This is a genomic window from Desulfuromonadaceae bacterium, assembly GCA_019429445.1.
GTDB lineage: Bacteria > Desulfobacterota > Desulfuromonadia > Desulfuromonadales > JAHYIW01 > JAHYIW01.
The window spans coordinates 1-57671 of record JAHYIW010000016.1 but is presented as its reverse complement, the minus strand read 5'-3'; the positions used below and the strand labels follow the sequence as shown (position 1 = coordinate 57671).

Here is a 57671-nt window from a genome sequence, read left to right as displayed (position 1 = left end):
GCGATGAAGTATTGATACAGGTTGCGCGGCTGATCCGTGATACGGTACGTGAAGTTGATTTGTCTTTCCGCTACGGGGGAGAGGAATTTATTGCCCTGCTCCCCGAAACCGATCTGGCCTCGGCCCGTCCGGTCGCTGAAAGAATCCGTCGCATTATCGAAGAAAATGCCGTTGCTTCAATCAGTGCTGTCACCGACATGCCGGTAACCGTCAGTATTGGTGTTGCCAGTTACCCCCGTAACGGGACAAGTTGTGAAACGCTGCTGAAAGTCGTTGATGATCTGATGTATCAGGCAAAAAGTCAGGGCCGTAATCTGGTTGTTCATGCCTCCAGGAAATAAAAATATCCATGTCTCAAGAAAAAATTCTGATTGTTGACGACGAAGAACGCATGTGTCGGCTACTGCGCCGGGTCCTCGAAAAAGAGGGCTACCTCTGTCATACGGCAACCTCCGGTAGAGATGCTCTGGTACGACTGGAACGCGATGATTATGATCTGGTGATCACTGATATTCAGATGCCGGGGATGGACGGTCTGGCGTTGATCCGGGAGGTGCGCGATTACAACCCGGCGTTGCCGATTGTGGTGATCACCGCATACGGATCGGTTGAAAGTGCGGTTCAGGCACTGCGCGCCGGTGCCTACGATTATATCACCAAGCCATTTGAAAATGACGATATCCGTCACGCAGCCGCGCGTGCGCTGGAACGGGTGCGACTGCTGGCTGAGAATCGTTATCTGCACGAAGAGCTGGAGGGACGTTACCGCTACGCCGGAATCATCGGCTCATCACCACTTATGCGCGCTGTTTTCGAAATGGCATCATCGGTTGCAGCATCGAATGCCAACGTTCTGATTACCGGAGAAAGTGGCACCGGAAAGGAACTGGTCGCCCGTTCCGTCCATTTCAACTCTCCGCGCCATGAACGTCCCTTTATTGTTTTAAACTGTGCCGCACTGCCGGAGAATTTACTTGAGAGCGAGTTGTTCGGCCATGAAAAAGGGGCTTTTACCGGGGCATTAAATGCTAAAAAGGGACGCTTCGAGCTGGCTGATGAGGGGACGCTTTTTATTGATGAAGTCGGGGAGATGAGTCTTGCGGCACAAGTCAAGCTGTTACGGGTGATTCAGGAGCAAGAGTTTGAACGGGTTGGCGGTTCACGCGTCATAACGTGCAATGTTCGTATTGTTGCCGCGACCAATAAAGATCTGGATACTGAAGTCAAGGCCGGTCGTTTTCGTGAAGACCTTTATTACCGATTGAACGTGGTCAATATTCATCTGCCGTCATTACGTGAGCGCCGCGAGGACATTGAACCGTTGGCGAAACATTTTCTCGACAAATTCAACCGTGAAATGGGCAAGAAGATTGAATCGATTGCCCCGCGGGCACTTAGTTGCCTGCTTGCCTATGAATGGCCGGGAAATGTTCGTGAACTGCAGAACGCTTTGGAGCGGGCAGTGGTCCTTGCCAAGGGAAATATTATCACTCCACGCGATCTGCCGGGAGGCGTTCAGTCTGAAAGTCAGATTTGTCTGGAAGTTCCCGAACATGGGTCGAATTTGACGGATATTCTTGAGGATCTTGAGCGGCAGCTGATTATCCAGACGTTGCGCCGCGAAGATGGTTCTCAAACCCGAACAGCTGATGCGCTGGGTATCAAGCGCACCACGTTACGTTACAAAATGGAAAAATACGGCATGCTCGACTAACACCCTCCGCGGCATAACACGCCCTGCCTCGGCCTCTTGGCAGATTCCTGTCATTCAAATCGATTTTCCTATGATTTATCCCTGGTGCTTGCGTAACTGTTCAGCTTTTTATGTAGGAGCGGCTTTAGCCGCGAACAATCGCGCCTGAAGGCGATTCCTACAGCGTCATTCCGGCATGATTTTAGCCGGAATCCAGATTTTTCAGGGTTGAAAGTCTGGATCCCCGACAGGATCCTTCGGGGATGACGACCCTTGGACGGGTAGGTGAATAGTTACGTGTTTACTCGCGTCGATCATGTCCTGACGGGTTGTTCTGCCGGGATAACCCATGGTATGAAAATTGCTCGGAATATTGTTCATATTTTCTATCCGTTCATGTCTCATTGTGGTTAATAGAATGCCGCGTGATTGCCAAGGTTGTTAGAGTGATACTGCGATTTCTACCTATATTTGTTGTCGGGTTGATTGTTTTTTCAGGCGGCTGTCGTGAATTAACGTCTGACCGACTTTACGCACTTTATCTTGACCGTGATCCGCTAGTGGCGGACTGGGAGAGGGCTTTGCCGCGGACGGTTTATGTCAAGGGGGGGCAACTGAATAAAGTGGAGAAAATTGGCGACATCGATCAGGATACGGTGCATACCTCTACCGCCTCGTGTCATCACGGTGCGGCTCTTCCAGACCCGGTCGCCGTTGATCTGCGGGCATTTTATACTGACAATGACCTCTTTTTGCGGCTGAGCTGGAAAGATGCCACGCGCGATGAGGCTATTCGTGAGTGGTCTTTTGATGGACAAGAGTGGCATAGTAGTAATGCCGCAGAAGACGGCTTCGGCATTCTCTGGGATACTGTCGGATTAAACGATTTCAGCTGTTCCTACGCCTGTCATATCGATGATTTCGGGGTCCAGGGCTCAAATTTTCATGCGCGCAACAAGATGAAGCTGGTCACTGGAGATAGCCGACGTTTCGACCTCTGGAACTGGAAGGCCCGGCGGACCGGCCATTTCGGTTTTGCCGATGATCGGATGATTGATGCGAACGGAATTCATCCAGATGCTTCAGGCGATATTTTTACCCCGAATTCTCACTCTGCGGCGCGTTCTGACGACACCGCCTTCGTTCCCGGAGACCGTCCGCTTTACGATGCTGAAGGACTGCCGATTGATCAGCAGTTTCATGTCGCGGGAAGTCGTGCGCCGGGCTATTTAACCAGTCGACCCATATCGGGAAGGGCTGATGTCGCTGCCTTTCAAGATTATGCCGACGGTCGCTGGACAGTTATTTTACGCCGCAAACTGCAAACCGATGACGAGGATGATGTGACCTTCACTCCTGACAACGGGAGAGGGGTTGCATTTGGGTTGTCACTGATGGACAATACCCTGTTTGAACACTATGCTTCGACAACCGCTGAACGTCTGGTGCTGTTGCCAAAAAAGCGCTGATTTACGGAGAAAAAGATGATTCGCTACCTGTTTGTCCTGCTGCTGGTCAGTCTCCTGCTGCTTTCTGGATGTCAGAATGAAGGAGGTTCTCAACCATCCCCCGCGACGACGTCCGCACTTCGTTCGGTGAGCGGAACAGTTGTTGCCCCGGTGGAAGGCACGACCATTTACGTTTACAAAAAAGGGATGGATCTTTATGGCCCGGCGTTTACTCTTTCAGAAGCAACCGGGGCAGATGGTAGTTTTGACCTTAACCTTCCCGTTGGTGATTACATCCTGGTGGCTCGAAAACGTCAGACGGGGGATGCTACGGGGCCGGTTCTGGCGGGGGACAACAAGAGTGAATTTATTAATTTGTCGGTTTCCAAAGATGTGACCCGATTGTCCATCCTTGCGCCCCTCAAGGTTGGTGATACCCGTCGCCTGACCGAGGATGCTCTGGTAACCAAGACCGGCATTTCCGGAACAATCTTTAATAGCGACGGGTTGTCAGTGGAGGCGGCCCGGGTCCATGTTTATGACCACGTCCAGATGTCGGAACGCCCTAAATTCGTTTCTGAAAAGACCGGGCCGGACGGGCGTTATCTGATCTATCTTCCGGAAGGGGGCACCTATTATCTGGCGGCGCGCGACAAGTTTGGTGGCCCGCCAAAACTTGGTGATCTTTATGGCCGTTACGATCAGGGAACGATTGAGCCTTCGGCAGTCATTGTCAAGGATGAAGAGTTATTGAAAAACGTCGATATTACTGTTCATAAGGTCTGGTAATGACACGGTATACGTTGTTATTCGTCATCATGTTCATGTTAAATGCTTGTGAACAACAGGGGCCGCTTGACCTTGCCGCCCTCGAAGGACGGGCGCGCAGTGGCGACCAGCCAGCGGCTGAACAGCTGGTTGCTCTCTTGGGACATACAGAGAACAACCTGAACATGCAGGCTTACAAAATACTCCTCGATCTGGGGGAAAAGGCTGCGCCTGCGTTGATCAAAGAGATTGACTCCGACAGCAGTGAGCGTCGCGAACACGTCATTGCCGCTCTCGGCACACTCCAGGTGCGTGCCGCTGTTCCGGAAATCGGCGCTGTGTTGGCGAACACAAAATTAGGTCGCCGTTACATTGCCGCCTGGGCACTCGGTGAAATTGCCGATCCTGCCGGGATTCCGGCGTTGATTGCCGCGCTCGATGACCCTGATCACCAAGTGCGGCGCTACGCAACGCGTTCGTTGATCAAGTTGAATCGCGCGGCTGTGCCCCCTCTGCTCGACGTATTGTCTGCCGGGTCGGTGCGTGCCGCGGCCGGTGCCATTCGCGCATTGGGGGATATCAGCGATCAACGCGCACTCGATGCGTTGTTGCTGCAGCTTTCCGGAGAGCATCGCATCGAAGCGATACTGGCTTTGGGAAAATTGAAGGATCGGCGTGCCGCAGCGGCAATGACCTCGGCGCTGGACGATCCCGACTGGCGTATTCGCATGAATGCGGCCATGGCTCTGGGACCGCTTGGCGGACCAGCGGCAGTTGAATCGTTGCGTAAAACCCTGGAGGATGAGGTCCGTGTCGTGCGCGAATGGTCCGCACGTTCACTCGAAATGATTACCGGAGAACATATCCTTTATCGCAACAATGCTGGTGACTATGTCCCCCCTTACAATATCTATCACTGACATGGGTGATGTTCGATGAACAATCTTCTGGATGTGAAATTTGTCGGCCAGATCCTGCGCTCGCGCTGGAGCTGGCGGCTGCTGCGGCTGTCGCTGTTGTTGCTGTTGCTGGTGATTGCCGCCGCCGGGTGGCATCATCATACGATCCCCGGTCTGGACGTCAAAGACCCGTTGATGTATACCAATCTGTCGACTTACGGTTTTTGGGTCGTATGGATGATGGGCGTTGTTTTTATTGCTCTTTTTTTCGGGCGTGCCTGGTGTTCAGTCTGTCCGCTTGGCTGGCTGAACGGTCTGGTTGCCCGCTCTGGTTTCAAGCTGACGTTGCCTCGCTGGATCAACAATTATGTGTCGGTGACAATCGTTCTGGTGCTGTTGCAGCTCATCGTCTACCTTTTCGCAATCCATCGTTACCCCGATTTTACTGCCTGGCTGATCGGTCTGATGCTGCTGTTGACCGTTTTTTCCGGAGCTCTTTTTCGGGGGCGGGCGTTCTGCAAGCTGTTTTGCCCGGCTGGCGCGGTCTTCGGACTCTATGCGCGGATCGCACCATTCAGCCTGCGGGTCAAGGATGAATCTACCTGTGCCGGCTGTGATACACGTGCCTGCGTGTCTGGTGGGCGTTTCTGGAAAAAAATTTCCCTCGGGCGGGCAGTCGGTTACTGGCACGCCGAACGTGATGCGTGTCCGGTCGATTTGTTTCCTGCCGAGTTGCACGATGATTCCGGCTGCACCCTGTGTCTGGGTTGTCTTCAGAACTGTGATCGTGACAATATGCGGCTGGGGTTCAGGCCATGGCTGGCAGAATTCGGTACAGACCGTCTGGCCCTGACCGAAGGACTTTTTTTGCTGGTTTTGCTCGGTATGTTGACGGCCAATTTCAGCAAAGTCAATGTTGATCTGCGCGAGGTGATTTTCTGGTTGCCGGAACAGGTCGCGCAACTGCTCGGTTGGCAGGCGGGGGGGTATAATCTTCTCGCGGTTCTTTGGATAACTCTCGGCTTGCCGCTGTTATTAACGGTTCCCGGTTGGCTGGTGATGCGCCTTGCCGAGACAAACGTTTCAGCGGTTCCCCGGCCTGACCCTCCCACAGGGCAACAGCGTGATGTCACTGCGGGCTGGTGGCAATCGTTTCGCCGTCTGGCATTACCCTATATCCCGCTGTTATTGGCCGCTCACGCCATTCTGGCTTTGGTTAAGTTGAATGCCAAGGGGGGGTATCTACCGCTGGTTCTCAGTGATCCATCCGGTGTCAAAAGCTATCTGGCGATCAACATTATGACAACGGTCACTCCTCCCGGAGTAGTGGTGTCACTCGATCTGCTTAAATGGGTCGTATTGCTCCTGCTTATCGCGGGCTATGCTGTCTCTTTAATTGCTGCGCAAAGAGTTGCTCTTGCCCGGACCGGGGCAATCCGCTGGGGATATTTTTTTGGTGCGGCAACGGGGGTCACTCTGGTCGCCGCGCTTTATCTTGCTACCGTTATCGTCTGGCTCTTTATTCGCTGATATGAAGACACTGCTTTTATTGATCACCATCATCTGTGCTCTGACCACACCGACCGATGCCTGCTTCGGGCCCAAACTGTATCTGGGGGTTCCCTCCGGTCCGGCGGGAGAACTGCAACATGCACTAATCTCGATCTATCTCAAAGAAAAGACCGGCACGGAGGTTGACGCGGTGATTATCGATCAGGATCCGCGCCTATTGATCGGCAATGAGCAGATTGATTTTGCTTTTGTCCCGCCGCGAGAAAACGAGACAGCGCTGTTGGTTCTCTCTGCCGACGCGGTTCTTCTGGCAGGCAAACGCATCTTAGCAACACTTCAGTTCACCACCACAATTCCAGCGCTGGCTAAACTGGGGCAACAGTTACAACCGCAGCACTATGCGCAGCTCCTTAAGCAGGTCAGAGAGGGGGCCGCTCCATTGGCGCTGGTACGGCAGTTCTATTTCGAACAGGGGTGGGTTTGATCCCATGTTTCGTCTTCTGGCCATACTGCTTTTTATAATTTCTCTGGCGGGATGCACTCCCCATTCGCGATCTTTTGCCGACGCACCGGATATGCAGACGCTGCCGCGATATTCAGGCACCCTGACCGGCATAACCGAGTGGCGTGATGAGCTGTTGATAGCTGGCGACGTGCGCATTCCGGTCGGTAGCCAGTTGATTATTCATCCGGGAACCAGAATCTATATCCGTGCCGCGCAGGGGACAAAGATCGACCCGGAGTTTCTTTCTTCCGCGACGGAGCTGCTCATCCAGGGGGAATTGAGAATATCCGGTTCAACGGCACAGCCGGTGGTATTCACTCCGCTTGAAGTGCCTGATGGAACCGCTTACGGCTGGGCCGGGATCGAACTGCTCGGTGCGACGCGATCGCAGATTGTCGGTACCGAGCTACGCAATGCCGAGACCGGAATTCTCTGCGTCAGTTCTTCCCCGCTGATCAAGGATAACCATCTAAGTGGTTGTCGCTACGGCATTATTGCTCAGCTTGGGAGCGCACCGGTGATCCGCGATAATCTTATTGAAAGTGGGGAAGGGGGGATTTTTTGCTGGCGTTCCAGTGCCCCTGTCCTGGTTGGCAATCGAATCACCGGCCAGCAGGAAGAGGGTATTCATATCGACGCCGACAGTATGCCAACCTTGCATGCAAACACCATCAGCCATAACGACATCGGGATATATCTTGGTTCCCGCAATGTTTCGTACCCGCATATCCAGTTCAACGCCAACCGGGTCGATGTCCACCTGTCGCGTGCATTGACAGATGCAGTAACGGGCGATCAATGAAAATTTTGATCTGTGTCGTTTATCTGTGTTTGATCCCTCTGCCGATTCTGGCGCAGGATGGTTCGTTGTCCTATCGGGGTGAGAATACCCTCTACCGTGACACAGTCTGGCAGGGAGAGGTCACGATTGACGGAATCCTGACGGTTGCACCTGGCATCACGCTGGAAATTCGCCCTGGAACGATCATTTCTTTCACTTTTGCTGACAGTAACCATGATCGTATCGGCGAACATGAACTGTTTATTCAGGGAACGTTGCGGGCAATGGGGACCGCCGCCGCGCCTGTTGTGTTTACTTCGGCCCAGGCACAACCTCATCCCGGTGCTTGGGGGGCGATCAACATGATGGCGACCGAAACAGAAAGCCTGTTCGAACATTGCAAGATCGAATATGCCTACCGTGGTTTTCATGCCCATTTTTCACGGGCACGATTACGTGAGACTGAATTGAGCAACAATCTTCGCGCCGGACAATTCCAGGAATCAACGGTGGCGATTGAACGCTGTAAAATCCTTGATAACTTTAACGGAATTCAGTTTCGTGACTCGACGGTAAGTATTGCTGACAGCGTTATTGATGGCAATCTCTGGGGGGCCCGTTGCGTCTACAGCACGGTAACAATGGAAGATTGCCTGATTGAAAACAACCGGATCAATGGCTTGAACTTTCGCGGGTCTGAGGTGTCGTTGCGCCGCAATCTGGTTCGCAATAACCGCAAGGGGATTTATCTTCAGGAATCCCGGGCCGTTGTGGTGCACAACCGGATTGAGGGAAACAGTGAACATGGCATTCTTCTTGAAAAAACAAGCGGAGTGGTCAACGCCAATCTCATCACCGGTCAGGGTCGAGCGGGGGTCAAGGTGGTCAATTCCACAGCGCTACTGTCCGAAAATGCAATTATCTCCAACGGCGAATATGCGCTGGTGAATGAAGGCTCCGACAGTTTCAGTGCTCAACACAACTGGTGGGGTAACGTTGAACCAGCCTCCATTGAATTGCTGATTCGGGACCGTAATGATCGTCCGGCGGCTGGTATCGTGGATGCTTCACTGCCATTAAAGATTCGTCCTGAAATCACTTTTGAAAGGTAAATTGTGTCATTGCTGCGCTATCTATTGATCGCCGGATTACTGGTTGTCACCTCTTTGCTTTTGTCAGGCTGCGAGCAGGCGGGTGAACGTCAAAAAATGAAGATCGGTTACATGAACTGCAACAGCGAGGCAGAGACCCTTACGCGCTTTCTCCCGCTGACAGCTTACTTGAGTCATTACACCGGAATCGATTTTGAGGCGGTACCGGTTGATACCCACGAATTTGCAGAACGTTATGCGCAAGGTGAGTTTGCCTTAACCCATTCGAATTCACTCCTTTACGTTCAACTTAAATTCGATCATGATTTGCAACTTCTGGCGGCTGAAAAACGTGGGAACTTCGGTTCGCGCAGTGCCGGAACAATTATTGCCCGCAAAGGGAGTGGTATTGAAAAACTGACTGACCTTAAAGACAAGCGAATGGTCTTCGGTCCGATGATGGCACCGACCGGATATCTGGCTCAATACGACCTGATGTTGCGCAACGGGATCGATCCGGAGCGTGACCTGGCCTATTACGCAATCCCTTCCGGGTCGTTTAAACACGAAAAACTGGTTTATGGTCTCTATTTTGGTGCGTTTGATGTTGCCGCCGCGCCTTTGCTCGACCTGGAAGTGATGACCCGTGAAGGCAAAATTACCGCCGATGATTTTGTGATTTTGGGGCAAAGTCCACTGGTACCGTATTGCACCTTCGGCGCAGCGGCCAAACTTGACCCCGCAGTGGTTGAAAAAGTGCGCCGGGCCTTACTCGAACTGACCCCGGAGACAACCGTTGACATTGCCGGGGAGCGCATCAAAGTTTTGAAATCCGCCTGGATCGATGGTTTTGAAGCTCTGCGCGACGCTGAATACGATGTCGTCCGTGACATGGCCAGGCTGGTTAACATGCCCCCTTATCAGGAGTATTAAGCAGTGCTTGTTGATCGTTATGATCGTCTCTTATGGGGCGCGTTTATTTTGCTCTTGATCGCCATCGCGACAACGACTGCATATTCCCTGCAAGGTAGCGCTTATGTGACGCAGCATAATGATCGCAATCTCGAACGTAAAATTACCGAGCGGGCACGCTTTGACTATCTTGCAGACCTTTACGCGCCGGTGACCGCAGCACTGGAAGCTGGTGATTTTTCGCATGCCCTGTTGGCGTTGGAGGAGGTTCAACGCTCTTCCCCGGACGAAGCGTATGGTCAGGTGCTTAAGGGGGTGATACTCAGCAAGATGGGAGCCATCGATGCCGCGCTGGAAAGTTTGGCCGCCGGGATAAAGCAGAATGGCAATTATATTGATCGCAACGGTTCGCTTTCTTATCGCAAAACGGTAATAGCGCTGGTCGCAAATCAATTACCCCTCTACGCTGCGCGTGTGGCGAACGATGCTGAGGATACGGTCGCTTTAACGACCAAACGTCATCTGCATTATCTGCAAAGTCGTTTGGCGGGCGGATGTGAATAACCGATGAACTGGCGCGATCGACATTTATGGCTGGTCATTCTGGCCGGAGGTGTTTTCGGTGCGCTCGGCGTCATGCTGTCCGTATGGGGCAACCCGGCTAATTCCGGAATCTGTGTTTCCTGTTTTCTTGAAAACAGCGTCGGTGCGCTCGGTTTTCATGATAATGACCGGATGCAGTATCTGCGGCCGGAGCTGCCGGGATTTGTGCTCGGTGCAACAGTGAGTGCGTTAATCGGTCGGGAGTTCGTCTCGCGTGGCGGTGGGGCACCGTTACCACGCATCGTAGCCGGAATTCTGCTGATGATTGGCTGCGCGATATTTATCGGTTGTCCGATAAAACTTTTTTTGCGACTCTCCGCCGGTGATTTAACTGCGCTGGCCGGGGTTGCCGGTCTGTTCTGCGGTGTCTGGATCGGTTTGCAGGGGCTTGGTCATGGCGTTTCTTTCGGTCAGCCACTGAAAGAGCGGGGAACCGGTTGGATCACACCACTGTTTTTTTTGGCACTTTTGGCCGCATTTTTTGTGCGTCCCGGATTTTTGCTCTTTTCCGAGCGCGGCAGTGCGTCATTACATGCTCCCTGGTTTTTTTCCCTTGGGGCGGGTCTGGTTCTCGGCGGGCTTGCCCAACGAACCCGCTTCTGTATTACCGGGGGGATTCGGGACGGGCTGATTTTGGGGCGGCGGGCACCGTTGTTGTGGGGCGGAATAGCCTTTATTGTCAGCGCATTTTTGTTCAGTGTCCTTGTTGGTCGTTTCAACGTTGGCTGGCTCGGTCAACCGGGCGCGCACCTCGAAGCGGTCTGGAATTTTACCGGGATGCTGCTGGTGGGAATTGTCTCGGCGCTGATCGGTGGTTGCCCGCTGCGTCAGCTGATCAAATCAGGGGAAGGGGACACTGATGCCGGGCTGGTGGTTATTGGTATGCTGATTGGTGCGGCATTGGTGCAAGCCTGGGGGATTACAGCAACAACAGCTGGGGTTCCGAGCGGCGGAAAAATTGCAGTACTTACCGGTCTGGCGCTGACGGTTTTATCGATGCTGCTGTTTCGTGAACGTGAGACAGAATAGGAACGTCATGGATTATTTTACGCAACGACCACTGAGAAACAGCGATATCGTCTGGCGCCGGGAACAACGCAAGGAGGAACGGGTGTTGCGGGCACTGGAGGAAGGTGAAGTGGTGGATGAGCAAGGCACCGTTCTGCTCGTGGTGTCCGGGACCATGCATCAGTTGAATCTTGTCGGCGGGATGATCTGGTGTTTATGTGACGGGACCCGCACGGTTGACGAGATCACCGCACAACTTGCCGACGAATTTTCCGTTTCCCGTGACGAACTGGAGAGTGATGTCAATGAATTTCTTGATGAATTACAGCAACGAGGATGGCTGAGTTATGCCTGACAACTTTATCGATCTGTTTTCTGCGCCACTGACAATCAACTGGACGTTATCGTTTCGCTGTAATTTCAGTTGCAGCCATTGCTATAGCCGTGATGAACAGGTTGCAGAACTGGAAACCGCTGATATTAAAAAGATCATTGATATTCTCGTGGCTAAAAAGATTCCATTTATCAACTTTGGCGGCGGCGAACCGCTGATTCGCGAGGATCTGTTTGAGATTGCTGCGTATGCGACATCCAAAGGGCTCAATGTTGCGATGAATTCAAACGGATCTTTGCTCGACGAACCAGCCGCGACACGACTGCACAAGAGCGGATTCAAAAGTGTGGGGATCAGTATCGACAGTGCTGATCCCGCCTTGCATGATGATTTCAGGAATATGCCCGGCTCATTCGAAAAAGCAGTTGCTGCCTTGAGGGTACTGCAGAACGTCGGGTTGAAACGGACCATGAGTTCTGTTATCTCACAAATCAATTATCAACACTTCCACGAACTGCTTGATCTGGCACGTCGCTACGAGGTGGCGCAGGTTTACCTGCATAATTTCAAGTGCAGCGGTCGTGGCTTTAAAAATCGGGAGGACCTTGATCTGACCCCCGCTGAGTGGAAAGCATTCTATGTTGAGGCGTTGCGTGTCAAGCAACAAACGCATGATCTGGCGATTTCTTTCGACGATCCGGTCATCTCTTCCCTGCCGGGTTATGACACCGATCCATTGGTTAAAGGAAGCAGCTGCGGAAAACTCTCATTGAATTTACGACCGAATGGCGACTTGACCCCCTGCGGATTTATTCCGCTCACTGTCGGCAATATTTTGCACGATGATTTTGATGAAATATGGTACAATTCTCCTGTTCTTAATCAGATGAGAAATAAGCGCGCCGGAGGCAAATGTCTGGATTGTGGCTCCTATGAAGCCTGTCAGGGGGGGTGTACGGCGCGATCTTATGCAATAACCGGGGATTTCAATCAACCCGATCCCCATTGCTGGAAGTAATACAGTCCTGTCAATCAACAACCAAGGAGGTTAAAACATGAAAAAGTATCTGAAACCCCGTATTGTCGGTTCCTCGAACGTTCATCCCTGCTGAACCGATCAGGGGGCAGTCTTCTGCCCCCTTTTTCTTTAGACACTCCATGCCTCTCGATCTTCTTGACACCCCGATCCGCGCTACCTGGACACTGAGTTCAGACGCCAGCACCCCCGCCGGCGAAGTTGTATCTACCATCACACAGCAACTGATCGCCGCCGGTGTCTTTTATTTACTGCTTCAGCCCCCCGCGCTCAAACATCCTGCCTGTCGAGCGGTTTTGCATGACCTGGCCGCTGGCGGGTGCCAGACGGAAATTATCTGCCGTGGGGACGAAGATGAATTGCGGGTTCTTGAAGAGCGCCCATTGCAACATGTTGGACTGTGGCTTGATGTCACCCGATTTCTTGCCGATGAAATTGACTTTGACCAACTGAAATATGTTGTGCAACGCTTGCGACAATCGGGATTAAACCCGGGGTTATTATGTCCTCCGGTTCGTCAACATCTGCTGAAAATCCCGCAACTTATCAATCTTTGCGAGATACTTGAAATAGAGCGATTTAAGTTGCCAAATATAGGTATCGATGTTACTTATCAAAGCTCAGATTGCGTTCAGCTGCCACGTTCCGAAGACCTCGCCGCGCTAAAAAAAATGCTCAAAAATAGTTGGCAGGCTCCTCCTCAACTGCGGCTGGAAGTACATGATCTGTTTCTCTGGGAGTTGCTGGTTCCTGACGCTGCTCAGGGACGCGAGGAGTACGGTGGCTGCCAGGCAGCGAACAGTCTGGTCCACATCACCTCGCAAGGCGATGTCTACCCCTGTATCTCCTGGCCGGAAAAGCTCGGCTCCTTGTTGACTACAGATCTTGGCAATATTTGGGAGTCGGAACAAAGATTACGTATCCGCAGAGAAATCGCGCATGTTCCGTCAGGGTGTAATGGTTGTTTGATTGTCAATGACTGCCATGGTGGCTGCCGTGGTCTGTCGGGAATATTCACTAAAGAACTGGGACAGCGTGATTTACTCTGTTCCGGGAAACGTTGATTTAAATACATAGATTATGCCAATTTATCTTGACAATTCAGCGACTTCGCACCCAAAACCTGAGACTGTTTACAGGGCTGCGGATCATGCTCTGAGAGAAATCGGAGCCAACCCCGGTCGAGGTGGGCATCGTCTCGCCCTTGACGCGGCGCGACTTGTTTATAATGTTCGTGAATCTGTCGCGAATTTTTTTGCCGTTGCCGACCCTTCACGGATCATCTTTACTGCGAATGCGACCGAGGCGATCAATCTCGCGCTCTTTGGTTTGCTCGTGCCCGGTGATCGGGTGGTTACGACCACTATGGAACACAACGCCATGGTGCGTCCGCTGGCGCAACTGGAGATGCGGGGTATTGAAGTCGTCAAGGTGCAGGCCGATCAGCAGGGGTATGTCGAACCAGACGCCATCTTTGCCGCCTGTGCAAAGCCGACCCGGTTGGTAGCGCTCAGTCACTGCTCCAACGTCAGTGGCACCGTTCAGTCGATCGAAAAGATTGGTCCCTGGTGCCGGGAAAACGGGGTGACTTTTCTGGTCGATGCAGCGCAAAGTGCGGGTTTGATCGCGATTGATGTCGAGCAGATGGCGATTGACTTGTTGGCGGTTCCTGGACATAAATCTTTGCTGGGACCACCAGGAACCGGTTTTCTCTATATTCACCCCGATCTGCAACTTCAACCGCTGTTGTTTGGTGGTACCGGCAGCAACTCGACAAGCAGATTCCCCGCGGACACGTTGCCGGAACGGTTTGAAGTTGGAACGATGAACGTTGCGGGGATTGCCGGACTGGGTGCAGCGATTGAATTTCTGCAGCAGGAAACGCTGCAAAAAATCTTTGCGCATGAGCATGCATTGATGACATCACTGCGGGGCACGCTGTCAGCCATTGACCGAGTCTCCCTTTATGCACCGTTATCTGCCCGGCACGTCGGACCATTGTCTTTCAATATCGACGGTCTCGATCCGGCGGAAGTCGGGTTTTTACTTGAGAAAGACCATGAAATTTGTGTCCGGGTCGGGTTGCACTGCGCCCCTGAAGCGCATCGTTCGCTAGGCACCTTCCCCCAGGGTACGGTGCGCGTCAGCCCAGGTTATTTCACGACCCGAAACGAGATCGATATTCTGATCGAGGCGATAAAGTCTCTCGCCGGAAACAAACAATAATGGAGAAGTTATGATGAGAAAACTTGTCTGGTTGTTTATTGTCATCACGCTGTTCGCCTGTTCATTAAAACCGTTGAGGGTGGTGACACGAGAAGACCTCAATAAACACCGCCTTTTTCAGCGTTATGTCATTGAAGAGTCCCCCGAACAAGTTCTGGATGCATTGAATACGTATGGCGAAGCGGTCCTGACTACCAGAATGAATATCCCAAACCGTAATCTCCCGGTTCATGTCAAGATACTGGCCACCAGTGACGGCCTTGAAGTTATGGAATATGATCGTTGAGGACAAAATGAAAAATAATAAAACCTACCTGTTGGACACCAATGTATTGCTTCACGATCCCATGGCAATTTTTCGCTTTGAAGATAACGATCTGATTATCCCGATTACGGTGATTGAGGAGATTGACCGTTTCAAAAAAGACCTTAATGAGGTTGGTCGCAATGCTCGCCACTTTTCGCGCCTCCTTGATGGATTAAGGGCCAGCGGTCCTCTGGTTGAGGGGGTGACGCTGGAAAGCGGTGGGACACTGAAGGTTGTTCTTTACCGCGAGGATTTCATGACCTGCCTGCCATATCAGATGCAGGATGATCATGGTGACAACCGTATTCTGGCCATCGCTGTCGCGCTGCGTGATCAAAGTAGCGGTCCCTTTGTACTGGTGACCAAAGACACCAATTTGCGCATCAAGGCCGACGCTGTCGGTTTGCTTGCAGAAGATTATTCCTCCGACAAAGTCTCGATTGAAGAACTTTATTCGGGGGTCACCGAGCTGTTGACTGATCGGGCTGCGGTCGATCTCTTTTACTCGCAAGGTTTTATCGACACCGAAGAGTCATTCCTGCCACACCAATGTGTCACCCTGATAGACGCTGCGAATCCCTCCCATACCGCGATCGGTCGTTATCAGGAAAGTATGCGGCGGATCGTCGCGCTGATAAAAATGCCGAAAGACGGGGTGTGGGGGATTACCGCGCGCAACCGGGAACAACAATTTGCGCTCGATCTGCTGTTGAACGAGGATATCCAGCTGGTGACGCTGGTCGGCAAGGCCGGGACGGGGAAGACGTTACTCGCCATCGCCGCCGGTTTGCAGAAGGTTGCAGACGACCGGCGTTTCAATCGGCTGCTCGTTTCGCGACCGATCTTTCCGTTGGGGCGCGATCTCGGCTTTTTGCCGGGAGATGTCGAAGAAAAATTGGCGCCGTGGATGCAGCCGATCTTTGATAATGTTGAATTACTCCTGGGATCAGTTGAAGAGGACGGGCGGCGCAAGCGGGGCTATCGCGAACTGGTCGATATGGGGATTCTTGAAATAGAACCGTTGACCTATATTCGCGGCCGGTCGATTCCAAATCAGTACATGATCGTTGACGAAGCACAGAACCTGACCCCCCATGAGATCAAAACGATCGTTACCCGGGCCGGGGAGGGCACTAAGATTGTTTTAACGGGGGATCCCTACCAGATCGATAACCCGTATGTCGATTCATCAAGTAACGGTCTTGCCTACGTCGTTGAAAAATTCAAGAATGAGTCAATTTCCGGGCATGTGACGCTGGAAAAAGGTGAGCGGTCAAAACTTGCCGAAACCGCCGCAAATATCCTTTAAATACACTTGTCATGTTGACTCTTGCCCTGGAAAGCTCGTGCGATGAAACCGCTGCCGCGATCGTGAAAGACGGTCGCGAAGTTATGGCGAACATCGTTGCCTCGCAAATTGACCTCCACTCCCGTTTCGGCGGCGTTGTTCCGGAGTTGGCGGCACGTAAACATGTCGAAGCGATCAATGTGGTTGTCGCAGAGGCTCTGGCGACGGCAAATATTTCTTTGAGCGAGATTGAGGGGATCGTGGTAACGCGCGGCCCAGGGCTGATCGGGGCTTTGCTGGTGGGACTTTCATTCGCCAAAGCGTTGGCCGTTGGCCGTCAGCTTCCGTTGGTCGGTGTTCATCACATAGAGGGGCACATTCTGGCGCCGTTGCTCGAAGGACGGGTCGAATTCCCTTTTCTGGCACTTGCCGTGTCCGGGGGGCATACCCATCTTTACCGCGTCGACGGCATCGGTCATTACCAGATTCTTGGCCGTACTCTGGACGATGCAGCGGGAGAGGCTTTTGATAAAATCGCCAAACTTCTCGGGCTGGGGTATCCAGGGGGGATCCTGATCGATCAATTGGCGGCACAAGGCAACCCGGCAGCAATCGATTTTCCACGACCGATACTCCATCGGGATAATCTGGATTTCAGCTTCAGTGGCATGAAGACCGCAGTCAGGCTTTATGTCGAGAAACAAGGCATGCCTGCCACCAATGACCAACTGGCCGATCTTGCCGCCAGTTTTCAGGCCGCGGTGGTTGAAGTGCTGTGTCACAAATCCCGGCGTGCCTTGCATAAAACCGGTCTGCAGCGCATGGTTGTTGTCGGCGGGGTCGCGTGTAACAGTGGCTTGCGCGACGGGATGCGACAGTTGGCCGCCGAGCTTCAGGTGGAGATTATTTTTCCCGCGCCGCAGTTTTGCGGTGACAATGCCGCCATGCTGGCTGTCGCCGGTGATTATTACCTGGAAAACGGGCAGCACAGCCCGCTGGAAATTAACGCGGTCGCCAACTGGCCGCTCGATCGTTTAAATCTCTGATCGGAATCGTCTGTTATGTGGCGTCGGTGGTCCATTATTCGCCAGTTCAAACTGAATCTGTTGCGATTTATACGGTTGCACGGCACGCCGAATGATATCGCTCGCGGGTTTGCGCTCGGCATCTTTATCGGCATGACCCCCACCTTCGGTTTGCAGATGCTGATTGCGATTTTTTTTGCCATGCTGCTCCGTGAAAACAAGCTTGCTGCGGTTCTCGGCGTCTGGATCACCAACCCGCTGACCGCGCCTTTTATTTATGCCGCTGAATATGAAACAGGTCGTGTTTTGCTTGGTTTGAATCGTGTTGGAATGCCGCAGGAATTATCCTATCACACCCTGTGTCAGATGGGTTCTGATGTGATTCTTGCTCTTGCTCTTGGCAGTTTGCTCTTTGCCAGTCTTTCTTATGTGATCACCTATGCCTTGACCCTGCGGCTTTTGCCGTTACTTAAACAAGCCCGCATTCCCCGTTGGCCTCGTCCCCGGCGGCGTCTTTAAAGCTGATGTCCGATTACCGGCATAAAAAACGTTTTGGACAGAACTTTTTGCGCGACCAGAATATTGTGCGCAAAATAGTAACTGCAGCGCTCCTGACAACTGCGGATCGAGCACTGGAAATTGGTCCCGGTCTGGGCGCATTGACCGATGAGTTGCTGCACGCTGCCGGGCAGGTCGAGGTCATGGAGGTTGATCGCGACCTGCTTGCCCGGCTCAAGGAACGACATGACCCCCGGTTGCTGGTTCATGAAGGGGACGCTCTGTTACTTCAGTGGGATCAATTGCTGCGTAACCCGCCCTACGTGCTGGTTGCCAATCTGCCCTATAATATTTCAACCCCGATTCTTTTCAAAATTATCGAGCATCGTGATGTCTTCAAGCGTCTGGTGCTCATGTTTCAAAAGGAGGTTGGCGACCGTATCCGGGCGAGTCCCGGAACCAAGAATTACGGTGTGTTGTCGATCTTCAGTCAACTCCATTTTTCGATTGAGCAGGTTTGCTCCGTTGCGCCCACGGCGTTTATCCCGTCCCCTAAAGTTCATTCAGTCGTTCTGGCTTTTACTCCTCTGGCAAAACCGAGAGCCCATTTGACCAATGCGGGTCTGTTTCGTAAAGTAGTAAGGGCGGCGTTTAACCAGCGCCGCAAAACGCTGCGCAATGCCCTGCGTCTGCTCGATATCGACGCTGCCCTGCTCGACAGTGCCTTGATGGAAGTTGCCATCGATCCGCAGCGCAGGGGAGAGACCCTCACCCTCGAAGAGTTTGCTGCCCTGAGTAATGCAATTGCAGTACAGTGAAAAGGCATCCACGTGAAGACAATCATTTCAGTTAACGGTAAACCGATTCTGGAGCGTGATTATGCCAATGCGCTTAACGGATTCGCCCTGAATGAGCAGGGTAAAAAGTTCTCTGCGCTACCGCCGCTGGTGCAGCAAGATCTTCAGCAACGGGTTCAGGAGAATCTCGTTGCGCGAGAGCTGCTTTTTGAAGAAGCGATGGCGCGTGGTATCGTGCCGACCAACGAAGAAACTGACGTCGAGATTGACAAGATTGTCAGCACCTTTCCTTCGCCCGATGCGTTTGCCAGCTTTCTCGCCGATGCAGGGATCTCCCCGATGGAATATTTTCGCATGACCCGGCAGGATCTGGCGGTTCATCAGTTGTATGATCGACTGCGCAACGAACTGCCCGAAGCGACTGCCGAGGCCATCGCCGAGTTTTATCAGGAGCACCGTGATGCGCTGCAAACAGTACCCAAGGTGCATGTTCGTCACATTTTGATTCGCATCGAGGACGATAATCGCGCCGCCGCGCAAGCTAAAATTGAAGCGCTCAGAATAAAGGCGCAAACCGACGATTTTGCCGAGTTGGCATCGCTGCATTCGCACTGCCCAAGCACCGTCAATGGGGGCAGCCTCGGTTTTATTTCAAGTTCCGATGTCGATCCGGATTTCGCCGCTGTCGCCTTTACTCTGCAGCCTGGAGTGGTCAGTGACATCGTCGCGACTGCGTTCGGGCTCCATTTGCTGAAGGTTGAAGAGCGTCAGGAGCCACGACCATTGACCCTTGATGAAGCCACTCCGAAAATTTGCCGTATGATGACCGAACTGGCGTTAGCACAACGTCTGCACCTTTTAATCGCAGCGCTTAAAGGGCAGGCCAAAATCGAAAACACTCATAAATCAACCGGTTGAAGGGTGAAACGTATGTCGACTCCAAACATTTTTATTGCACACGACAATGACCGCCATTCCCCTGAAATCGATCGCATTACCAGGGAAGTAGAAGCTTTTCCGGGAACCGGGTTCAGCGATTTACAGCAGGCATTGTTTCATCATCTCATCGCGTTTACTCCAGCCGCATATTTCCAGCGGCTGGATCCCTCCCTGCTCGCTAAAATCTTTTCACGTATTGACCGGTTTTTTTCTGCGCGGGAGCAGCATGTCCACGTCTGCATCATTCCCGGAGCCTGCACCACGCGCTATCCTCTGCTGATGGTTAATGCTGTCGATGCCCCGTATCTGCTTGATTCCAGCCAGATGTTGCTGAATCGCGAGGGGATCCCGTTTCGTGTTGTCTGTCATCCGATTCTGACCGTGGCCCGGGCGCATGGTCAGGTCACCCGCTTGTCTTCGCAAGGAGGATCCGGATCCCAGGAGTCCCTGCAGTTGATCGAACTTCTCTGCCATGACGATTTGATTTCGCGTGAACTGACCCTTCGACTTGAACAGGTCATTGAGCAAACCCTTGACGTGGCTCGCAACCGGCAGTCACATTATCAACTGCTGAAAAAACTGGCTACGCAGCTGCCAACCAAGGAAAGCAGGGAGTTGCTGAAATGGATGTGCGCAGATAATTTTGTGCCGCTGCAATACCGTTCTTTGCTGGTTACTGCTGATAATGCCGAATTTATTGCGGAAGATACGGCGGCCGGGCGAGGTCCCGAGCTTTGGCCCGCTCCTGAACTGGAGGCACAGGACAGGATGGCAATGATGACCTCGTTTCTGCACCGCGACCGTCATCTGGTGATCGAAGAGCTTGAGCTTCAAAGCCCGGTTTGCCGCCCGGAACCACTCATCTATCTGGGCTTGCGTGTGGCTGATGATGCCGGTGTTCATGAGCACATATTCTGCGGATTCTTTACCGCACAATCCTTTGATGATCAGATCGACAGCGTACCTGTTCTTCGGCGGCGCATTGGCGCAGCGTTAAATACCCTCAAACTTGCCGTCGGTTCGTACGATTATCGCAAGTCGAGCGACATCCTGAACGACTTTCCCAAGGCTGAGCTTTTTCAGTTAAGTGATGAGGATCTGCTTACCCTGATCAAATCGTTTGTCTATCTTTATCGTTATCGTTCCGTAAAAATTATTGTCACGCGCAGTCTGGCGGTCAGCGGGCTGTCGTTTCTGATCATGTTGCCGCGCGAATTTTACTCTGAGCAGAATCGTTTGAAAATCGAGGGATTTCTGCGCCGCACGCTAAAAGCTGAGTACATGCGCTCGCGCATGCCGCGACCGACGGCGGACTATCTGTCATTTCAGCTTCACGCTTACGTGCCTGAAGTTCCACAGCAACTGGATATTCACCGCATCGAATATGCGTTAACCCATCTCACCCGCCCCTGGCCGCTCAAACTGCAAATGCTGTTACAGCGCCATTACGGCGAGGACCACGGTCACCTGATAAATTCCCGTTATGTTGGGGCTTTCTGTACTGAATACCGGCAGACCATTCATCCACGTTTCGCGGTGCGTGATATCGTCCAGCTTGAACGCGTAGCAGCAGATCAGCAGGATCGTTTCGATCTCTGGGGGCCATTTCTCGCCGCTGAGTCGTACTTTCGACTCCAGTTTTACAGTGTGTCCGAGCACGACCTGAATACCCTCTTTCCGCTACTGGAAAATCTCGGGATCAGTGTTATCGACGAGGTTGACTTCGAGGTTTCCCACCCGGCGCAAAAACTGTATATCAAAAGCTTCAAACTCCGTGAAGCATCATCTGGCGGGGCGATCGGACCGGTCCGCAAGAGATTGCTCGAAATCCTTCACGCCCTGCGTGCAGGTGCGGTAGAAAATGACTATCTCAATCGACTCCTGCTCCCCACCGGACTGGACTGGCGGGCGATCGATGTTTTTCGCGGTTATCGCAATTATTACTTCCAGCTGGGGAACCCGTTCACCAAAAAACGGGTGGCATTTTCACTGATCAGGAATCCCCAGGTGGCGAAGCTGCTCTTTGCATACTTTGCCGCCAGGTTCAAGGATGAACCCCGCTGGTCCGATCCGGCTGTGCGCGAGGAAGAAGCACTCATGCCGCTGCGGCTGGAACTGCTGTCTGCCCTGAATGCTGTTGCCGATGTCAACGAAGATACGATTTTGCGCGCACTGTTCAACTTGATCGATTCGACCGTCAGAACAAATTATTTCAACCGGATCGACAGTGATGATTATTTCTTTGCTTTCAAAATCAGTGCTATCGGCATTATCGAAATGCCTGCACCGCGACCACTTTACGAAATTTATGTTCATTCCGCGTCAATGGAGGGGATCCACCTGCGCGGTGGACGTGTTGCCCGGGGAGGGATTCGCTGGTCCGATCGCCCCGATGATTTTCGCACGGAAATCCTTGGTTTGATGAAAACCCAGATGACCAAAAATGCGTTGATCGTTCCGGTTGGATCGAAAGGCGGGTTTGTGGTCAAGGAAGAATGGTCGGATCGCGAGAGTGGCGCGCGACTCTCCAGTGCGGCGTATCAGCGGCTTATGCGCGGACTCCTTGACCTGACCGACAATCGGGTCGGGAAGGAGATTGTCCGCCCGGCAGGGATCGTTGCCTACGATGATACCGATCCCTATCTGGTGGTCGCGGCCGACAAGGGAACCGCCCATCTTTCCGACACCGCCAACGCTATTTCCGCAGCATACGGTTTCTGGCTTGATGATGCCTTCGCCAGCGGCGGTTCGCACGGTTACGATCACAAGGAGCTGGCGATCACGGCGCGTGGCGCATGGGAATGTGTCAAAACCCACTTTCGCGAGATCGGGATCAATCCTGAAGTTGCCCCGATCAGTGTTGTCGGTATCGGTGACATGAGTGGCGATGTTTTTGGTAACGGCATGTTGCTGTCAAAAACAGTTCAACTGCGGGCGGCGTTCGATCATCGGCATATATTTCTCGATCCGAACCCCGATCCTGCCAGCAGCTGGCGTGAGCGACAACGGCTCTTTCAGCTGCCGCGTTCCAGCTGGGAAGATTATTCCGCTGCACTGATTTCTCCCGGTGGCGGGGTTTACCCCCGGCACGCCAAAGATATCCCCCTCTCTGCCGAGGTGCGACGCTGGTTGAATATTCGTCATGAATCGCTTGATGCCAACAGCCTGATCAGCAAGCTGCTCAGCGCAGAGGTCGATTTGCTCTGGAACGGCGGGATTGGAACCTATGTCAAGGCAAGCGATGAAACGAATGACATGGTTGGCGATCGCACCAACGATAATGTGCGTGTCAATGCCTCCGAATTGCAGGCGAAAGTTATCGGCGAGGGGGGGAATCTTGGCATGACCCAACGTGCGCGGGTTGAATATGCCAGTCATGGCGGAAGGATTAATACCGACGCCATCGACAATTCAGCCGGTGTTGATTGTTCCGACCATGAAGTCAATCTGAAAATTCTGATGCTGCAACCGACCGTGCATGCGCAGTTGGCCGACAGTGCCGAGCGTAACCGGGTGCTGGCCGACGTGACAGATATCGTTTGCGCCATGGTGTTGCGCAACAATTATCGTCAGAGCCTGTCGCTTTCGCTCGAACTGAAGCGATGCAGTGCCTATCCTGAGCGACATCTTGCCCTGGCCGAACGTTTGGACCGGGGCGGGGTGATGGATCGCAAGGGAGAGTCAATTCCGCCCGCCAAAGTTATCATGGCCCGTGACCGGCGGCGTTTCGAACGACCGGAACTCGCAATTCTGATGGCCTATGCAAAGATGCACCTTTTTCATACCCTGATTGACTCCGGCGTCCTTGATCAACCGGTGTATCGACCGATTCTGGACAGTTACTTTCCGGCACCGATTCAGCAACGCTTTGCCAACGAGTTTGCGCACCATCCCCTGTGTTGTGAGATTATTGCCACCGTGTTGACAAATAACATAATTGATCAGGCCGGAAGTTCGATCATTTTTGATCTGATGCGTGAAACCGATGCCAGCGCATTCGATGTTGCCGAGCGTTATTTGCTTTTTGATGCAGTGATTAACGGAGATGAATTGCGCGCCGCGATCTACGCCGGTGATTACCGGATGCCGGCGGAGCGTCAGCACGAAGTTCTGCTGCGTCTGGAACAACTTCTTTATGAACTCTGTCGCCGCACCCTGAATAACGGGGAGGTCTTGAATTTTTCGACCGCTGAAATCGAACGGCAGAGCACATTGCTGGCTGAATATGCCAAAAGTCTCGGTGGGGTCATCGCTGCGGATGATTGGGAAAATTACCGCGCCGAAGCTGAACGCCTGTGCACTGAAGGTTTTTCTGATGAACAGGCCCGGGTGCTGGCGTGTCTGCCACTGTTCGTTGACTTTATTGATGTTGCTGAGCTGGCAACGGCAGTTTCCTGTGATTTTTATACAGCGGCCAATATGGTCAATGAAATCACTCGGCGCTTTGCCATCACCGAAATCGTGCCCCTGATCGCAAGCCGCAAAGCTGATCGCTGGGAACAGCGGGCAGCAGAGTTGTTGACGGATGATTTTCGTGCAACACTCTATCAGTTGTCGCGTCAGGTGATTACCAAAAACAACGGCAATCTGGATGCCTACTGCGCGCTCCGCCGCCGCAGTGAACGCAACTATCTGCGCCTGCTGAAGGATGTGCGCACCGCACCAGCAGCAAATTTGCATCCCTTTACGGTTCTTCTGGCCGCTTTTCGATCGCTTGTGATCGAATAAACTGCAGGCAAAAAAGTCTGGACAGTTTTCTGGTGGATGATATAGCTTTAGCGCTGCCGTTCCCTGACAGTCATAACATTAAATTCGACAGGTTGCGATTATGAAGCCAAAGACGATTCTTGATTTACAACGAATGAAAAGTGCCGGTGAAAAAATCACCGTCTTGACTGCCTACGATTATCCCTTCGCGCGGCTGCTCGACCAGGCTGGGATCGATGTTCTGCTGGTCGGAGATTCGCTCGGTTCGGTGGTGGCCGGGTACGATAATACCCTGCCGGTGACGATGGAGGAGATGATCTATCACACCCGCGCGGTGGTGCGCGGCTCGACCAATGCGTTGATTGTCGCTGATATGCCATTCATGTCCTATCAGGTTGACTGCGCCGCTGCCCGGCGCAATGCCGGACGGCTGATCAAGGAGGGTGGGGCCCAGGCGGTCAAGCTTGAAGGGGGGACCAATATCGCCGCGACTATCGCCGCGCTGACCGCCATCGATATTCCGGTTGTCGGGCATATCGGTCTGACGCCGCAATCGATCCATCGCATGGGCGGCTATCGGGTGCAGGGGCGTGAAGATGTCCAGGCCGCACAGTTGCGCGCTGACGCCCGCGCAGTTGAGGACGCTGGCGCTTGTGCCATTGTCCTGGAAGGGATCCCGGCGGCGCTGGCTGCTGAAATCACCGCTGAATTGACGATTCCGACGATCGGCATCGGTGCCGGTGTCGCGTGCGATGGTCAGGTGCTGGTGATTCACGATATCCTCGGTCTGTGTGAAAAATACTCCCCCAAATTTGTCAAGCGCTACAGTGATGTTGCCCAAATCATCAGTGACAGCGCCCAGGCCTATATCAACGACGTCAAACAGGGAACCTTCCCTGACGACGAACACAGCTTTTAAATCATGACGACACCATCTCTTGAAACAATCGCGGACGCCGCTGCAATGCAGCAACGGTGCCTGGCCGCCCGGCGTGCCGGACAGACCATTGCCTTTGTCCCGACCATGGGCTATCTCCACGAAGGGCATCTCAGCCTGCTGCGCGCCGGGCGAGAGCGCGGTGAGTTGCTGATCCTCTCGATCTTTGTCAACCCCACCCAGTTCGGACCGAATGAGGATCTGGCGAGCTATCCGCGTGATCTCGAACGGGATCTTGCCGTGGCCGCTGAAGCGGGAGTCGATCTGGTTTTTTTGCCGACTCCGGAGATAATGTATCCGCTACATTACGCCACCTATGTCACTGTCGAGGGGGTGACCGAGGGGCTGTGCGGAGCGAACCGTCCGGGGCATTTTCGCGGGGTCACAACGGTTGTGTGTAAACTCTTTAATATTGTTCAGCCGGATGTCGCCCTGTTCGGGCAGAAGGACTTTCAGCAACTGGCGGTGATCCGGCGCATGACCAGCGATCTGAATCTGCCGGTTGAGATCGTTGGGATGCCGATTGTCCGCGAAGCTGACGGTCTGGCGATGAGTTCCCGCAACGTCTATCTTTCGACGGAGGAACGCAATCAGGCGCTGGCGCTGATTGATGCGTTGCGGATCGCTGCCGCCGGTCTGCAAAGTGGCCAACAGGATGCCCAAAGTTTGATTGCGCTAGCCACTGACCGAATTCGTCGCGAGCCACTGGCGACGATTGATTATATTGAAATCCGTGACGCCGTGACCCTCCGGCCTGTGACCAAAATTGTGACAGAAGGGGAGGCGGTGATGTTGATGGCTGTCAAGGTCGGCAATACCCGTTTGCTTGACAATCACACCCTGTCGCAACCACTTTAGAATCTGGTGCCAGCGTGGAGCAGCTTTATCAAGCCCGAATTCTCTACACCCCCGGTCAGCCGTCGATCTGCGATGGTGCCCTGGTGGCGAACGCCGGGCGGATCGTCGCCGTCGGGGCCCGTTCCGCCTTGCGCAAGGATTATCCCGCAGCGCGGATCACCGACTTTGGCGACGCCATCATCCTCCCGCCACTGGTTAATGCCCATACCCACCTCGAACTGACGCTTTTCCCCGAATGGGCGCGTCTGTTTAATGAAAAAGGCACCTCACCAACTTTTGTTGACTGGATGTTGCGTATGGTGCGCGTCAAGCGCCAGATTGCACGTGAGGCGTTCGCGCCAGCGGTAGCAACCGGCCTGCGCGCGTCGCTGCAATCGGGCGTTGGTGCCATCGGTGACATCTTGTCTTCCTTTTGGGCCCGCTCAGCTTATCTCGACACCCCCATGCTGGGGCGGGTCTTTTTTGAAATCCTCGGCCGCGATCCGGCGCGTAACCATCAGCTCTTGTCCTCCGTAACAGCGCTCCTTGATGCGCACTATGGGGCGCTGTTGCCAGCGTTATCCCCTCACGCACCCTATACGATCAGCGCTGAATTTCTTGCCAACGTGATGACGTTGGCGACCGAGAAAAAGTTACCCCTGGCGATCCATCTTGCCGAGTCGAGCGATGAGGTCGAATTTTTGCAGACGGCAACCGGTCCGCTGATCGATAAATTTTATCCCTTTGTCGGCTGGCGCGATACCATGCCAATCGCCACCGCAAAAACACCGTTGACCTGGTTGGCATCATGTGGTCAACTCTCCTCCCGGACGTTGCTGATCCATGCCGTGCAGGTTACGACGGCGGATATCCAGGCCATCGCCGCCGCCCGCGCCAGCGTGGTTCTCTGCCCCCGATCGAATCATCGGCTGCACGTTGGTAAAGCGCCGGCAGGTGCCATGCACCGGGCCGGGATCAGACTGGCGCTCGGCACGGACAGTCTGGCCAGCAACGACAGTCTTTCGATCTGGGATGAACTCGCTTTTGCCCGCACTTGGTTCAACGGCGAACTCGATTCGCCCGCGCTGCTCGCCATGGCCACCATCAACGGTGCGGCGGCCCTCGGTCTGGTGGGTGAGTTGGGGCGGCTGGCCGCAGGGTGGGGCACCCACTTTCAGGTCTTGCGTCCGGCGGCGTTACCCCGCTTGACCGAAGTGGAAGATTTTTTAACCGCGCCGGGGCGTGACGCTGAAGTCAAGGCGCTTTATCTGCACGGGCGTAATCAACTTACAGGACAAGGTAGTATTTCACGATGATGGAAGAATACGGCACGGTCGCCGAACTCAAAGATGCCGGGGTGGCCACTATTCTTTGTTGCCGCAACAGCATGTGCGAACATTGCGTCTCGGCTGAAGCCTGTCACCCTGGCAACGACAAACAGACCATGCTGGTCGATGCCATCAATCTTCTCGGTGCCACCGTCGGTCAACGGGTCAGGCTTGCGGTCGATAGCGGCAGTTTTCTGCGCTCGTCATTTATCCTTTACATTGTACCGCTGATCGCCTTGGTGATCGGTGCGGCGAGTGGAGAAATGATCGGCCGTTTGTTGCACCTGAACGCCGATCCGAATCTGCTCGCCGCGCTGATCGGGACGGTTTTTCTGGTCGGATCGCTGCTTCTTATCAAGTTTGCCGGAAGGATCTTGTCGAACGAGCGTTACATGCCGCGCATCACCGCGATCATTGAGGAAGAAAATTAGTTTATGGGGATCAAGATTATTGCCAACAATAAAAAAGCCTACCACGACTACTTCATTGAAGATACCTGGGAGGCGGGGCTGGTGCTGACCGGGACGGAGATCAAATCGATCCGTGACGGCAAAGTCAGTCTCAAGGAATCGTTCTGTCGCATTCGTAACGGTGAGGCTTTTATCGACAATATGAATATCAGCGTCTACGAACAGGGGAATCGTTTCAACCACGATCCGACGCGTTCACGTAAACTGCTGCTGCATCGCCTCGAAATCGAAAAAATATCGAAGCGGGTGGATGAGCGCGGTTATACCCTGATTGCCACCAAGCTTTATCTCAAGGGTGGCCGAGCCAAGGTTGAGGTTGGTGTCGGCAAAGGGAAACATCTTTACGACAAACGCGAAACGCTCAAGCGTCAACAGGCGACTCGCGAGTCAGAACGGGCGATTCGCGAACATCGTGATGGTTGAAGTAAATTCTCGATTATGGCGCTAAATACTCGGAATTCAGTTATTTTGTTTATTTTCTTTGGCGTTTGTGGGATACTTCATCTGTAGCGAAAAATTAAAGCAAGTTCTTTGAGAATATGGGGGTGACCTGGTTTCGACGGGGATTGGAAGCGCAAGTGGCATGCCGGAGTGGGCTGGCTCCGTAACTAAGCCCATCATGTATAAACGCCGATACTGACGTTCAATACGCACTGGCAGCTTAATTGCTGTCACGTTTTTTGTTCCATCGCTCATGTGGAGCTTGAAACGTTAATTTAGTGAGCTAGTCTCGATATCTGTTCGCGGTGGCGAGGCGAAACCTTAGCGAAATCGCCCGAAGGGAATCCTGTTCGTGGGAGTTCTCAGGGTTAAATTTAAAACACGGACTACGCATGTAGAAGCTTGATGTGAAAAATTTTCGGACGCGGGTTCGATTCCCGCCACCTCCACCATTTAGAAAAGACAGACCCGTCCACTAACCGCGTCCGGTTATTGGGCGGGTTTTCTTTTTCTGCGTATTGTCAGCGACTTACGCCGCTTTCAGGGTGTCGGCGCTGTCGCCCCGATCACTCCTTTTTCGGGAAGTTCGTTATACCCCGCTTCTCTTTCGCCTCAAAATTCTCCGCATTCTTACCCCCATTCTTCGGACCTCGTCCGGTGTCCTGCATTTTTTCCTTCAACCGCTGCTCGGCGATCTCGTCGGCAAACTGGTTGATACTCTTCATGATTCCGTCAAACAGGTCGTTGATGTCCATGGCCAGTGGCTCCTCGTTGTGATTTCTGATTGCTTCCCCGCTTACTTACCGGAGAGACGGAGAAAGTGTCGGGTGTCGGCTGAAATTTTTTTCTTGTCTGTTCTCATGGCCCTTACTTACCGGGTGGCAGCAGGATGAGTCGGAAAAATCGGAAAAAATCCCACAATGACAATGACAATGACAATGACAATGACGCTGTATGCTGTTTTTTCTTGTCTTTATGGATGGCCATGGTTATCTTTCTTTATCAAATTTTCACTAAGAATCTCTTCCGAACGGTGAGGTCATGGATAAAATCGACAAATGGCTGACCATTGATGAACTGGCTGGCTACATCAAGATGAGCCGGACCAAGCTCTACGGCATGGCCCAGCGCGGCGAGGTTCCAGCCTCCAAGATCGGCACTCAGTGGCGTTTTGACAGGGATCGGATCGATGTGTGGATGAACGAGAATATGAGCGTACCAAGCAAGCGGAAAACGGGGGCTCAACATGCCTGAAGCATTACTGAAAGAACCATCGAATCTTTTATCTCGAGCAGATGCCTCAAGAAAAATTGCAAACGGCAAGCTCAAGGTTGAAACCAAAAGCGCTTTTGGTCAATACATGACACCAGCCGCCATTGCTTCTTTTATGGCTTCATTGTTTCCTACCCCATCAAATCAAAATATACGGTTGTTGGACCCCGGAGCTGGCGTCGGCAGTCTGACATCCGCTTTTGTCGAACATCTCTGCAAGAACAAAACAGGCTATCATATTGATGTAGATGCCTATGAGATAGACTCCGTAATGCGCTCATATTTGGAGAAGAATCTTAATCTGTGCGGAGCAACGGCAGCGAAATACGGTGGTTCGGTGACATGGCGTGTTTTTGCCGAGGACTTCATTACTGAAGCATCAAGGAAGACATCTTCGCTCAATAGCCTGTGGCCTGAAATAGTGAATAGGTATACGCACTGCATTATGAATCCTCCATATAAAAAGATTTCCAGTGCGTCGCGCCACAGGACATCTCTTCGCACTGCGGGAATCGAAACGGTTAATTTGTATTCTGCTTTCGTTGCCTTGTCCTTACTCCTGCTGGAAAAAGGCGGATATCTGGTTGCAATCATTCCAAGGAGCTTTTGCAATGGTCCGTACTATCGACCTTTTCGGGATTTTATACTGAAACATGCCGCTGTACGGCGCATTCATCTGTTCGGCTCCAGAAACAAGGCATTTAAGGAAGACAAGGTTCTTCAGGAAAATATCATCTTGGCGCTTGAAAAAGGCGGCCTGCAGAACGGGGTCATTGTCTCTACTTCTACCGACGATACATTCTCCGATACATCCATTTCTGATTATAAATTCAGGGAAATTGTCCGCGAGGATGATAAAGAACTTTTTATTCATATTCCGGCGACACCGGAAGCTGATTTCCTCGACGATGCGAAAGCATTTAACCACTCGCTTTTGCAACTTGGGATACAGGTTTCAACTGGCCCGGTCGTGGATTTTCGCATGAAGGATCAATTGAAAGCCATGCCTGAAGCCAGAACAGTGCCGTTGTTGTACCCATGTCATTTCAAGGGGCAGTCCATGCAATGGCCAATAGAAGGAGGGAAAAAGCCAAACGCGATTTTGTGTAACGAGGAAACGCAAAAATGGCTGTATCCAACAGGTTTTTATGCTGTGGTGCGCCGTTTCTCTTCAAAAGAAGAGAAACGGCGCATTGTTGCCAGCGTCGTCGACCCTGCCGTGTTTGATGCAGCGGAAAAGATTGGATTAGAAAATCACCTCAATGTTTTCCATAGCAATAAAGAGCCGCTAACGGAGACTCTTGCGAGAGGGCTTGCCGTCTTTCTCAATTCGACGGCAGTTGATGACAACTTTCGGCGGTTTAGCGGCCACACACAAGTAAATGCAACTGATCTCAAACTTATGAAGTACCCAAGCCGCAAGGCCCTCATTGAACTCGGAAAATGGGCAATCAAGCAAGGGGATTTGAGCCAGGAAATGATCGACGAAGAAATGGAGAGAATCGCAGTATGAGTCAGGATAAAAACCATAAGCAAATCAGTGAGGCAATCAATATCCTGGCAGCTCTTGGAATGCCGAGGGCGCAGCAAAACGAGCGTTCCGCGCTCTGTCTTCTTGCATTGCTGAATCTCACGCCTGGCAAGAAATGGAAGAAGTCTGAAAAGCCGCTGATAGGGATAACGCCCATCATGGACTGGGCGCGTGAGCACTATCAAAAGGACTACGCCCCAAATACTCGGGAAACCGTCAGGAAGCAAACCATGCATCAGTTCGTGGATGCTGGAATCGCACTCTACAATCCTGACAAACCCGCCCGGCCTGTGAACAGCCCCAAGGCTGTTTATCAGATTGAAGATACCGTTCTGGAGTTGCTGCGTTCCTTTGGCACTTCAGCGTGGCATGACAACCTGACTTCCTACCTTGCCGACAAAGAGACCCTTGCGGCGCGTTACGCAATGAAACGGGAACAGAATCGGGTTCCCGTGAAAATCGCCAAGGGCAAGGAGATCACCCTGAGTCCCGGCGAGCATAGCGAACTGATACGAGACATCATTGAGGAGTTCGGACCTCGATTCGTTCCTGGCGGTGTGCTGATCTATGCTGGCGATACCGGTGACAAATGGGGATATTTCGATGCTCCTTTGCTTTTCGATCTCGGCGTCAGTGTCGATTCTCACGGGAAGATGCCTGATGTAGTTCTGTTCTGTACGGAAAGAAAATGGCTGTTACTCGTTGAATCCGTTGCCAGCCACGGTCCTGTGGACGGCAAAAGGCATGCGGAACTGTCACAGCTTTTCGCCAATTCCAAAGCGGGAATTGTCTATGTCACCGCATTTCCGAACCGTTCCCTTATGGGTCGGTATCTTGGAGAAATCGCATGGGAAACAGAAGTATGGGTAGCTGATGCTCCATCCCATTTAATTCATTTCAATGGAGAAAGGTTCCTCGGGCCATATGCAGATTGAAATGAATTCAACACACCACGGTCAATTCATAAAAGCTCGAATCAGGGAAGGTTCGGCATGAGCGCAGAAGCCACATACAACCCGCCCTACACCATCACCCCCGAGATCCTGAACCGGGTCGCCGCGATCAGCTTTGGCCTAGGGTGGCTCACCGTGCTCACCGATCAGGCGAAAGCCTTGCGGTTGCGGCGCATCAACCGCATCCGCACCATTCACGGCTCGCTGGCCATCGAAGGCAACACCCTGAGCGAGGCGCAGATCACCGCGATTCTCGACGGCAAGCGGATCATCGCTCCGCCCCGCGAAGTGCAGGAGGTACATCCCGGTGGAAAGCCTGATCTTCGAGCACCAGGTCGAGTATTACCAGGCCATTCAGGAAAGCACCCACAAGACCGACTCCGCCCCGTTCATCGCCTTCATGCTGCGGATGATTCTGGATACCGTGACCAGTTCGACCCCGGAAGTAACCCGGGAAGTTACCCCGGAAGTCAGATTGCTTTCAGTCTTGACCGCCGAGATGACCCGGCAGCAACTCAAAGAGGCGCTCGGGCTGAAAGACGATGAGCATTTTCGCAAGGCCTATCTGCTCCCCGCTTTGGAGGCCGGATTGGTTAAAATGACCATCCCCGACAAGCCGCGCAGCAGCAAGCAGAAATACCGCCTGACCGTCAAGGGGCGTCAGGTGATGCCCGGCACGGGCACGGCGGTGGATAACCCCCGGGGGAAGATATGGCACTCGACTACGCAACATTAGAGCTGCTCCGCCAGAACCACCCGGCCTGGCGGCTGCTGCGCGCCCAGCATGCGCCGCTGGTGGCCGGTTTTTTGCGCCGGGTGTTCATCGTGCCCAATGTCCGCGAGCTGTCGCAGGCAGACCTGGTCGAGGCGTTGGAAGATGAGCTCTTTGTTTTGCGCGAGCAACTCGGGGGCGGGGCTTTTCCCGGCTCCGCGCAAACATACATCAACGACTGGGCCGACAACGACAAGGGGTGGCTGCGCAAGTTCTATCCGACCGGCACCGATGAACCGCACTTTGATCTGACTCCGGCGACGGAAAAGGTTTTGGCCTGGCTGGAAGGACTGACCGAACGCGCTTTTGTCGGCACCGAGTCGCGGCTTCTGACCCTGTTTGACCTGCTGCGGCAGATGAGTGAGGGGAGCCAGACCGACCCCGAAGTGCGGATTAACGAGTTGCAAAAACGGCGCGGCGAGATTGATAATGAAATCTCCCGCATTCTTGGCGGCGATATCCCGCTTATGGACGATACGGCGCTCAAAGACCGTTTTCAGCAGTTTTTACAGCTGGCGCGGGAACTGTTGACCGATTTTCGCGAGGTGGAACAGAATTTTCGCACCCTCGATCGCCGCGTGCGCGAGCGCATCGCTCTCTGGGAAGGGGCCAAGGGCACCCTGCTCGAACAGATTCTGGGGGAACGCGACGCCATCGCCGATTCCGACCAAGGGAAGAGCTTTCGCGCTTTCTGGGATTTTCTGATGTCGCAAACCCGCCAGGAAGAGTTGAGCGGCTTGCTGCAACAGGTGCTGGCCTTGCCGCCGATTGTCGCGCTGCGCCCCGATGCCCGTCTGCAGCGGGTTCACTACGACTGGCTGGAGGCGGGCGAATATACCCAGCGCACCGTGGCGCGACTCTCCGAGCAGTTGCGCCGCTTTCTCGATGATCAGGCCTGGCTGGAGAATCGCCGCATCATGGATATTCTCCACCAGATCGAGGCCCACGCCCTGGCGCTGCGCGAAGACCTGCCCGCCGGCGAGTTCATGCCCCTGGCCAAAGTATCCGCGAGTATCGATCTGCCGCTGGAACGACCGCTTTATCGCCTCGCGCTCAAACCTTTGATTGCCGAGCTGGCCCTGGACGATGGGGAGGTTGAAATCGACACCGCCGCGCTGTATGCGCAGGTGGTGGTTGACAAGGCGGAGCTGGCGCGCAACATCCGTCAGGCCTTACAGGGGCGCAATCAGGTAAGTCTGGGCGAGGTGGTGGCCAAACATCCTTTGCGGAATGGTCTGGCCGAACTGGTAACCTATCTGCACCTGGCCGGGGAGTGGTCGCAAAAGGTGGTCGATGAACAGCAGCAGGAACAGGTGAGCTGGCAGACGGATACCGGGGCGACCCGCCGGGCCAGCATGCCGCGGATTATTTTATTGAGGAACGGATAATGGAGCATACTGATAACCTGGGCCGCCGGTCGCTTGACCCGCAGCACGAAATCTCAGCGGTGGTCGTGCCGCTGCTGAAGGGCGTAATTTACCAGGAGGAACACTCGGGGCTGTGGAATGCTCTGCTGAATATGCAGGCTGGCGTGCGCGACTACGTCGCCGTGCTCGGGTTGGAACTGCTGCTTGACGAGGCGGAAGGCTACGCCTTTTTGCGCTCTCGGCCTGAAACCGGGGAGGTGGGGGGCAACGCCGTCCCCCGGCTGGTGGCAAGGCGGCAGCTGTCTTATCCGGTCAGTTTGCTGTTGGCGTTGTTGCGTAAAAAACTCGCTGAAAGCGATGCCGGAGGCGGAGATACGCGACTGATTCTTTCGCGGGATGAAGTGGTGGAGCTGATTCGGATTTTTCTGCCGGCTGGTAGTAACGATGTCAAATTGATCGATCAGGTTGATGCCACGCTGAGTAAAATTGCTGAGCTGGGATTTGTACGTCGCCTGCGCGGCCAGGGGCAGATGATTGAAGTCCGGCGGATTCTCAAGGCCTTTGTCGATGCGCAATGGCTGGCCGACTTTGATCAGCGCCTGGCCGAATACCGGCAGCCGTTTGCGCAGCCGCAGGAGGACGTCGATGTCTGAGACCCTTGAACTGGAGTTTATGGCCGATGATAATCTGGCTGGCTTCCGTCTGCAAAGGCTGGAGGTTTTCAACTGGGGGACCTTCGACGGCCGGGTCTGGACGTTGCGGCTGGAGGGTAAAAACGGCCTGCTCACCGGCGATATCGGTTCCGGTAAATCGACGCTGGTCGATGCCGTGACCACCCTGCTGGTACCGAGCCAGCGCATCGCCTACAACAAGGCCGCAGGTGCCGACAGCCGGGAACGTTCGTTGCGCTCCTACGTGCTCGGTTATTTTAAATCCGAACGCCAGGAACCCCTGGGCAGCGCCAAGCCGGTCGCCTTACGCGATCCCAATAGCTATTCGGTGGTTCTCGGGGTCTTTTACAATGCCGGTTACCACAAAACGGTGACTTTGGCCCAGGTGTTCTGGATGAAGGACACCGCCGGTCAGCCGGCGCGCCTCTATGCCGCCTGCGAAGGCGAGCTATCGATCAGCGCCGACTTCGCAGGTTTTGGCACTGAGATCAGCGGTCTGCGCAAACGGCTTCGGGGGGCCGGGGTCGAGTTGTTTGACAGTTTTCCACCTTACGGAGCCTGGTTTCGCCGGCGCTTCGGGATCGATAACGAGCAGGCGCTCGACCTGTTTCATCAGACCGTTTCTCTCAAATCAGTGGGGAATCTCACCGATTTCGTGCGCAGCCACATGCTTGAACCGTTTGATGTCGTGCCGCGAATCGCCGCCCTGATCCAGCATTTTGAAAATCTCAATCGGGCCCACGAAGCCGTTCTCAAGGCCAAACGTCAGGTGGAGATGCTGGAACCCCTGGCGGCCGACTGCGATCGGCACCGGGATCTGCTGCAAACGACGGAAAACCTGCGGGACTGCCGCGACACCCTGCGCCCCTGGTTTGCCGGTCTCAAGTCGGAATTGCTGGCGAAGCGGCTCGCTGCTCTGCAAGAGGAATTGCAGCGCCACCAGGCGGTGGTCGAACGGCTGGAAGAGCAGCGCCGTGCCCAGCTGGGGCGTGAACGTGAGTTGCGGCGTACCATTGCCGAAAACGGCGGTGATCGGATTGAGAGCATCGGCGAGGAGATTCGCCAGCTGCAGGATGAACTCGGCCGGCGCAGACAAAAAGCCGCCCACTATGCTGAGCTGGTGCGACTCATTGGCGCCCACCCCGCGACCACCCAGGTGGATTTCCTGCGCCAGCGTGCTGAATGCGCGACCTTGCGCGCAGCCACCGCTGCTGCGGAAGATCGGGTGCAGAACGAGCTGAATGAGGCGGGGGTCTTTTTTGCCCAGGGGCGGCGTGAGCACCAACAGCTGACCGCCGAGATCAGGGGGCTGAAAGCCCGCCGCAGCAATATTGACGAAAAACAGATCGCCATGCGGCGCAGTCTCTGTCAGGCGCTGAATCTGGCGGAAGATGAGATGCCGTTCGCTGGTGAATTGCTTCAGGTCCGCGAAGACGAACGCGACTGGGAAGGCGCTATTGAACGCCTGTTGCACAACTTCGGGCTCTCGCTGCTGGTGCCGGATCAGGCCTACGCCAGGGTCGCTGAATGGGTCGATAGCACCCACTTGAAAGGGCGACTGGTCTATTTCCGGGTTCGACCGCAGGGGCGCAAGGAGCGGGCAACCGGACGTCCTGATTCGCTGGCGCGCAAACTGGCGATCAAGGCGGATTCCGCCTATTTTGACTGGCTGGAACAGGAAGTCGGCCAGCGTTTCGATCTGGCCTGTTGCACCAGTCAGGAAGAATTCCGGCGGGAAAAGAAAGCCATCACTCTGGCCGGGCAGATCAAGGCGCCCGGTGAGCGCCACGAAAAAGACGACCGCCACCGCCTCGACGATCGCAGCCGCTATGTTCTCGGCTGGAGCAATGCCGCCAAGATCCAGGCCCTGGAAGAAAAAGCGCAAGGAGAGGAGACGCAGCTGGCTGAATTTGCCGGTCGCATCGGTCAGCTGCAGCAGGAACAGAAAAACCTCAAAGAGCGCCTGGACACCCTTGCAAAGCTGGAGGTCTTTGCGGATTACCGCGATCTCGACTGGCAACCTTTGGTGGTGACCATCGGTCGGCTGGAAGCGGAAAAGCATAATCTTGAGGCCGCTTCCGATCTGTTGCAAACCCTGGCCGGGCAACTCGGCGCGCTGGAATCCGAACTGCGCGAAACCGAACAGCAGCTTGACGAACGCAAGGACAAGCGCTCGAAAACCGAACAGAAAATGAGCGCCGCGCAGGAGGTGCAGCAGCAGGCTGGCGCGCTGCTGGCGGACGTCGGCGCGGAAGCGGTCCAGCGCTTTGCCCTGCTGGAAGCGCTGCGCGAGGAGGCGCTCGGCGGCCATGTGCTGACGGTTGAGTCCTGTGACAACCGCGAGCGGGACATGCGTGACTGGCTGCAGACGAAAATCGACGCCGAGGACCGCAAGCTCAGCCGCCTGAGTGAAAAGATCATTAGGGCCATGGCCGAATATCGGGAAACCTGGCAGCTGGAAACCCGCGATGTCGATGCCAGTCTTGCGGCCGCTGACGAATATCGCGGCATGCTCGATCAGCTGCGGGCCGACGATCTGCCGCGTTTTGAGGCGCGTTTCAAGGAGCTGCTCAACGTCAATGCCATTAACGAAATTGCCAACTTCAATTCCCAGCTGCATCGCGAACGCGAAACGATTAAAGAACGGATCGCGCATATCAACGAATCGCTCACCCAGATCGACTACAATCCCGGGCGTTACATCAGCCTCGAAACCCAAGCGACCGTCGATGCCGATATCCGTGATTTTCAAGCCGATCTCCGCGCCTGTACCGACAGCACCACCACCGGCTCGGGCGACGCACAATATTCTGAGGTTAAATTCCTGCAGGTGCGGCGGATCATTGAGCGTTTTCGTGGTCGCGATGAATCCGCCGATCTGGATCGGCGCTGGACGGCCAAGGTCACCGATGTGCGCAACTGGTTCATGTTTGCCGCCAGCGAACGCTGGCGCGAAGATAACAGCGAACATGAACATTATGCCGATTCCGGCGGCAAATCTGGCGGCCAAAAAGAGAAGCTCGCTTACACCGTCCTCGCCGCCAGTCTGGCGTATCAATTTGGTCTGGAATGGGGCGCGGTGCGCTCGCGCTCTTTCCGTTTTGTGGTGATCGACGAGGCGTTCGGGCGCGGTTCCGATGAATCGGCCCAATATGGCCTGGAGCTGTTCGCCCAGCTCAATCTGCAACTGCTGATCGTCACGCCGTTGCAGAAGATCCACATCATCGAGCCCTTTGTCGCCGGTGTCGGCTTTGTGCACAATGAAGACGGCCGCAACTCGGTGTTGCGCAATCTCACCATCGAGGAATATCGGGCCGAGAAGCAAAGGATGCAGGGATGAGCTGGACGACCCCGGCCGATCTCAAAACTCAGGTGCAAAAGCTCTGGGATCGCGGTTTGCTGCTCGCCTGCGTGGCGGGCGGAGAATCGCCCTTCCCGCGACGTCTGACCCTCAAAGGCCCTGATTCACGGGAGCTGGGCGAACGCTTCCCCGAGGTGCGGGACTGGATCGCCCAGTTGTCCGCTGCTGCCGGTCCCTATCGCATCGCATGGCGCAGCGTCAACCACCGCGTTCTTGGAACCAATGACATCCCGGCGGCCATCTGGATCGACCGGCTTGCTGACGCTCTCGGCCTCATCGGCAAGCGCCGGGCAGCGGAACAGTTTGCATTGCTGGTTGAACTGACCAGGGACAAACAGCCTGAATTGCTCCCCTGGCTGGCCAAGCGGCCGCTGCGTGCCTTGGAATTGGCCGAAGACTGGCCGCGACTATTGGAGATTGTTGCCTGGTGCCTCACGCATCCTCGCCCGGCGATCTATCTGCGTCAGATTGACCTGCCGGGTGTCCATACCAAGTTGATTGAAGGGCATCGCGGCGTGCTGACGGAACTGCTCGATCTTGTGTTGCCGGAGCACTCTATTGATGGAATTCACACGGGCATCGGCGGGTTCTGTCGGCGCTATGGTTTTCTTGATAAACCGTCACGGGTGCGTTTTCGAATGTTGGACTCGCATGCCCGGCTGCTGCCGGTGGCAGTCGATCAGGATATCACCCTGACACAGGCAGCCTTCGCGGCTCTCGATCCGCCGGTAGCCAAGGTCTTCATCACTGAAAACGAGATCAACTTCCTGGCGTTTCCGGAGGTTCCTGATGCCCTGGTGATTTTCGGGGCGGGGTACGGCTTTGACAACCTCGCGGCCGTACACTGGCTGCACGAAAAAGAAATCTACTATTGGGGAGACATCGATACTCACGGCTTTGCCATTCTCAATCAATTACGCGGAACCTTTCCTCATGCCGTTTCTTTTCTGATGGACCGGCAGACACTCTTTGCACACAAGACCCTCTGGGGGGGTGAAACGCAACCTGAAACAGCGACTCTTACGCGGTTGAACGCTGAAGAATCGATCCTTTATGATCAACTGCGCCAGAGCCATTGGGGAGAACGAGTTCGGCTTGAGCAAGAGAGGATAAGTTTCGATTTATTGCTTGACGTTCTGCACACGTTGACGTGAAACAAAGCGAGATTCTGGAAGGACATTCTATGAATCAAATGAAACCGTTTGCCGGAAAATGGCGCATTGTCGAGATGGAGGTCTGGGATCAGGATTACGTCGATATGGAGGTACCGGGATTTATCCACATCGGTTCAGATGGAACCGGACAGTTTCAGTTCGGGCTGATATCCGGGGATGTCGATGGCCGGGTGGAGCAATGCGGTAATGCGCCACGTTTCGATTTTTCCTGGTCCGGACAGGATGAAAACGATCCGGTCTGCGGTCGGGGTTGGGCGGTTATTGAAAATGGCGAGCTGAACGGCTGCATCTATCTGCATCTGGCGGACGACTCGGCCTTTCGGGCCACAAAATCAGCGTGAGACGTTGCCGTGAGTGAATACCAGGATCTTGAGTTTCTCGCCGTCGACCGTCCCTTGACAGCTCGGGAGATGGACAACCTGCGTGCTATCTCCTCGCGGGCGCAAATCACCCCGGTCAGCTTCATCAACGATTATGGTGAGAAATGAGCGTCGACAGGAACAGTGAAGCGGAGAGTTTTCGCGCCTGGACACCGGATTTCGACAGCTGGCCGACGAGCTGGATGGGCGTTGCGGAAGATCTCGCTTACGGCAGGAAGCTGTTGCCCTGGTTTGCCGGTTTTCTGCAGGCGCTTTATGCCGAGGGATTATCCCGCAAGACCTTCGCCCGGTATCGCGACCACCTCTGGTCGCTTGGCGGCACGATCATCCGAGATGTTTCCCTGTACGAGGAGTATCAGGACGATCCGCTGGAGAAGCTGCGCGAATCGGTCGCTGATGACGGTATTCTACCCGATCATTATGACCAGATGACCCAGGCCGAACTGAAGGCCTTCGAGCGCATGTGCCGCAAATTCAAAAAATATCTCGGGGAGAACCGCTCCGACGAGACCGCATAGGGAAAGACGAACAGCCATGACACCCGACCAACTCGAACACTTTCGCCAACTGCTGGAAGCTCAGCGGCAGGAGCTGCTGGCGAGCAAGGATGCCGCCAGAGACTCCACCAGGCCGGTGACGCTCGATCAGGCCAGCGTCGGTCGCCTCTCGCGGATGGATGCCATGCAGGGGCAGGCGATGGCCATTGCGTCCCAGCGCCGTCGCGACCTTCAGTTGCAGCGCATCCATGCTGCACTTGCGCGGATGCAATCCGAAGATTACGGCCTGTGCATAGCCTGTGAGGAAGAGATTGCCATTCGCCGCCTGGAAACCGACCCCGCCGCAACCCTCTGTATTGATTGCGCATCCCGGCAGGAGAGGCGCTAAGTGGTGACAATCGCAAGGATGTCGGAAGGGAGGGTCGCATGATCTCCACGTCGGTGCTCTACGCACTGCTCAGTCTGACATGCGCCGGAGTCAACGACGTTGTGTTCAAGCGCTATGCGGGCAAAGACCGTTCGCGTGGGGTCTACGTCTTCGGCATCGGCTTGATCTGGTTGATTCTCCAGGTTGCCTATGCCGCCATCCGGGGGATTGAATTTACCCTGTCCGATATCTCGCTGGTGTACGGTCTTGCCGCCGGGGTGCTGCTGACCGGTTCCAATATCTTGCTGCTGGAGAGCCTGTCCCATATCGACGCCAGTCTCGGATCGACGGTCTATCGACTCAACACGGTAGGCGTGGTGGCGCTCTCGGTGCTGTTTCTTCAGGAAAGTCTCGGTTGGTTCAAGGTGCTTGGCGTTGTCGCAGGGGTCGGCGCGGTCATCCTGCTCTACCGCCCCGGCGGTCATGGCGAAGCGACCGGCCGACGTTTCGCGCTGTTTTTCGCTCTGGCCGTGGCGGCTTCGCTGCTGCGCGCCGTCTATGGCGTGGTGTCCAAGGCGGGGCTGAATCAGGGCGCGTCACTGCAGACGTTGCTGGTGCTGTCGGCACTTTGCTGGGTCATCGGCGGTTTTGTCTACGCCTTGGTTCGGGAAAAGCGCTTCCGCATGACCGGCAAGAAAGCCGCCTATGCCTCTCTTTCGGGTGTGCTGGTGTTTCTGATCGTCAATTTCCTGCTGCTGGCCATCGAGAAGGGTCAGGCCAGCGTTGTCATTCCCATCGCCAATATGAGTTTTGCTGTCGCCCTGTTGTTGGCCGTCGGGTTGGGAATGGAACGACTGACCCTGCATAAAATCGCCGCTGTGTCCATGGCGGTTGGTTCCATCCTGATGCTGTCATTGGTGTAGTCAGTGTGAAAGGTGCACATCATGAAAAGGAGAGTAAGTGGCGGCGTGCCAAATTGACGCCTTCCCTTGGCTTCGATCAGAGGACAAGGGAACACGTTTCCAACGCATGTTGATATCTCGTTTAAGCGGATAAGTAAGGGATCTATATGACACTGCCTTTTATCGCTATCATTTTTGGCCTCGCACTACTGGTCTGGAGCGCCGACCGCTTTGTGGAGGGTTCAGCCTCTACCGCCCGCCATTTCGGCATGCCGCCGCTGTTGATTGGCATGGTGATTGTCGGCTTCGGCACCTCCGCGCCGGAAATGGTGGTCTCGGCGCTGTCGGCTTCGCAGGGCAATCCGGGGATCGCGCTCGGCAACGCATACGGATCCAATATCACCAACATCGCCCTGATCCTGGGGGTAACCGCCCTGATCAGCCCGATCGCCGTCCATTCGCAGGTGCTGCGCAAGGAGCTGCCTATTCTCACTGTCGTGACCGCGCTGGCGGCCTGGCAACTTTGGGACGGTGAAATTACCCGGTTCGATGCGCTGGTGCTGCTCGCGGTGTTCGGCGGGGTGATGGCCTGGACCCTCTGGCAGGGGCTGCGGAAAAAAGCGGATACGTTGGGCAGCGAGATGGAACAGGAGCTGGAGGTCCGCTCCATGCCGCTGCGCCGGGCGGTCTTCTGGCTGCTGGCAGGGCTGGTGTTGTTGATTTTCAGCTCCCGAATACTGGTGTGGGGCGCAGTGGAGATCGCCCATCGGTTCGGGGTCAGCGACCTGATCATCGGCCTGACCATCATCGCGGTCGGCACATCACTGCCGAACTCGCCGCGTCGATTATTGCTACCCGCAAGGGGGAACACGACATCGCACTCGGCAATATCCTGGGTTCCAACCTGTTCAACACCTTGGCGATAGTGGGGATCGCTGGCGCGATTCATCCCATGGCAGTCGGGCCGGAAGTCTTCACCCGCGACATACTGGTGATGGCCGCACTGACCTTGTCGCTGTTCGTCATCGGTTACGGGTTCCGGGGAGCGGGGCGTATCAACCGGTTCGAGGGCGCGGTGCTGCTGGCCTGTTACGTGGGCTACACGACCTACCTGATCACTACGATTTTCGGTGGGCAGGCATAGGCCGATTTCCAGCCATTCTTTCTCTGTTTGCCCCCTGATTCTCTGAAGCCGAAGGCCCAAGTCGGAAGCTCATCCGGAAGTCTAACGTCAGCGTTTGAGGTGCCGGAAGGACTGATCCATGGGGAGCGGGCGCACTTCGATTCCTGCCTGGACTTACTGGATGCCATGCCTGGATTACGCGGAAAGAGTCGCCAGCGGCGAGTGGTTACGTCCGTGAGCAGACCTTTGCGGCCTTATCCGGACGAAATCGTTTGACAATCGGCCTCTGCCTAAATATATTAAAGAACGTTTTAATTTGGGGAAGCTTCGCCCTGCATTCCCGTTACCGCCTCTGGCGTGGCAAAAAAACCAATCGCCCCTGAGGAGCTGGAGATATGGCCGAGATGGAAGACCGCTGGTTATCAGTAGACGAGATAGGCAAGTACCTCGGTGTCAGCAGTGACACCGTTTACCGCTGGATCGACAAGCATGCGATGCCCGCCCATCGCATGGGCCGTCTTTGGAAGTTCAAGAAAGATCAGGTCGATGCCTGGGTTGAGGCTGGTGGTGCGGCGGACCGCAACAAGAAGGGCTCGGACGAATGAAGATCATCGACAACATCAATTCTTTGCTGGGCGACGATCTGAAGGCTTCCATCCACCCCAAGGCCAAATTGAAGATCGCGGCATCGTGCTTTTCGATCTATGCCTATGAAGCTTTAAAGTCCGAGCTCGCAAAGATTGAGTCGTTGGAATTCATCTTCACGGCACCGACCTTCGTTCCCAACGAAGTCACCGACAAACTCAGAAAAGAACGCCGAGAGTTTTTTATCCCCAAGGCCAACCGGGAACGCAGCCTCTACGGCTCCGAATTTGAAATCCAGCTTCGCAATAAGCTCACCCAACGTGCCATTGCCCGCGAGTGTGCCGAATGGATGCGCCGCAAAGCCAGATTCCGCTCCAACAAAACCAAATCCCCGATGCAGCAGTTTACCTGCATTCAGGGGCCTTCGCTGGAAGCGGCATATATGCCTTTGCATGGTTTCACCGCCGTGGATCTGGGATATCAGCAGGGTGATGCCGTTTCCAACATCGTCAACCGGGTAGACGAGACGGCCTTTACGTCGACATACCTTCAGCTTTTTGACCAGATCTGGAGTGACCCGACAAAACTTGAAGATGTGACCACCGCAATCTGTGATCATATCGCGTCGGTCTATCAGGAAAATTCGCCAGAGCGCATCTACTTCCTGATGCTTTACAACATCTTCAGTGATTTTCTCGATGATATTGATGAAGACGTCCTGCCCAACGACCGCACGGGTTATCAGGATACGCTGGTCTGGAACAAGCTTTTCAATTTTCAGCGTGATGCTGCCATAGGCATTATCAATAAGCTGGAAACCTACAACGGCTGCATCCTGGCCGACAGCGTGGGGCTTGGTAAAACATTCACGGCTCTGGCCGTTGTGAAATATTACGAACTGCGCAACCGTTCGGTGCTAGTGCTGTGTCCCAAGAAACTCGCGGACAACTGGTTGAATTACAACAGCAACCTGACGACCAACATATCCTCCCGAGATCGGTTCAATTATGACGTTCTATGCCACACTGACCTGTCCCGCACCTCGGGAGAGTCGTTCGGCATTCCTCTGAATCGGATCAATTGGGGCAACTATGATCTGGTCGTCATCGATGAATCACATAATTTCCGCAACAACGATGCCGTCAAGGACCGGGAAACCCGCTATCAGAAACTGATGAACCAGGTCGTCCGCCAGGGCGTTAAAACCAAGGTTCTGATGCTGTCCGCCACCCCGGTCAATAACCGCTTCAATGATCTGCGCAACCAACTCGCGCTGGCTTACGAAGGCGACTCTGAAAATCTCAGCAAGAAGCTGCGCACGGGCAGATCAGTGGAAGAAATCTTCCGCAATGCCCAAAAGGCCTTCAACCTGTGGTCAAAACTGGCACCCGAGGATCGCACGGCGCGGGCTATTCTGGATTCCCTTGATTTTGACTTTTTTGAACTGCTTGACAGCGTCACCATTGCCCGTTCGCGCAAACATATCCAGACCTTCTATGACACCAGTGACATAGGCCAGTTTCCCGAGCGTCGCAAACCGCTGTCATTCCATTCGCCATTGACCGACCGCACGGATGTCATGAGCTTCAATGAAATATTTGAACAGCTCTCGCTGCTTAAACTGGCCGTCTACGCCCCGATCAGCTACATCCTGCCCAGTCGGCTCAAAAAATATGAAGACCTGTACGACACGCAGGTGGAAGGTGGCAAAGGGAAGCTGAAGCAGGCAGACCGCGAACGAAGCCTGCAGGCATTGATGACGACCAATCTGCTCAAGCGACTGGAAAGCTCGGTTGAGGCTTTTCGGCTCACCCTGAAAAGCCTGCATGACAACCATGCCCGCACCCTGAGCAAAATCGATTCATTCAGGGTTACAGGTGATGCTGGCAGTGTCTCTGACTGGACCGATAGCCTGGCAAACCTCGAAGCCGAGGAAGATGATATCCCAGTTCCGGGTGAAGCCGAGATCGGCGGCAAGGTGAAGATAAACCTTGCCGACATGGATCTTCCATCGTGGGAACATGACCTGAAGGTTGATCTGGAAGTCATTAACGCCTTGCTAAGCTCCATGGCAAAAGTCACACCCGAGGAGGACGCCAAGCTGCAACACCTGAAAGCCCTGATTCTCAGCAAGATTGAAAATCCTATCAACGATGGCAATAAAAAGGTCCTCATTTTTACTGCCTTTGCCGACACGGCCAATTATCTCTACAACAACCTGGCGGATACCCTGCTGGCAACACTGGGGCTGCACACCGGAAAAGTAACCGGCAAGGATGCGCCGAAATCAACCCTCAAAAAGAATTATGATTTCCAGTCGCTGTTGACGCTTTTTTCTCCTCGCGCCAAGGATAAGGATCAGGTGCTGCCAAATGAATCAGCTGAATTGGACCTGCTGATTGGCACCGACTGCATCTCCGAAGGGCAGAACCTTCAGGACTGCGATTTTGTTGTCAACTATGACATCCACTGGAATCCGGTTCGCATCATTCAGCGATTCGGTCGGATCGACCGTATCGGCTCGATCAACAAGACCATCCAGCTGGTCAACTACTGGCCCGATATTTCTCTGGATGAATACATTAACCTCAAGGAACGGGTCGAAAACCGGATGGTCATTGCCGACGTGACGGCCACCGGCGACGACAACGTCCTCACGGCAAAAAGCAGCGAAATTTCGTATCGGAAAGAGCAACTCCGGCGTATGCAGGAAGAGGTGATCGAACTGGAAGACCTTAAAACAGGTGTGTCCATCACCGATCTTGGTCTGAATGATTTTCGCATGGACCTGCTGAACTATGTCAAAACCAATGGCGACCTTGCCAACGTGCCCAATGGCATGCATGCGGTTGTCCCCGCCAGACCAGAAATGGGATTGCACTCCGGCGTCATCTTCGCACTGCGCAACCTCAACCATGGCGTTAACATTAACCAGCAGAACCGGCTGCATCCCTACTATTTGATCTATATCGCGGGCGATGGGCAGGTTATTGCCAACCACACCGAGGTCAAATCACTGCTCGACCTGGTGCGCTCCAGCTGCAAGGGACAACCGGAGCCCATTCAGGCCGTCTGCCGCCTCTTCAATCAGCAGACCGACGAAGGCCGGAACATGAAGACTTGTTCCGACCTGCTGAGTACCGCGATCCGTTCGATGATCGACGTCAAGGAAGAAAAGGACCTGGACAGTCTGTTCTCGGGCGGCAGAACCACGGCCCTGGTGAACACCATCGCCGGGCTCGATGATTTCGAGCTCGTCGCCTTTCTCGTGGTGCAGGAGGAAGAGTAATGGAACCACGGAACACACGGAATACACAGAATGGAAAACCTGAAAAGAACCCTTCCGTGCCTTCCGTGGTTTATCAATACCCTGAATCGGCGAAATTTGGCCGGGTTGTTCCCAAGAGCAAAATCTACGAACACGGAAGCCCCAGCAATGCAGTCAGACAGTTGTTTGTGCGGCAGGTGGAACAGATCGTCTGGCAGCACAAGCTTGCCCCGGAGACAGTCAACCTGAAGGCATCAAAGGCCGTGCCTGAAATCCAGATCTTCAGTATTACGCTCAAGGGGGACGAACTCAAACCCGAGGTGCTGCGCTGCATTGACCTGGCCATTCCCTTCCCGATCATTTTTGAGCTTCGGTTCGACGGGAAAGTAAAACCTGTCGCCGCCTTTAAGCGGCCGAGTGAAGCGGATGCCAGCAAGTGGGTCATCAGCAACTATTTCGAAGGGGGATGGTTTAGAGAATTAATCACGGAAGACACGGAAAGCACAGAACGTAAAAAACAAAACTCTTCCGTGTATTCTGTGTGTTCCGTGGTTAAAAGAGAGCCTCTGCCTTTGGTGATGGATTTGGGGAAGTTGTATGAAAGTTTGCTGGATGGATTGATGCCATACCCGGCGCGACCGGCTGAAGGCTTACAGGCGCGGGTGGAACGGATGGAGCGCATTTGCCTCAAGCAGCGGGAGCTGGAGCGTTGCGAGGCCCGGCTCCGCAAAGAAAAACAATTCAACCACAAGGTCGCGATCAATGCCGAGTTGCGCGACCTGAAACAAGAACTTGAACGATTAACCACGGAAAACACGGAAGACCACTGAAATGGGTAATTTGTTATTTGAAGAAGAAACCTTTGCCATTCGTGGGGCCGTTTTCGAGGTGTATCGAGAGCTCGGTTGTGGCTTCCTTGAGGCTGTATATCAGGAGTGTCTTGAGAAGGAACTCAGTGCCAAAAGTATTCCCTTCCTCTCCCAGCCAGAATTGACGCTCAACTACAAAGGGCAACGATTACAGCAAACCTACAAGCCTGACCTGATTTGCTATGACCAGATCATTCTTGAGCTCAAAGCGGTCAAGGACATATCGCCAGAACACAAAGCACAGGTAATCAACTACCTGAAGGCAACAAACTTGAAATTAGGATTACTGATCAACTTCGGCAGTCACCCGAAAGCACAGATTGAAAGATTTGTTTTATGAACCACGGAACACACGGAATGACACGGATAATAACAAAAACACGTTCAGTGTCTTCCGTGGTTAAAGAAAGAGGTTTTAAATGGAAAAGATGAAAATGCACTCCCCGAACCTGACCCAGGGAAACATCGCCCGCATCCGCGAACTGTTCCCCGGCTGTGTGACGGAGGTTAGAACCACGGAAAACACGGAAAGCACAGAAAATATAAAACAAAATCCTTCCGTGTCGTCCGTGTCTTCTGTGGTTAAATATGCGATTGATTTTGATTTGTTGCGGCAGGAGTTGTCCGAGTCCATCGTGGAAGGCCCGCAGGAGCGCTACCATCTCAACTGGCCCGGCAAGCGGGAGGCGCTGCTCACCGCCAATGCCCCCATCGCCAAGACCCTGCGCCCCTGCCGGGAAGAGAGTGTGGATTTTGATACCACGAAGAACCTGTTTATTGAGGGCGACAATCTGGAAGCCTTGAAGCTGCTCCAGGAGACCTACCTCGGCATGGTCAAGATGATCTACATTGACCCGCCGTACAACACGGGCAAGGATTTTATCTACGAAGATGATTTTGCCGAGAACGCAGAGGAGTTCCTGAAGAGGTCGAATCAGAAGGATGAGGAAGGGAATCGGCTAGTTGCTAATACAGAGTCCAATGGGAGGTTCCACTCGGATTGGCTCTCGATGATATATGCGCGATTGAAACTTGCGAGGAATTTGTTGAGAGATGATGGCGTCATTTTTATTAGTATTGATGATGGTGAGGTTGGGAACCTAAGAAAGTTAGCAGACCAAATTTTTGGTGAAACGAATTTCATTGCCAACCTGATTTGGCAGAAAAAATATACAAGGGCAAACGATGCCAAGTGGTTTTCAGATAACCACGACCACATTCTTTGCTACGGCAAGGATAAGCAAGGCATGACATTAAAAATGTTGCCAAGAAATGAAGATCAGTTGGCGGCATACTCAAATCCAGATAACCACTCCAAAGGCATATGGAAGGCAACACCATTACACGCCAAAAGTGGCACCAATACGTCGGAATACACCTTTAATAATGGCATCACTTGGAAACCGCCCATTGGTACGTATCGCCGCTTTAACGATGAATCAATGAAAAGGATGGATGAGAACAATGAAATTTGGTTTGGCGCTAATGGTACACAAACACCATCCAGGAAGAGTTTCCTCTGTGATGTAAAAGAAGGTGTAACCCCGGTCACCTTATGGCCATATGATGAAGTTGGCCATACTCATGAAGCAAATAACGAACTAAAGACTCTTGGAATTGGAGGGCTTTTCAATAATCCAAAACCAACACGACTGCTTAAACGAGCGTTAATTCTGGCTACAAATCCAGGAGATCTTGTTCTCGACTTTTTTGCTGGCTCTTCTACCACAGCTGACGCGGTTATGCAGCTCAACGCAGAGGACGGCGGCAACCGCAAGTTCATCATGGTGCAGCTCCCTGAACCGTGCGACGAACATTCCGAGGCATTCAAAGTAGGCTATAAAACCATCGCCGAAATCAGCAAGGAACGCATCCGTCGAGCAGGCAAGAAGATTCTGGAAGAGCTGACCACGGAAAGCACGGAAAAACACGGAAAAGACAAAGATGATTTATTCAATTCTTCTTCCGTGCCTTCTGTGTCTTCCGTGGTTAAAAATAAACTAGACATCGGCTTCCGCGTCCTAAAAGTCGACTCATCTAACATGGCCGACGTCTACTACACGCCGGACGCCATCGACCAACAGAATCTCCAACTCTTCACCGACAACATTAAGCCAGACCGCAAGCCCGAAGACCTGCTCTTCCAAGTGCTGCTGGACTGGGGCGTGGATCTTTCACTTCCCATCCGAAAAACAGTTATCACCACGGAAAACACGGAAAGCACAGAAGGTAAAAAACAAAACCCTTCCGTGTCGTCTGTGTCTTCCGTGGTTAAAAATTCTTTTGAAGTCTTTTTCGTGGACGATAACGCCCTTGTCGCCTGTTTCGATACCGGCGTGAATGAGGACCTGGTCAAAGAACTGGCCGGGCACAATCCGCTGCGGGTTGTGTTCCGCGACACCGGTTTTATCTCCGATGCTGTCAAGATCAACGTGGAGCAGATTTTCAAGCAGATGTCTCCGGGCACCGAAGTGAAATCGATATAGGGGGCGCTATGGGAACTTCTCTGGATAAATTAACGATAAAGGGTTTCAAGTCGATCCGCTCGCTCGTCGATTTTGAATTAACGAATCTGAATGTGGTGGTGGGTGGCAACGGCGCGGGAAAAAGCAATCTCATTTCGTTTTTCAGGATGCTGCGGGCGCTGATCGACGGCAATTTGAACCGTTATGTACGGGATAACGGCGGCGCGGGGGATATTCTCTTTAATGGTCGCAAGGTGACGGAAAAAATGGAGTTTGAAACGAGGTTCGGCGTTCGCGGATTCCGTTTTAAGCTGGTACCTACACCGAGCAATGCCTGTGCCATTGAAGACGAGGCGCGGTATTACCAAGGCGGAACCACGGGCTGGTGGGTGTTGGGGGATAGCGATGACGGCACGTCGCGCATGGTCAAAGAGGTAAAGGAAAACAAGGGTGATACCAAATACAGCCAACCTGTTTTCGATGCCATATCCTCGTGGCAGATCTATCACTTTCACGACACCAGTTCCACTGCGGCAATGCGGAACTACGAGATTGTCGAGGACAACAAGGTGCTTCGCACCGATGCCTCAAACATCGGTCCATTCCTCTATAAACTGAAGCAAAAGCATCCGAAGGAATACAAAGATATTCTCAATGCCATTCGCCTGGTCACGCCATTCTTTGATGACTTCATTCTTGAGCCACGCGAGAGTGGCGCCAAAAAAGAAGTCAATATCAGCTGGATGCAAAAAGGGTCGGATTATCCCCTTCAGCCTTATCATCTTTCCGACGGTTCCATTCGCTTTATTTGCCTTGTCACGGCGCTGCTGCAACCGAATCCACCCTCCACCATTATCGTGGATGAACCTGAATTGGGGCTTCATCCTGCCGCCATCGTCATTCTGGCGGAACTCATTCAGGTCGCTTCCAAACGAACACAGGTTATCGTGGCAACCCAGTCTCCGGCTCTGATCGATCAGTTCGGCATTGACGATATTATCGTTGTCAATCGTGAAGACGGCGCATCTACATTCAAGCGGCTTGACGAAAAAGATTATTCTGAATGGCTCAAAAGTTACTCTGTTGGTGAACTCTGGATGAAGAACGTGATCTCCGGAGGGCCGGTTTATGAGTAACTTTATCGAGGTGATCACCATTGTTGAGGGCAAAACCGAAGAAATTTTTATCAAATCATTGTTGCAGCCCTATCTTGCTAAAAAGATGATTTTTATGACACCGACTCAGGTCAGCAAGCCTGGACAAAAAGGCGGTGACGTGAGGTTTGAACGGGTCAAGAAAGACCTTGCAATTCATCTCAAACAACGCGCTGATACTTACCTGACGACACTGGTGGATTTTTATGGGGTACGCGAATGGCCGGGCATAGATTTGGTTCCCGCGAAAGCGCCCCCCGCAAAGATTGCGGAAATCATCAACGACGCAACCCAGGCTGCCGTGGTTGACCTTTTCGCCAAGCAACAGGCGAAGAGGAGATTCATCCCCCACATGGTCATTCACGAATTTGAAGCACTGCTCTTCAGTGACAGCGCAAGTCTCGCAACTGAACTAGATATAGCTGAAGAAAAAGTCAAGGCGGTACTGAAAGAGTGCGGAGAACCTGAGGCAATCAACAACAGCCCGGTAACGGCTCCTTCAAAGCGACTTGACGGGTGGTCGATGAATGGTGAATTCCCCAAGACGACAACGGGCATTACCGTGGCGCGCAATATCGGTATACAGAAGATGCGGGAGCAATGTCCTCTTTTTAATGCGTGGCTGCAACGTTTTGAAGCAATCGTCGGGGGGCAGGCATGAAACTGAAATTCAAAGTCCAGCCTTATCAAACCAATGCAGTTGAAGCTGTTGTCGATTGTTTTGCCGGGCAGGTGAATACCTCGGGCATTGCCTACCGCATTGATCCGGGCACAAACCGGAAAGATTCGCAGGGCTACTACCAGACATCGTACCTGGAGCAGAGCGGCTTCAAGAACGCCGATCTCCAACTGACCGATGCCCAGATATTGACCAATATCCATGCCGTGCAGCGGCGGCAAAATCTGCCCTTGTCCGACAAACTGGTGTTCAGCGCTGGCTGCAAGGTCAATCTTGACGTCGAGATGGAGACCGGGACCGGCAAGACCTACTGCTACGTCAAGAGCGTCTTCGAGATGAACAAGCGCTACGGCTGGTCCAAGTTTATCGTGGTGGTCCCCAGTATCGCCATTCGTGAAGGTGTGCTTAAATCGCTGGAAATTACCGCCGAACACTTTACGGAGAGCTACAGCAAAAAAGCCCGGTTCTTTATCTACAACTCTAAGCAACTTCACCACCTGGAGAGCTTTGCGTCGGATGCAGGCATCAATGTCATGGTTATCAATATCCAGGCGTTCAATGCCACGGGCAAGGACAACCGCCGCATCTATGATGAACTGGACGATTTCCAGTCACGCCGACCCATTGATGTGATCAGCAGCAACCGCCCCATCCTGATTCTGGATGAGCCACAGAAAATGGAAGGCGCAAAAACCCTGGAGGCGCTCTCAAAGTTCAAACCGCTGATGATCCTGCGCTACTCGGCGACTCATCGCACCACCCACAACAAGATTCACCGCCTCGATGCTCTGGACGCCTATAACCAGAAGCTGGTGAAGAAGATCGCGGTGCGCGGCATTGCGGTGAAGGGCTTGGCAGGCACCAACGCCTATCTCTATCTGGGATCCATCGAGATTTCCAAGAAGGCACCGGTCGCCCGTATTGAGCTGGAGGTGCGCCAGGGAAATGGGATTAAGCGCATTGTGAAACGCCTGGAACGCGGCAAGGACCTGTTCGTTGAATCGAATGAGCTCGATCAATATCGTGGCTTCGTCATTGCCCAAATCGATGCCAATAACGACACGGTCGAATTTACCAATGGCCACGTTCTGTCTGCGGGTGATGCGACCGGAGACGTAACCGAGTTGACGATGCGGCGGATTCAAATTCGTGAAGCCATCAAAGCGCACCTTGAGAAGGAGCAGCACCTCTTCGCTCAAAACATCAAGGTGCTGTCACTTTTCTTCATCGATGAAGTCGCCAAATATCGCGATTACAGTCAGGCGGATGATCAGGGAGAATATGCCCGTATTTTTGAGGAGGAGTACGAACTGCTCAAGTCTGAATATTTAGGGGAGCTCGCACTCGATAACGAGGATTACCGCAAATACCTGACCGATATTCGGGTTGGCCGGACGCACAACGGTTACTTCGCCATCGACAAGAAAACGAAAAAGCTCACTGATCCAAGTTTTAAGACACGGGGTGAAGAGGCGGGACTCTCGGATGATGTCGATGCCTATGATCTGATATTGAAGGACAAAGAGCGGCTTTTATCCTTCGAAGAACCGGTCCGTTTTATCTTTTCTCACTCGGCCCTGCGTGAAGGTTGGGACAATCCCAACGTTTTTGTCATGTGCATGCTCAAGCACAGCGACAACACGATCTCGCGCCGCCAGGAGGTTGGTCGGGGGTTGCGGATTAGTGTCAACCAGCACGGTGACCGCATGGATCACCCGGCCACAGTTCACGATGTGAATATCCTAACCGTTGTGGCCAGCGAAAGTTATAAGGACTTTGTAGCCAACCTGCAGCGTGAAATCAGTGACTCGCTGTCGGCTCGCCCCCGCAAGGCGGACGAAGCCTACTTCACAGGGAAGGTCATCACCACGGAAACCGGAACATTGGAAATCACCCCGGTCATGGCCAAGCAAATCTATAAATATCTGCTTAAGAACGATTATACGGATGACGCCACGGACCAGGTTGCCGAGACCTATCACCGGGCAAAAGCCGATGGAACCCTGGCGGCGCTCCCTCCTGAGCTTGCTCCTCATGCGGAGCAGATTTTCGCGCTGATCGACAGCGTCTTCAGTGAATCCCAGTTGCCTGACGTGGGTGATGACCGTAAACCGAAGACCAACCCGCTGAATGCCAACTTCGAGAAGAAAGAGTTTAAGGCACTGTGGGACCGTATCAACCAGAAGGCCGTGTACCGCGTTGAGTTTGAGTCAAACGAACTCATACAGAACTGCATTCGGACGCTTGACAAGGAGCTCCGGGTTACTCCTCTGCAGTACACTATCCAGGGTGGCGAACAGGTCTCTCAGGCCACCTACGATCAAGTAAAGGCGGGTCAGTCATTCGAAGTTCGTGAAACTGCTACGGAAGAATATAACGCTTCGATTCATACGATGGTCACCTACGACCTGCTCGGAAAGATCGCCGAAAACACCCAGCTCACTCGGAAAACAATCGCGGATATATTGAGCAACGTTCAACCCGCAGTTTTCAAGCAATTCAAACAGAACCCCGAGCACTTCATTGCCGAGGGGTCGCGGCTGATCAATGAGCAGAAGGCCACGATCATCATCGAGCGGCTGAGCTACGACAACATCGCCGAGACCCACGATATCGATATTTTCACCGCAGGCCAAAGCAAGCAGGATTTCAGCAAAGCCAGCGAAAAGCTGAAAAACCATATCTACGACTACGTGATTACCGACTCCAAGGTTGAAAGGGAGTTTGTGAAAGAGCTGGATACCAGCAGCGAGGTGGTCGTTTATGCAAAGCTCCCCAGAGGCTTTCTGATTCCTACTCCCGTCGGCGACTACAACCCGGACTGGGCCATTTCTTTCAAGGAAGGCTCGGTCAAGCACATCTATTTCGTCGCCGAGACCAAAGGCTCCATGTCCAGCATGGAACTGCGGGCTATTGAGCATACAAAAATCGAATGCGCCCGCAAGTTCTTCGCGGAGGTCAACCGCAAGATTGATCCAGAACACGTGAAGTATGACGTGGTGACCAGCTACGGGAAGCTGATGGAGATTGTCGGTATGGGAGGGGCAAAAGCATGAGTAATATTTCGGCATCACTGACCAAATGGTTTTCAGAGCGTCCCCAGTGGCTCCAGATTGCGGCTACTCGGCTACTTCAGCAGTCTGAGCTTACTGACAAAGACGTCTCTGAGCTCGCAACCCTGTGCCAGCAGGAATCTGACGGAAAGCTGTCCAAAACGACCTGCTCCTTTCCTGCTTCCGCGTTCTCCCAGGGCGCTGCAGGTACCTTGCGTTTGTGTTCAATCAGTGATGTCGAAGGAGTAAACGCCCTTGCTCCGAAAAAACCACTTGAGTTTGGTAAGGGCAATATCACGATTGTTTATGGCAACAACGGATCAGGCAAATCCGGTTACGTCAGACTCCTCAAGCATGTATGCGGTGCCCGCGAGACGGGTACCCTTCACCGCAATGTCTATAAGCCCGGTTCTGCCGTGCAGAAAGCCAGCATTTCGTTTGAGCAGGACGGCATTCCGAAGAGTCATACGTGGTCAGGACAAGGTATCTGCGATGACCTCAACAGCGTTGATATTTTCGACACCTCGTTTGGCAAGGTCTTTGTCAGCAGCGAAGACGAAGTGAGCTACGAGCCGCCGGTATTATCGTTTTTTAGCTCGCTCATCCTCGCATGTGAAAAGGTCGCCTCGGCCCTGGACGCCGAGACCAATCGGCACCAGTCGAAAAAGCCGAATATCCCGGCTGACAAGAAAGTAACTTCAGAAGGTATCTGGTACGAATCCATCAGTGCCAAGACCACCACCCAGGACATCGACAAGCACGGCGTATTTAGCAGCACTGACGAGACCGAGATGCAAACGCTACAACAGCGCCTTGCCGAACAGGCACCGGCGGAAAAAGCGAAGCAGCTGAGAAAGCAGAAACAGCATATCGACACTCTGATCCATGATGCCCAAAAGTATCTGGATCAATTATCGGACGAGAATTGCCGACGGATCATTGCTGCCAAGAAGAAGTCGATCCTCAAGAAGACAGCGGCAGATACGGCGGCGGAAAAGGTATTCTCCGGCAGCGAGTTGGAAGGTATCGGATCTGATGTCTGGAAAGAACTTTGGGAAGCAGCCCGAAGTTACTCCGTATCGGCTGCCTACAAAGAAACCGACTACCCGAATGTTTCTGATGGTTCCCGTTGTGTTCTATGCCATCAGACCTTGACCCAAGAGGCCAAGGACCGCTTGATTTCCTTCGAAAAGTTCGTGAAGGGTGAAATGCAGAAAGCCGCAACGGATGCGGTCAAGGAGTATGAGACCGCCACTCAGACTATCGAGGCGTTACCGACATCGGAGACGCTGAAGACACGAATCGATGCGGGAGGCATTCCACAGGATGAAGTCGCCAGCCAGGTGACGGAATTCTTTACTCAATTACAGGCCAGGAAAGATCAGCTTCCAGGGATCGATTCCGAAGAAGCCATTCCCGCTATTATGCTCTCACCGAAGTGGATCGAAGAAACAAATGCCCATTCGAAGAGCCTCGGTGAACTCGCGGCAAAATATGACGAAGACGCCAAAAGTGACAATCGAGAGGAGATCAAGAAAAAGCTGATCAGCCTACAGGCCAAAAAGTGGTTGTCTGAGCACCGCGCCGCCATCGATGAAGAAGTTAATCGCCTGAAGCTGCTGAATCAGATCCAGGAAGCGAAGAAGTTGACCAATACCAAAGCTCTGTCTCAAAAGAAAGGGGAACTGGCAGAGGCCTTGATTACAGATGCGTTCGTGCAGAGGTTCAACGCAGAGCTCAAGGCCCTCGGTGCCTCTCAGGTGAAGGTTGAGCTCGTGAAATCAAAAGTCTCCAAGGGCCGAGTCCTTCATAAGCTCCAGCTTCGAGGTGCCTCTCAGAATGGTCTCGCCGATATTCTGAGCGAGGGAGAAAATCGGATTGTCTCCATTGCGTCATTTCTTGCTGATGTCACAGGCAGGACACATCCGGCTCCCTTTGTATTTGATGATCCAATTTCTTCACTTGATCAAAATTACGAAGAGGCAGTTGTTCAACGTCTCTGCTCTATTGCTTCCGAGAGACAAGTTATCATATTCACCCATCGCCTATCACTTCTGGCGATGGTTCAGGACTATGCCAAAAAGGTTAGCGTAAAGCCTGAAATAATATGTATCCGTGAAGAACCGTGGGGAAGTGGTGAGCCGGGAAACACCCCTCTACAAGCTCAAAAACCATTACAAGCACTCAACACGCTAATCAATAGCGAGCTTCCAAAAGCAAAAAAACTATTCAATGAAAGTGGTTTTGATGCTTACAAGTCAGAAGCGAAGTCTATCTGTAGTGAATTCAGAATTCTTCTTGAACGAATGGTGGAGTACGAACTCATGTCGGATGTTGTCCAGCGGTATAGACGGGCAATAAATACGATGGGAAAGATTAGCAATCTGGCCAAGATCTCAGAAGCAGACTGCAAATACTTTGATGACCTGATGACAAAATATTCGAGATATGAACATTCCCAACCACTTGAGGCACCAGTCACGCTTCCAGAACCGGATGAGTTGGAGACAGATTTTAATGGATTAAAACAGTGGCAAACAGAATTTAAAAATAGACCGATAACACCAGTTCCGCAGGAGGCTAAATGAAAATCCTCCATACATCCGACTGGCACATCGGCCGCACCCTTTATGGCAGAAAACGCTACGAGGAGTTCGAATCCTTTCTGACCTGGCTGGCGGAGACGATTCAGCAGAATGAAATTGATGTACTGCTGGTGGCAGGCGACGTTTTTGACACCAGCACTCCGAGCAACCGTGCCCAAGAGCTCTATTACCGTTTCCTGTGCCGGGTGGCCGCGTCACCCTGTCGGCACGTTGTCGTCGTGGCGGGCAACC

Annotated in this window: 53 protein-coding genes, 1 other RNA gene and 1 pseudogene (1 of these 55 running past the window's edge); 53 read left to right on the top strand and 2 right to left on the bottom strand. The window is 53.5% G+C overall.

The window, feature by feature from the left end; translation table 11 throughout:
• The 29 genes from K0A93_08195 to ssrA all read left to right on the top strand — a co-directional run.
• Positions 1-341 carry the final stretch of a sensor domain-containing diguanylate cyclase gene (locus K0A93_08195; GenBank protein ID MBW6512079.1) on the top strand. Its footprint begins 709 nt before the window's first position, so only the last 341 of its 1050 coding nucleotides appear in the window; the start codon falls outside the window, past its left edge; its stop codon occupies positions 339-341.
• Positions 342-349: 8 nt separating this feature from the next.
• Positions 350-1714 carry a sigma-54 dependent transcriptional regulator gene (locus K0A93_08190; GenBank protein ID MBW6512078.1) on the top strand — a complete coding sequence of 455 codons (1365 nt, stop codon included), beginning with the start codon at positions 350-352 and terminating at the stop codon, positions 1712-1714.
• Between the two features lie 425 nt (positions 1715-2139).
• On the top strand, positions 2140-3162 hold the full coding sequence (locus tag K0A93_08185; protein ID MBW6512077.1) for a hypothetical protein: 1023 nt from the start codon (positions 2140-2142) through the stop codon (positions 3160-3162).
• Positions 3163-3177: 15 nt separating this feature from the next.
• On the top strand, positions 3178-3930 hold the full coding sequence (locus tag K0A93_08180) for a hypothetical protein (GenBank protein ID MBW6512076.1): 753 nt from the start codon (positions 3178-3180) through the stop codon (positions 3928-3930).
• Positions 3930-4829, top strand: a complete 900-nt coding sequence (locus K0A93_08175) for a HEAT repeat domain-containing protein (GenBank protein ID MBW6512075.1) — start codon at positions 3930-3932, stop codon at positions 4827-4829. Before K0A93_08180 ends, K0A93_08175 begins: the two co-directional genes overlap by 1 nt.
• A gap of 15 nt (positions 4830-4844) precedes the next feature.
• Complete coding sequence (locus K0A93_08170; protein MBW6512074.1) at positions 4845-6338, top strand: 4Fe-4S binding protein; 1494 nt, start codon at positions 4845-4847, stop codon at positions 6336-6338.
• Position 6339: 1 nt separating this feature from the next.
• The gene (locus K0A93_08165; protein ID MBW6512073.1) at positions 6340-6804 is read left to right on the top strand and encodes a hypothetical protein; all 465 of its coding nucleotides are present in this window, start codon (positions 6340-6342) and stop codon (positions 6802-6804) included.
• Positions 6805-6808: 4 nt separating this feature from the next.
• Positions 6809-7627 (top strand): right-handed parallel beta-helix repeat-containing protein, encoded by an 819-nt coding sequence (locus tag K0A93_08160; GenBank protein MBW6512072.1) that lies wholly within the window; start codon positions 6809-6811, stop codon positions 7625-7627.
• Positions 7624-8718 carry a right-handed parallel beta-helix repeat-containing protein gene (locus K0A93_08155; protein MBW6512071.1) on the top strand — a complete coding sequence of 365 codons (1095 nt, stop codon included), beginning with the start codon at positions 7624-7626 and terminating at the stop codon, positions 8716-8718. Before K0A93_08160 ends, K0A93_08155 begins: the two co-directional genes overlap by 4 nt.
• Positions 8719-8814: 96 nt before the next feature.
• Positions 8815-9630 carry a phosphate/phosphite/phosphonate ABC transporter substrate-binding protein gene (locus K0A93_08150; GenBank protein MBW6512070.1) on the top strand — a complete coding sequence of 272 codons (816 nt, stop codon included), beginning with the start codon at positions 8815-8817 and terminating at the stop codon, positions 9628-9630.
• Positions 9631-9633: 3 nt separating this feature from the next.
• Complete coding sequence (locus tag K0A93_08145) at positions 9634-10173, top strand: hypothetical protein (protein ID MBW6512069.1); 540 nt, start codon at positions 9634-9636, stop codon at positions 10171-10173.
• Between the two features lie 3 nt (positions 10174-10176).
• The gene (locus tag K0A93_08140) at positions 10177-11241 is read left to right on the top strand and encodes a YedE-related selenium metabolism membrane protein (protein ID MBW6512068.1); all 1065 of its coding nucleotides are present in this window, start codon (positions 10177-10179) and stop codon (positions 11239-11241) included.
• Between the two features lie 7 nt (positions 11242-11248).
• Positions 11249-11575, top strand: coding sequence for a pyrroloquinoline quinone biosynthesis peptide chaperone PqqD (pqqD, locus tag K0A93_08135; protein ID MBW6512067.1), 327 nt, complete (start codon positions 11249-11251; stop codon positions 11573-11575).
• A complete protein-coding gene (locus tag K0A93_08130; GenBank protein MBW6512066.1) occupies positions 11568-12572 on the top strand; it encodes a GeoRSP system radical SAM/SPASM protein in 1005 nt (334 codons plus the stop codon). Before pqqD ends, K0A93_08130 begins: the two co-directional genes overlap by 8 nt.
• Before the next feature lie 140 nt (positions 12573-12712).
• Positions 12713-13654, top strand: a complete 942-nt coding sequence (locus K0A93_08125) for an SPASM domain-containing protein (GenBank protein ID MBW6512065.1) — start codon at positions 12713-12715, stop codon at positions 13652-13654.
• Between the two features lie 16 nt (positions 13655-13670).
• Entirely contained in the window at positions 13671-14816 is a 1146-nt protein-coding gene (locus K0A93_08120; GenBank protein MBW6512064.1) for an aminotransferase class V-fold PLP-dependent enzyme, read from the top strand.
• 13 nt (positions 14817-14829) lie between these two features.
• Positions 14830-15102, top strand: coding sequence for a hypothetical protein (locus tag K0A93_08115; protein MBW6512063.1), 273 nt, complete (start codon positions 14830-14832; stop codon positions 15100-15102).
• 7 nt (positions 15103-15109) lie between these two features.
• Positions 15110-16432 (top strand): PhoH family protein, encoded by a 1323-nt coding sequence (locus tag K0A93_08110; protein ID MBW6512062.1) that lies wholly within the window; start codon positions 15110-15112, stop codon positions 16430-16432.
• Positions 16433-16443: 11 nt separating this feature from the next.
• Positions 16444-17457 (top strand): tRNA (adenosine(37)-N6)-threonylcarbamoyltransferase complex transferase subunit TsaD, encoded by a 1014-nt coding sequence (gene tsaD, locus K0A93_08105; protein ID MBW6512061.1) that lies wholly within the window; start codon positions 16444-16446, stop codon positions 17455-17457.
• Between the two features lie 15 nt (positions 17458-17472).
• Positions 17473-17955 (top strand): DUF2062 domain-containing protein, encoded by a 483-nt coding sequence (locus tag K0A93_08100; GenBank protein MBW6512060.1) that lies wholly within the window; start codon positions 17473-17475, stop codon positions 17953-17955.
• A gap of 5 nt (positions 17956-17960) precedes the next feature.
• A complete protein-coding gene (gene rsmA / locus K0A93_08095; protein ID MBW6512059.1) occupies positions 17961-18752 on the top strand; it encodes a 16S rRNA (adenine(1518)-N(6)/adenine(1519)-N(6))-dimethyltransferase RsmA in 792 nt (263 codons plus the stop codon).
• Between the two features lie 12 nt (positions 18753-18764).
• Entirely contained in the window at positions 18765-19649 is an 885-nt protein-coding gene (locus K0A93_08090) for a peptidylprolyl isomerase (protein ID MBW6512058.1), read from the top strand.
• A 12-nt stretch (positions 19650-19661) separates the two neighbouring features.
• Positions 19662-24398, top strand: a complete 4737-nt coding sequence (locus tag K0A93_08085) for an NAD-glutamate dehydrogenase (protein MBW6512057.1) — start codon at positions 19662-19664, stop codon at positions 24396-24398.
• A gap of 97 nt (positions 24399-24495) precedes the next feature.
• Positions 24496-25296, top strand: coding sequence for a 3-methyl-2-oxobutanoate hydroxymethyltransferase (gene panB, locus K0A93_08080; protein MBW6512056.1), 801 nt, complete (start codon positions 24496-24498; stop codon positions 25294-25296).
• Positions 25297-25299: 3 nt separating this feature from the next.
• The gene (gene panC / locus K0A93_08075) at positions 25300-26172 is read left to right on the top strand and encodes a pantoate--beta-alanine ligase (protein MBW6512055.1); all 873 of its coding nucleotides are present in this window, start codon (positions 25300-25302) and stop codon (positions 26170-26172) included.
• Between the two features lie 14 nt (positions 26173-26186).
• A complete protein-coding gene (locus K0A93_08070; protein MBW6512054.1) occupies positions 26187-27467 on the top strand; it encodes an amidohydrolase family protein in 1281 nt (426 codons plus the stop codon).
• Positions 27464-27910 carry a SoxR reducing system RseC family protein gene (locus K0A93_08065; protein ID MBW6512053.1) on the top strand — a complete coding sequence of 149 codons (447 nt, stop codon included), beginning with the start codon at positions 27464-27466 and terminating at the stop codon, positions 27908-27910. Before K0A93_08070 ends, K0A93_08065 begins: the two co-directional genes overlap by 4 nt.
• A gap of 3 nt (positions 27911-27913) precedes the next feature.
• On the top strand, positions 27914-28372 hold the full coding sequence (smpB, locus tag K0A93_08060; protein ID MBW6512052.1) for an SsrA-binding protein SmpB: 459 nt from the start codon (positions 27914-27916) through the stop codon (positions 28370-28372).
• Between the two features lie 118 nt (positions 28373-28490).
• Positions 28491-28842, top strand: a transfer-messenger RNA (tmRNA) gene (ssrA, locus tag K0A93_08055).
• Positions 28843-28956: 114 nt separating this feature from the next.
• Here the strand turns inward: ssrA and K0A93_08050 are convergent.
• Positions 28957-29145, bottom strand: a complete 189-nt coding sequence (locus tag K0A93_08050; GenBank protein ID MBW6512051.1) for a hypothetical protein — start codon at positions 29143-29145, stop codon at positions 28957-28959.
• Positions 29146-29431: 286 nt separating this feature from the next.
• Here K0A93_08050 and K0A93_08045 point away from each other — a divergent pair, with 286 nt between their 5' ends.
• The 3 genes from K0A93_08045 to K0A93_08035 are packed head-to-tail and all read left to right on the top strand — an operon-like array spanning position 29432 to position 32128.
• Positions 29432-29644, top strand: coding sequence for a helix-turn-helix domain-containing protein (locus tag K0A93_08045; protein ID MBW6512050.1), 213 nt, complete (start codon positions 29432-29434; stop codon positions 29642-29644).
• Positions 29637-31175 (top strand): Eco57I restriction-modification methylase domain-containing protein, encoded by a 1539-nt coding sequence (locus K0A93_08040; GenBank protein MBW6512049.1) that lies wholly within the window; start codon positions 29637-29639, stop codon positions 31173-31175. The genes K0A93_08045 and K0A93_08040 overlap by 8 nt, the downstream gene beginning before the upstream one ends.
• Positions 31172-32128: a hypothetical protein gene (locus K0A93_08035; protein ID MBW6512048.1), complete on the top strand. Its 957-nt coding sequence runs from the start codon at positions 31172-31174 to the stop codon at positions 32126-32128. The genes K0A93_08040 and K0A93_08035 overlap by 4 nt, the downstream gene beginning before the upstream one ends.
• A 138-nt stretch (positions 32129-32266) precedes the next feature.
• Here K0A93_08035 and K0A93_08030 read toward each other — a convergent pair whose 3' ends face one another.
• A complete protein-coding gene (locus K0A93_08030) occupies positions 32267-32449 on the bottom strand; it encodes a hypothetical protein (GenBank protein MBW6512047.1) in 183 nt (60 codons plus the stop codon).
• Between the two features lie 4 nt (positions 32450-32453).
• Here K0A93_08030 and K0A93_08025 point away from each other — a divergent pair, with 4 nt between their 5' ends.
• The 21 genes and pseudogenes from K0A93_08025 to sbcD all read left to right on the top strand — a co-directional run.
• Positions 32454-32882, top strand: coding sequence for a hypothetical protein (locus tag K0A93_08025; protein ID MBW6512046.1), 429 nt, complete (start codon positions 32454-32456; stop codon positions 32880-32882).
• Entirely contained in the window at positions 32858-34306 is a 1449-nt protein-coding gene (locus K0A93_08020) for a DUF3375 domain-containing protein (protein MBW6512045.1), read from the top strand. Before K0A93_08025 ends, K0A93_08020 begins: the two co-directional genes overlap by 25 nt.
• Positions 34306-34938, top strand: a complete 633-nt coding sequence (locus tag K0A93_08015; protein ID MBW6512044.1) for a DUF4194 domain-containing protein — start codon at positions 34306-34308, stop codon at positions 34936-34938. Before K0A93_08020 ends, K0A93_08015 begins: the two co-directional genes overlap by 1 nt.
• Positions 34931-38296, top strand: coding sequence for an ATP-dependent exonuclease SbcCD, C subunit-like protein (locus K0A93_08010; GenBank protein ID MBW6512043.1), 3366 nt, complete (start codon positions 34931-34933; stop codon positions 38294-38296). The genes K0A93_08015 and K0A93_08010 overlap by 8 nt, the downstream gene beginning before the upstream one ends.
• Positions 38293-39471: a hypothetical protein gene (locus K0A93_08005; GenBank protein ID MBW6512042.1), complete on the top strand. Its 1179-nt coding sequence runs from the start codon at positions 38293-38295 to the stop codon at positions 39469-39471. The genes K0A93_08010 and K0A93_08005 overlap by 4 nt, the downstream gene beginning before the upstream one ends.
• Positions 39472-39500: 29 nt before the next feature.
• Positions 39501-39833, top strand: a complete 333-nt coding sequence (locus tag K0A93_08000) for a hypothetical protein (protein ID MBW6512041.1) — start codon at positions 39501-39503, stop codon at positions 39831-39833.
• A gap of 9 nt (positions 39834-39842) precedes the next feature.
• Positions 39843-39980, top strand: coding sequence for a hypothetical protein (locus tag K0A93_07995; protein ID MBW6512040.1), 138 nt, complete (start codon positions 39843-39845; stop codon positions 39978-39980).
• Positions 39977-40390, top strand: coding sequence for a hypothetical protein (locus tag K0A93_07990; protein MBW6512039.1), 414 nt, complete (start codon positions 39977-39979; stop codon positions 40388-40390). The genes K0A93_07995 and K0A93_07990 overlap by 4 nt, the downstream gene beginning before the upstream one ends.
• Before the next feature lie 16 nt (positions 40391-40406).
• On the top strand, positions 40407-40757 hold the full coding sequence (locus K0A93_07985) for a TraR/DksA C4-type zinc finger protein (GenBank protein MBW6512038.1): 351 nt from the start codon (positions 40407-40409) through the stop codon (positions 40755-40757).
• A 38-nt stretch (positions 40758-40795) separates the two neighbouring features.
• Positions 40796-41659, top strand: coding sequence for a DMT family transporter (locus K0A93_07980; protein MBW6512037.1), 864 nt, complete (start codon positions 40796-40798; stop codon positions 41657-41659).
• A gap of 146 nt (positions 41660-41805) precedes the next feature.
• Positions 41806-42782 (top strand): annotated as a pseudogene (locus K0A93_07975) (calcium/sodium antiporter).
• Positions 42783-43156: 374 nt separating this feature from the next.
• Positions 43157-43366 (top strand): helix-turn-helix domain-containing protein, encoded by a 210-nt coding sequence (locus tag K0A93_07970; GenBank protein MBW6512036.1) that lies wholly within the window; start codon positions 43157-43159, stop codon positions 43364-43366.
• Positions 43363-46635: a DEAD/DEAH box helicase family protein gene (locus tag K0A93_07965; protein ID MBW6512035.1), complete on the top strand. Its 3273-nt coding sequence runs from the start codon at positions 43363-43365 to the stop codon at positions 46633-46635. Before K0A93_07970 ends, K0A93_07965 begins: the two co-directional genes overlap by 4 nt.
• Positions 46635-47444, top strand: coding sequence for a DUF4391 domain-containing protein (locus K0A93_07960; protein ID MBW6512034.1), 810 nt, complete (start codon positions 46635-46637; stop codon positions 47442-47444). The genes K0A93_07965 and K0A93_07960 overlap by 1 nt, the downstream gene beginning before the upstream one ends.
• A 1-nt stretch (position 47445) precedes the next feature.
• Complete coding sequence (locus tag K0A93_07955) at positions 47446-47823, top strand: GxxExxY protein (protein MBW6512033.1); 378 nt, start codon at positions 47446-47448, stop codon at positions 47821-47823.
• 79 nt (positions 47824-47902) lie between these two features.
• On the top strand, positions 47903-49969 hold the full coding sequence (locus tag K0A93_07950; GenBank protein ID MBW6512032.1) for a site-specific DNA-methyltransferase: 2067 nt from the start codon (positions 47903-47905) through the stop codon (positions 49967-49969).
• An 8-nt stretch (positions 49970-49977) separates the two neighbouring features.
• A complete protein-coding gene (locus tag K0A93_07945; GenBank protein ID MBW6512031.1) occupies positions 49978-51084 on the top strand; it encodes an AAA family ATPase in 1107 nt (368 codons plus the stop codon).
• A complete protein-coding gene (locus tag K0A93_07940) occupies positions 51077-51763 on the top strand; it encodes a DUF4276 family protein (GenBank protein MBW6512030.1) in 687 nt (228 codons plus the stop codon). The genes K0A93_07945 and K0A93_07940 overlap by 8 nt, the downstream gene beginning before the upstream one ends.
• Positions 51760-54837 (top strand): DEAD/DEAH box helicase family protein, encoded by a 3078-nt coding sequence (locus K0A93_07935; protein ID MBW6512029.1) that lies wholly within the window; start codon positions 51760-51762, stop codon positions 54835-54837. Before K0A93_07940 ends, K0A93_07935 begins: the two co-directional genes overlap by 4 nt.
• Entirely contained in the window at positions 54834-57422 is a 2589-nt protein-coding gene (locus K0A93_07930; GenBank protein MBW6512028.1) for an AAA family ATPase, read from the top strand. The genes K0A93_07935 and K0A93_07930 overlap by 4 nt, the downstream gene beginning before the upstream one ends.
• The coding region (gene sbcD / locus K0A93_07925; GenBank protein ID MBW6512027.1) for an exonuclease subunit SbcD at positions 57419-57671 on the top strand (253 nt) is incomplete at its 3' end. The genes K0A93_07930 and sbcD, both read left to right, overlap by 4 nt.

What these genes read in the sequence shown, in the direction of transcription:
- K0A93_08030 (MBW6512047.1), bottom strand. Translation starts at nt 32,449, where the DNA reads ATGTACCTCCTGCACTTCGCGGGGCGGAGCGATGATCCGCTTGCCGTC.
- K0A93_08175 (MBW6512075.1), top strand. Translation starts at nt 3,930, where the DNA reads ATGACACGGTATACGTTGTTATTCGTCATCATGTTCATGTTAAATGCT.
- K0A93_08085 (MBW6512057.1), top strand. Translation starts at nt 19,662, where the DNA reads ATGTCGACTCCAAACATTTTTATTGCACACGACAATGACCGCCATTCC.
- K0A93_08110 (MBW6512062.1), top strand. Translation starts at nt 15,110, where the DNA reads ATGAAAAATAATAAAACCTACCTGTTGGACACCAATGTATTGCTTCAC.
- K0A93_08010 (MBW6512043.1), top strand. Translation starts at nt 34,931, where the DNA reads ATGTCTGAGACCCTTGAACTGGAGTTTATGGCCGATGATAATCTGGCT.
- K0A93_07945 (MBW6512031.1), top strand. Translation starts at nt 49,978, where the DNA reads ATGGGAACTTCTCTGGATAAATTAACGATAAAGGGTTTCAAGTCGATC.
- K0A93_08065 (MBW6512053.1), top strand. Translation starts at nt 27,464, where the DNA reads ATGATGGAAGAATACGGCACGGTCGCCGAACTCAAAGATGCCGGGGTG.
- K0A93_07970 (MBW6512036.1), top strand. Translation starts at nt 43,157, where the DNA reads ATGGCCGAGATGGAAGACCGCTGGTTATCAGTAGACGAGATAGGCAAG.
- K0A93_08150 (MBW6512070.1), top strand. Translation starts at nt 8,815, where the DNA reads ATGAAGATCGGTTACATGAACTGCAACAGCGAGGCAGAGACCCTTACG.
- K0A93_08115 (MBW6512063.1), top strand. Translation starts at nt 14,830, where the DNA reads ATGAGAAAACTTGTCTGGTTGTTTATTGTCATCACGCTGTTCGCCTGT.
- K0A93_08000 (MBW6512041.1), top strand. Translation starts at nt 39,501, where the DNA reads ATGAATCAAATGAAACCGTTTGCCGGAAAATGGCGCATTGTCGAGATG.
- K0A93_08120 (MBW6512064.1), top strand. Translation starts at nt 13,671, where the DNA reads ATGCCAATTTATCTTGACAATTCAGCGACTTCGCACCCAAAACCTGAG.
- K0A93_08125 (MBW6512065.1), top strand. Translation starts at nt 12,713, where the DNA reads ATGCCTCTCGATCTTCTTGACACCCCGATCCGCGCTACCTGGACACTG.
- K0A93_07935 (MBW6512029.1), top strand. Translation starts at nt 51,760, where the DNA reads ATGAAACTGAAATTCAAAGTCCAGCCTTATCAAACCAATGCAGTTGAA.
- smpB (MBW6512052.1), top strand. Translation starts at nt 27,914, where the DNA reads ATGGGGATCAAGATTATTGCCAACAATAAAAAAGCCTACCACGACTAC.
- K0A93_08035 (MBW6512048.1), top strand. Translation starts at nt 31,172, where the DNA reads ATGAGTCAGGATAAAAACCATAAGCAAATCAGTGAGGCAATCAATATC.
- K0A93_08190 (MBW6512078.1), top strand. Translation starts at nt 350, where the DNA reads ATGTCTCAAGAAAAAATTCTGATTGTTGACGACGAAGAACGCATGTGT.
- K0A93_08180 (MBW6512076.1), top strand. Translation starts at nt 3,178, where the DNA reads ATGATTCGCTACCTGTTTGTCCTGCTGCTGGTCAGTCTCCTGCTGCTT.
- K0A93_08165 (MBW6512073.1), top strand. Translation starts at nt 6,340, where the DNA reads ATGAAGACACTGCTTTTATTGATCACCATCATCTGTGCTCTGACCACA.
- K0A93_08155 (MBW6512071.1), top strand. Translation starts at nt 7,624, where the DNA reads ATGAAAATTTTGATCTGTGTCGTTTATCTGTGTTTGATCCCTCTGCCG.
- K0A93_07955 (MBW6512033.1), top strand. Translation starts at nt 47,446, where the DNA reads ATGGGTAATTTGTTATTTGAAGAAGAAACCTTTGCCATTCGTGGGGCC.
- rsmA (MBW6512059.1), top strand. Translation starts at nt 17,961, where the DNA reads ATGTCCGATTACCGGCATAAAAAACGTTTTGGACAGAACTTTTTGCGC.
- panC (MBW6512055.1), top strand. Translation starts at nt 25,300, where the DNA reads ATGACGACACCATCTCTTGAAACAATCGCGGACGCCGCTGCAATGCAG.
- K0A93_07930 (MBW6512028.1), top strand. Translation starts at nt 54,834, where the DNA reads ATGAGTAATATTTCGGCATCACTGACCAAATGGTTTTCAGAGCGTCCC.
- K0A93_07940 (MBW6512030.1), top strand. Translation starts at nt 51,077, where the DNA reads ATGAGTAACTTTATCGAGGTGATCACCATTGTTGAGGGCAAAACCGAA.
- K0A93_08170 (MBW6512074.1), top strand. Translation starts at nt 4,845, where the DNA reads ATGAACAATCTTCTGGATGTGAAATTTGTCGGCCAGATCCTGCGCTCG.
- K0A93_08130 (MBW6512066.1), top strand. Translation starts at nt 11,568, where the DNA reads ATGCCTGACAACTTTATCGATCTGTTTTCTGCGCCACTGACAATCAAC.
- K0A93_08045 (MBW6512050.1), top strand. Translation starts at nt 29,432, where the DNA reads ATGGATAAAATCGACAAATGGCTGACCATTGATGAACTGGCTGGCTAC.
- K0A93_08100 (MBW6512060.1), top strand. Translation starts at nt 17,473, where the DNA reads ATGTGGCGTCGGTGGTCCATTATTCGCCAGTTCAAACTGAATCTGTTG.
- K0A93_08020 (MBW6512045.1), top strand. Translation starts at nt 32,858, where the DNA reads ATGGCACTCGACTACGCAACATTAGAGCTGCTCCGCCAGAACCACCCG.
- K0A93_08040 (MBW6512049.1), top strand. Translation starts at nt 29,637, where the DNA reads ATGCCTGAAGCATTACTGAAAGAACCATCGAATCTTTTATCTCGAGCA.
- pqqD (MBW6512067.1), top strand. Translation starts at nt 11,249, where the DNA reads ATGGATTATTTTACGCAACGACCACTGAGAAACAGCGATATCGTCTGG.
- K0A93_07960 (MBW6512034.1), top strand. Translation starts at nt 46,635, where the DNA reads ATGGAACCACGGAACACACGGAATACACAGAATGGAAAACCTGAAAAG.
- K0A93_08005 (MBW6512042.1), top strand. Translation starts at nt 38,293, where the DNA reads ATGAGCTGGACGACCCCGGCCGATCTCAAAACTCAGGTGCAAAAGCTC.
- K0A93_08050 (MBW6512051.1), bottom strand. Translation starts at nt 29,145, where the DNA reads ATGGACATCAACGACCTGTTTGACGGAATCATGAAGAGTATCAACCAG.
- K0A93_07980 (MBW6512037.1), top strand. Translation starts at nt 40,796, where the DNA reads ATGATCTCCACGTCGGTGCTCTACGCACTGCTCAGTCTGACATGCGCC.
- K0A93_07985 (MBW6512038.1), top strand. Translation starts at nt 40,407, where the DNA reads ATGACACCCGACCAACTCGAACACTTTCGCCAACTGCTGGAAGCTCAG.
- K0A93_07965 (MBW6512035.1), top strand. Translation starts at nt 43,363, where the DNA reads ATGAAGATCATCGACAACATCAATTCTTTGCTGGGCGACGATCTGAAG.
- K0A93_08140 (MBW6512068.1), top strand. Translation starts at nt 10,177, where the DNA reads ATGAACTGGCGCGATCGACATTTATGGCTGGTCATTCTGGCCGGAGGT.
- K0A93_08160 (MBW6512072.1), top strand. Translation starts at nt 6,809, where the DNA reads ATGTTTCGTCTTCTGGCCATACTGCTTTTTATAATTTCTCTGGCGGGA.
- tsaD (MBW6512061.1), top strand. Translation starts at nt 16,444, where the DNA reads ATGTTGACTCTTGCCCTGGAAAGCTCGTGCGATGAAACCGCTGCCGCG.
- K0A93_08015 (MBW6512044.1), top strand. Translation starts at nt 34,306, where the DNA reads ATGGAGCATACTGATAACCTGGGCCGCCGGTCGCTTGACCCGCAGCAC.
- K0A93_07990 (MBW6512039.1), top strand. Translation starts at nt 39,977, where the DNA reads ATGAGCGTCGACAGGAACAGTGAAGCGGAGAGTTTTCGCGCCTGGACA.
- K0A93_07950 (MBW6512032.1), top strand. Translation starts at nt 47,903, where the DNA reads ATGGAAAAGATGAAAATGCACTCCCCGAACCTGACCCAGGGAAACATC.